The following is a 54,657-nucleotide window of genomic DNA, read 5'->3' on the forward strand; positions in this document are numbered from 1 at the left end:
GTGAGCGGTGTCGATGACCAGTGGTGGGGCAGCAGAACGAGCCATACCTCATTCTACAACCCACCCGCTTAACTATTTACGAGACACACCACTAGCGACGATGACGCCGTTCCGGTGCGTGGGCATCTGCGCGCCCTCTAACCCCACCCACCCTCTGTCGCCTACCCATCCAGTGGCGGCGTTGAACACCTTCCGGGGTGGGGTGTGCACCTGTCGGGTATGAAGCTCCCTGAGTTCTCCACCGTGTTCTCCCGGCCCAAACTGCTGGCCGCACTCACCGCCGGTGTGGCCCTGCTTCTACTAGTCGCAGTGGGTATTTACGGGCTGGCCACCGGACCACGCCAGCCAGAGCCGCCCGCGCCGACGACTGCACAGACCCCAAACCCCACACCGACTGCACCTGACGAACCCACTGAACAGCCGGAGGCTGATGGTGTTGTTCGCCAGCCAGTGGTCCCACCGGTAGAAGGCTCCGCTGATCCTGAGACGTTCGCCCGCAACGTCGCTACCGCCTTGTTTGAGTGGGATACCGCCTCGGGGTTTATGCCCCTGGACTACACCTCCGCGCTGCTGGATGTTGGTGACCCCACCGGGGCCGAACAGGCCGGCCTGGCCTCTGATGTGGCCGCCTACCTGCCTACTCGTGAGGCATGGACTCAACTGCGCCAACACTCCACCCGCCAACACCTCAGCATTGATGAGGTCTATGTCCCCGAGGCGTGGGAAGAGGCTCAGTCCCAGGCTCAGCCCGGGCAGATCACCGAAGGCACGGTGGCCTACACGATCACCGGCACCCGCCACCGGGACGGCACCTGGAACGACGAACCGGTCACCAGTGAGCACGAGGTCTCCTTCACGGTGTTCATCGTCTGCGCCCCGGCCTATGAGACCTGCCACCTGCTGCGGCTCTCCGAACTCGACAACCCCCTCACCTAACCGCCCCTGACCCGTCTGGCTTGAAGGGAGGTGCCTGGCCGGTGTTGAAGAAAGCAGCCATCATCCTGGTCCTACTGGCCATGCTCGGCCCCTCGGTCGCCCTGGTCTCCGTTGGGGCGTTGATGAGCCCCGGTGCTGGGGCCTCCTGCACTGTGCCCGGAGCCAGCCCGCACCTCACTGTCGAGGAGGTCCCCGACGAGCTGGAGGTCACCACCGCCAAAGGGGAGACCTTCACCCTGAACCAGGATCAGCTCACCCACGCGGCGACGATCATCGAAACCGGCAGCGGCATCGAGGGGGTCAGCCGGGATGGGCTGGTGATCGCCCTGATGGCCGCACTGACAGAATCCACCCTCCGTCAGCTCTCCAACGAAGCCGCCTACCCGGACTCTGCCGATTATCCCAATGACGGCGACGGTTCCGATCACGATTCCCTGGGGTTGTTTCAGATGCGCCCGTCCACCGGGTGGGGCTCCGTCGAAGACCTCATGGAGCCGGTCTACCAAGCCCAAGCGTTCTTCGGCGGACCAGACGGACCCAACAGTGGATCACCCCGGGGCCTGCTCGACATCCCCGGCTGGCAGGAGATGGACAAGGGCGAGGCCGCCCAAGCCGTGGAGGTCTCAGCCTACCCGGACCGGTATCAGAACTATGAACCCGTCGCAGAGACCATCCTGGACACACTCACCACCAGCAACGGATCAGCCAGCCCAGCCTCGGTGCCGGAGTCCGGCAGGGTGGTCTTCCCCTTACCGGAAGACTCCGCGGTCCAGACCAGCGACTACGGGCCACGGGTCCACCCGGTGACCGGGGAAGACAGCTTCCACGCCGGCACCGACTGGGCAGCACCGGATGGCACCCCGATCTATGCCATCGCCGACGGGCAAGTTGCTTCGGCTGACTACAACGAGGCTCGCGGCGGGGTGATCGTCATCGACCACACCATCAGCGGTGAAGCGGTCTCCTCGGTGTATATCCATATGTGGGAGACCGGCATCCACGTCCAACCAGGAGACACGGTTTCTGCCGGGGACCACATTGGGGATGTAGGCAACTCGGGGCAGTCCACCGGCCCGCACCTGCACCTAGAAATCTGGCCCGGCGGCCGAGACACCGGAGAACACACCGACCCCGAACCCTGGCTAGCCACCCACGACGCCCACCCCGCCCCCGTGGGTACAGGCAGCGGCACCCAATCAGCCGCTGCAGAGGGCGAAGACTGCCCCACCGAACCTGATCAGAGCACCGAGGCTGACGCACCTGATCCTGAGCCGGGTGATGGTGATGGGTCGCAGATGGTCGATGACCCCACCACCGGTGGGCAGATCACCGCCCGGATGCTGCACCTCTACCAGCAGACCAGCGACGCCTTCCCGGAGACTTCCTGGGCCTGTTGGGACGAACGTCCCGGCCAGGACTCCGAGCACCCGCTGGGGCGGGCCTGCGATGTCACCTTCGGCAATCCCATCGGAAGCTTCCCCACCGAGGCCCAGCGCCAGGCCGGGTGGGAGGTGACCAACTGGGTCAAAGACCACGCCGACACCCTCGGGGTCGAATACCCGATCTTCGACGGCAAAATCTGGGTCGCCTCACGGGCCGATGAAGGCTGGCGGGACTACGACGGCGGCGGCATGCACGACCCCACCGACCCCACAGGTGGCCACTACGACCACCTCCACATCACCGTCACTGACTGATTAGGGACGACACATCTGCGATCAGGCTTGTTCATTCTCTGATCTTTCGAGCTGGGCACGCACCCCTATTCGATGCAGTACTTCTCGTACGGTGAAGTATGCCAACAGAGCAACAGGAAGCACCCATAATGTTTTTCCGCCGACCTGTTGATCTGCTAGGGCCGAAATTTGGAGTTCTTGGGCTAGGACCCCAAACCATTCGGGCTCTAAAACCTGAGAGGAGGCCGAAAGTACCGTCGCAAGTACAGCGAATAGCGCTAACAGCAGCACCAGTGCAAACAACCGGCTGGGTGTTCCACGTGCGTGACGCGCGTAGGCCCCGGTGATGCCGTAGGAGAAAATCAGGCCCACAGTAAGAAAGTGAGCAATCATCAGCCCGTTACCTAGAAGATACTCGAGTGAAAATCTGAAGGCCGGAGTGAAGGAGAACAGCACGCTAGAAACGCCTAAGTATATACCGGATACTAGCGGGTGCGCCAAGAATGAGAACACGCGGGACGTAAAAATCTGGCTCAGCCACTCCTTCGGACCTCGGGTACCGTCCTCTCGCCCTCTAGCCGTCCGCCTAGCTAGGGTGATTGGATCGGCGAACACGAGCAGCACAGGGATGAGGAAAGTTATCACCATAAGCTGCAGTATGTGGGCCGAGAACAAAACCTTTCCATACACTGCCGGCGCGCCAGAAGTCGCCCATACCAGTAGCACGACTCCCAGTACCCACGAAGCGCTTCTACTGAGAGGCCACTTCTCACCAGCGCCCTCCAGTCTCCACATACTTCGGAGATACCAAATAGCCATCGTGATAGCGACAGCGGTCCACAGCCAGTCCGGCCTCCAAAGGATCGCCCAAAGGGTAAGCTCCGGGTCAGGCGGCATCTCATAACCGGTAAGAATAAGAGCAGGCGTGGCGTCTAAGTACTCTTGCTCATTACTAGGCGGCGCGGTTCGCGCAAGCACAGTACTAACGCCAATGATGGCACCCATCAGGAGAGCCTCGACCCATATGAGTCGCCACAGCCTGGTCACAGGTCCGTGCTTAGAGTCATCATCGGCTCCCCGTATCTGCGGAATCACCCACTGTCGAAGAACGAAGCCGATACCAGCAAGAAGTACGGTCGCACCAGTTTTCACAAGGAGCATGACGCCGTACTCAGACGTCAGCAGTTCGCTAACGTTTCTTATCCTCAACATGCCGTTTATTACCCCTGAAGCGACGGTGAGAGCGAGCCCGACGCTCGCGACTCTCGAATAGCGGCCTACCACTAGATCGAGTTCACGACAGGTCTCACTTCTTCTGCTTCTGGGTGGTTTCTGTACCCATTGCGCCAGCCCAAGGAGTAGTAGAACAAAGAGGCCACCCACCCACAGGGTTAGTCCCAAAATATGAAGAACTAAAGAGGTGACCGCTTCCGTGTGGTTCTCAGCAGAGGCGGAGTGCCCGACGAGTGCAATAGGGATGATCGCGCTAAGTCCGAGCAGTACAAGTAGGAGCACTCCCTTTCTTGAGCGAAAACCAAAGAGGCCCGTAGTAAAAGTTGCTGAAATTGCCACTACTGCAATCCAGGCCTGACCTGTCTCTACCGACTGGACATAATTGAAGAAGCCGCGGGAGAACTCACGTGAGGCTGAAAGTGGCTCGCCTGCGATAAGTGAGTAGCTGTAGACCAGGACCGCAAGTGCCGCTCCCGTCCAGACGAGGCCTGCAATCCCACTAATGAGCAATGCACTCTTCATAAGTGGGGAAAGCTCGTCTTCCTCACGTACTTGCTGTGAAAATGAGCCTGTCGCGAGTTTCCCCCTCATAGGGAGGATTGCTGCAGCGAATAGCGCAGCACTGACAGCGGTCGCCATCGCTGAGTAGTGCACAAATCGCGCGATAGAAAGTCCCCATCGAGTTGCTGCCCCAGGATCGGAGAGTTGTGTGGATTCACCAACTCCGGTGGATACTCCGGCAGTGACAAGAGCGAGCAAGCCCGCAAGTGGGACTGCGCTAACTATCCAAGGCCGCGCGAAGTTTCTTAGTTTCGAGTGTTTAGAGTGGTTGCTAGCGTCAGACATATCCCTCGACCGTCCTATCTGTCAGTGGATCACGGTCTGGGCTCTTCACGAATGGAATCATCCGCTTTTTTACTTCTTGCCCGGCGACGCTCCAGCACAGTCACAACACCGGCAGCGATCACCGCGGCGATCACTGCAAAGACCGGCCACACCGACGTCGAATCAGGCTCGTCGGATGTAGTTCGGTCCTCGTCGCTCGGGACCTCCTGCCTCGGAGCTTGATCAGTAGGTTCCGGTTCTTCATCAGTAGTGGCACCGCTATCTTGCTCGTCCTCCTGCGCGTCTTCTACAGGGTTCTCTGGATTCGCACGCATCTCGAAGTCGAACGATTCTTCTTCAACATGGCCATCCGAATAGGCGACCCGATAGACGACTTCGTAAGAGCCATCGGGCAACCCGTCACCTAGCTCAGCAGTAGCGGTCGGACCGTCGACCTCAACATTGCCGGCCCAGTTCTCCCCGTCGGAGTCCACTACCTGGATCACGTTGTTAATAGATTCACTGGCAATTAAGCCGGAGCCAGAGAATTCCAGCTCCACTGCGTCGAGAGGCTCACTCACAACCTGGTCCGGCTCTGGGGTCGAGGAGAGCAGCACATCATGGGCCACCGCTGGCGCAATAGAGGAAAGTTGCGCCACCACGGAGGCGGAGAGGAATGCTCCGATTCCTAGCAGCCCGCGTTTCAGCGGTCCGTATGTTGAGGAAGTGGGATTGTGGTCTGAGACTACGGTATCTGAGGTTGATTTCACGGGGTGGTTCCTTGCGCGATGTAGGACGGCGTTAGAGTTCAAGGGAGGCTAGAGCGCGTAGTTCAGCGCGTTAGCGATCGGGGTCGCACGATGCGGTGACGGGCATGTCCTACTAAGACATCGCCAGGTGTCACCGAGGTAACGAGCAGGGGGGCTTCGGCGGGCCTCGTAATGGATTAGGGTTATCGCCAGGTCGCGACTCAAATGGAACCCACGCAGAAGTTACCGCCGGGACATGACTCGGATAACATCGCGTCGTGTTGACTTCTGGAAACGGGCTGAGGAAAGCCAGCCTAAGTATCTGCTGGAGAACGCGGGCTACCTGGTCCCCCTTTCGCACCGCAACGTAAGTGACTGACAACGCAATGATGTGAGTGAACAGAGCGCTGGGTTCCGTATGCAGCAGAAACTGATGGTGATGGTCCCCGACTGTTGCCCTCGTGTCTCCAAAGAGCAGATGAAGCGTTGATTGACCGAGTAGCACCGCCCCAACCAAGCGAAGTCGACTGCAGGGAACACCAGAGAGGGCTACGCAAACCGGACTTGTAATCGCAAGAGCCAACAAAATGGTAGTGACAGGCGGCACGTGTCCCGTGACTGCGTAATGAGCTATAGCGGTGGAAGCTACAGCAACAAGGCCAAGAACTATGCCTCGGATCGCCCGCCATGGCCCGTGAAGTTCGGAATCATGCCGAGTCTCCCTTCGGCCCATGCGACTACCTCCACGGCATCAGTTCGGGCAGTAGCCCAATAAGTTCTACGGCTTGTAGAAGTCTACTACCTGTGCACACCGACCCATGAGGCCGCGATCGGCGTGAGGTCCAGTAGAGCACCTAGTAGCTATGGAAAAGGCAAAAACTTCCAGGCGGCGTAAACCGCCCGGCGGCGGAAGCCCGTCATGAGCGTCTTTCCCGATTTTGAGGGCCTTTCCGGGATCGCTGAGCTGCGCGAGGTGGTCGGGGCTCTGCTGACCTTCGTCCTAGTGATCGCAGTGTTGATGCTCATCGTCTCCGCGATCATCTGGGGTGTTGCCTCGTCGAACGGCAACCAGGCTTCCGCCGTCAAAGGCAGGACCGGGGTGCTGGTCTGCCTCGGGGCAGCGATCCTCGCTGGTGGGGCGATGACCTGGATGAACTGGCTGATCGACCTCGGCGAACAACTCTAACCAGCCCCACCTTTACGGCCGCGCCTTGCTTCCGATCGGGTTCTCTTCAATAGCGGGGATGGGGTGTGCACCTGTTTCACGACCCACTCGTTTCTCATCTGAAGGAGCAGTTGTCGTGGACACTCTCATCACCCTCTCCGAGGCCATCCACACCGCCACACTCACCACCCCCACCCTGGTGGCCGACCCTGCGGTAGTGGTGGCTCAGATCGACATCAACCCGAACGAATCCGGGCTGCCGGGGATCAGCCAGCTGCGCACCATCGTCGGGGCGGTCATGACCATCGGCCTGGTGCTCTCCGTGTTGGCGCTGATTATCTCGGCGATCGTGTGGGGCTTCGGAGCCAACAGCTCCAACCCGCATCTGGCAGGCCGAGGCAAGATCGGCGTGCTGGTCTCCTGCGGGGCCGCGATCATCTGCGGAGCCTCCGTGACGCTGATCAACTTCTTCTGGAACGTCGGCCAACAGGTCTAACCCCCACCGTCTCCAACCCCCTTTGTTTGTGAAGGAGTGATGTGCGGTGGGCCTGTGCGATGTTCCCGTCATCTCCAATGTCTGCGATACCGCAGGCGAAGCAGCCGCCAGCCTCATCTCAGCCCCGTTCGACTGGCTGGCCCAGGCCATGGGTGCTGCCGCCGGCTGGCTGTTCGAGGCCGTATGGGCGGTGTTCGATACCACCACCTTGGTCGATGTCACCAGTGACGAGTACCTCGGTGTCTACAACATCGTCTTCGGCATCGCAGTCTTCGTGATGCTGCTGTTCTTCTGCCTGCAACTGATCACCGGCCTGATCCGCCGCGACCCCGGCGCACTCACCCGAGCCGCCCTCGGGCTGGCGAAATCCGTACTGGGCTCCTTCATCGCGGTCATACTGACCGCCCTGCTGCTGGAAGTCGTAGATCAGCTGAGTTTGGGGATCATCCAAGCCGCCGGGGAAACCACCGAATCCATGGGCGACAAGATCGCCGCCCTGGCCGCAGGGCTGACCGCGATCAATATTGCCGCTCCGGGTGTGGGGGCGATCATCACCATCTTCATGGCCGGATTGGCGATTTCGGCTGCGGCGATCGTCTGGCTCTCTCTGCTGGTCCGCAAAGCCCTGATCCTCGTCGCTGTCGTCCTTGCGCCGTTGGCGTTTGCTGGGGCCTCCTGGGATGCCAGCAAAGGCTGGATCGGCAAATGGGCGATGTTCGTCATCGCCCTCGCGGTCTCCAAGCTGGTGCTCACCGTGATGTTTCTGGTGGCGATCACCCAAGTCTCGGCACCGATCGAGGCGGATTTGGCGTCGGTCAGTGATCCGCTGGCTGGGGTGGTGCTGATGTTGATGGCTGCCTTCGCCCCGTATATGACCTACCGGTTCCTCTCCTTCGTCGGAGCCGACATGTACCACTCCATCGGGGCTGAACAGGAAGCCAAACAGTCGCTGAACCGGCCGGTACCCACCCCGAACAAGCCCCAGGGTGAGGGGCCGAAGAAAGTCCTCGACGGCAACAGTGACCCCTCCAGCAGTGGTGGTCCGAGTGGGCAGAAACCCACCGGAGGAAAACCCAGCGGCGGTCCGCCGCCCAGCGGTCCAGGTGGTCCAGGTGGACCTGGTGCCACCGCCGGATCAGGCACCACCGCAGCCGGCGGCGGAACTGCTGGTGCAGGCGGTGGCACTGCTGGTGCGCGGACTGGGGCTGGGGGTCCAGCTGCTGCGGCGGTGATCGGAGCCAAAGTTGCCAAAGACTCCGCGACCGCTGGACCCAAAGCAGGCCAAGCCCTCGGCAACCAGGCAGAGACCGCCGCAGATGCCGCCGAGCAGAACACAGGCGGCCAGCAACCAGGACAGCCGGGCGGACCTTCCCCAGCAGGTCAACAGCCCTTATCACCTGGCGGCAACCCCTCTGCGCAGGGACCTCAGAGCGACCGACCTGGGGCACCGGGCCAGCCCGAGCCCCGGACGCCACGCCAACCCGCTGATCCTCCACCACCGCGTGCCCCAGCTCCACGAGCGTCGCAGGCTGATCCGCCGCAGCCGCAGGACCCCACCGCCGATGTGCACACCAAGGGAAGGAAGGAGTGAGACGCCATGCCCACAGAAACTTCCAACAGCAGTTCGTCGGTGGAGTTGGTGCCGGTGAAGTTCTCCCGGCTGACCCGCCGCGGCATCCTGCTCGGCCTCTCCCTGACCCAGCTGATCACCCTCGGCATCGGTGGACTGTCCCTGGTGGGTGCCCTCTACGCCGGCGGCGGCATCCTGCTGGCCTACACCGCACCCATCTGGGTCCTCGCCGCTGCACTGACCTGGATACCGGTTGCCGGACGCCCGGTGGTGGAGTGGCTGCCGGTCTGCTTCTGGTGGGTCTGGCGAACCACCGGCGGACAGTTGCTCTACCGACGCCGCATCACCACGCCCCGGCCCGAAGGCACCCTCGCTCTGCCGGGGGATATGGCCCGGCTGCGGGAATACACCGACCCCGAGACCGGGGCTGGAATGATCCACGACCCCACCGCCAACACCCTGACCGTAGTCACCGAGGTCTCCCACCCAGCCTTCGTGCTGCTGGACCCTGCTGAGCAGCAACGCCGGGTCACCGCCTGGGGCCGAGTGTTGGCCACGGTCTGCCGCTCCGGCCGGGTCGCCACCCTCCAAGTCTTAGAACGCACCCTGCCCGACTCCGGTACCGGGTTAGCCGAGTGGTGGGCCAAACACGGCACTGACGATGGGTCCTGGGCCGCTGAGACCTACGCCGAACTGATTGACCGTGCTGGTCCGGCCGGGGAACGCCACGCCACCACCATCAGCCTCTCCCTGGACATGAAGGCCGCCGCCCGGCAAATACGCACCGCCGGAGGCGGCATCCGAGGGGCAGCAGGTGTCCTCCGCCAAGAAATGAACACCCTGACCACCGCGCTGCGCACCGCCGACCTCACCCCATCCGGGTGGCTGACCCCCGGTGAGATCGCGGTGATCCTCCGCTCGGCCTACGACCCCGCCATCGCACCGGTCCTCCAACGCCACGGCGAACTGGGCCAGAGCCTAGCCACCGCCGGACCAGTGGCAGTCAACGAGACCTGGTCCCGGCTACGCACCGACTCAGCCCACCACGCAGTGCTCTGGGTATCGGAGTGGCCCCGGTCTATGGTCCACCCCGGATTCCTCTCACCGGTGCTGCTTTCCACCGGCATCCAGCGTTCTTTCTCGTTGTTGTGTACGCCGATGCGCTCCGACCAAGCAGCACGCGACATCCGCAAGAAGAAAGTCGAGCACATCAGCGACCAAGCCCAACGGGCCAAAATCGGCCAGATCGAAGACGCCGCCCACACCGCAGAGTTCGACGACGTCCTCCAACAAGAAGCCGACCTCACCGCAGGCCACGGCGTCCTCCGCTACACCGGACTGCTGTCCATCACTGCATCGACCGTGGAAGAACTCGACGCCAACATCGCAGCCATCGAACAAGCAGCCATCCAAGCCTCCTGCGAAACCCGCCAACTCGTGGGCCAACAAGCAGCCGCCTTCACCGCCGCCGCCCTGCCACTGTGCAGGAGGATCTAGTGAGGGCAGCATCCCCCTGGCACCAATGCGTGACAGGTCCGTTCCGAGTGGCAGGACGATAGGATTGATCATGCTTTCCACGGCATCTGAACAGTGCATCTGCTATCGAGGGCGGGACGGGAGCGGCCATGCGTATTGAGCCTGCTGAAGGCTCTGTAGCTGACTGGATTCTTCATGCCGATCTGCACTGGTGGAATCTTGTGACCCTGGGTCCGCCGGGGTATCCGGCTTATGGTCGCTTGAGATTCATCCCAGATCCCACTTACCCGTATCAGCCGGAGAGTTCAGTCTCTCTGCCTGCTGATCACCTCAATGAGGACCATCAGCTCGCCCTGGCCCTACGGACACTGGCTGGTCATACTGACACCCCGGTTCAGTGCTACCTGCTCGTCTGGGACGGCTGGGGCGACGACGCATGGACCAGGAAGCATGCTGAGTCCCTGACGAAAGTGTCGCTCCCTACCGGTGAGCGTGAGTACCACCTGGGCCGGGCACCCCTGACCGAGCTGATCACAGAACTCTCACCAGAACATGTAAAAGAGGCTACTCCTCTGCCCGGATTTGTATGGCCTGCTGACCGATCCTGGTGCCTGACCTCAGATGTCGATCCTCACTGGGCCGGCATTGCCGCCAGCGACCGGGCGCTACAGGCCCTGGTAGAGACGCCAGATCTTGACGTCGTTTGGACGCACCCGGAGGCCGAACACCTGTTCTACGTCTAATCGTCCTCCTTCACGGAGTGGAGGGCGCACCTGGTCAACGACCCAGCCGTTGATCAAGGAGACCCGAGATGGCCACGTTCTACGACCCCCATGCCGATGCGGAGGAAGCTTCCCAGGCTCTGCGCGGTTTGGCGCATGCCACCCGCAGTTTCGAAGACCCGTCGGTGACGTATACGGCGATTGGGGAACTGCTCAGCGGAGTCCGTTCCCTCCGTCAGGTCCTTGACCAGCTCTCCGAAGCCCACTTGCACCACCGGGGCCTGGCTCACGACGATGAGGGCAACCACCTCAACGGGGCACACGCCGCGCTGGCCGCTGCTGATGAGCTCCACCACGCCGGCACCCTGCTCGATCAAGTCCACGACCGGCTGGATACGGCGTCCCAGCATTCGGGGCGCATCGCCTGGCACCCCCAAACAGAACATGCCCCCGTCGCCCAGGAGATGGCCCGGCGGTGGGTCAATGTGGTCTTCCTTGACCGGGGTCAGGCCGATGGGGTGCTGGACCGCATTGATGAGGACGGAGCCCAAGCCGGGATCAGCCACCTTGCCCAGTGGGATACCGGCCAAGAAACCACGGATGCGGCGATGGAGAACGGCTATGTCTACGACCAGCCCCCGGCTGCTGATGGGGACAAGCTGATCACCGAGGGTGACTACACCATCTCCTATAACCAGCAGATGGGCCACGTCGCCCTCTACCGAACCATCCCCGCCCCTGAAGACCCCCTGCCCGCCGAACCCTCCCTACGCCGCAACGGGCTCTCCTACGCCCAGGCGGGCGGGCGCAGCCTCGCCGAACCGGGAGGCTCACCGGTGATGGGTGGGGCGGCAGAAGCCGCCTACGCCAGCAGCGCAGGAACACGTCGAGCCACCAGTCAGGACACTGGTGGGCGGCTTGGGGCTACAACGAAACAATGGGAGGCCCAGGCTCAGCGGGACTGGTACGCCAGCCAGAACCGCCCCACCAGCACCAGCACCCCTCGGGGGCTGTCTCGATGAGCCCGGACCCCGACCAGGAGAGACTGCATACCTCAGTGCTGGTCGCCCCAGCTGCTGAGCGTCGTCGCCTACGCAAACAGCGCCGGGAAGCTGCAGCCCGGCTCCGCGCCCAGCAGCGCCAGGCCGAGAAAAACGCCCTCCGGCAGAAAGCTGAGGCCGAGCGCGCTGAACGCAGGGCACGGCAGTACCTGCCCGCCGCCGGTGAACCCGGACCCGCGGCACTACGGAATCCGGACCGGTTTCGGTTGCCGCGTCATCAGGACACCAGCGCCAGCCTGGGCGGGGCATACCCCTTCCTCGCCGAAGGAGGCTTGGGGGCTGATGGGATGTTCATCGGCCAGGACCTCTACTCGGGGGCCAGCTTCGTCTATGACCCCTGGGTGCTCTACCAACGCGGGATCATCACCGCCCCCAACATCGTGCTCGCCGGGATCGTCGGCTCCGGCAAATCTAGCCTCGCCAAATCCCTCTACACCCGAAGCCTGCCCTTCGGGCGCAGGGTCTACGTCCCCGGCGACCCGAAAGGGGAACACACCCCTGTGGCTGAAGCAGTGGGCGGCAGGGCCATCGCCCTGGGGGCAGGATTGGCCAACCGGCTCAACCCCCTGGATGAAGGCCACCGTCCCAGCGGCCTGTCAGACGCAGAGTGGGCGACCACGGTGGCCTCGCGTCGTCGTAGCCTGCTCGGCGCGTTGGCAGAGACCGTGCTGGCTCGGGGGCTGACTCCGTTGGAGCACACCGCCATCGACCTGGCCCTGACCCAGACCGTGGCAGAGAACTCCGTGCCGATCCTGCCCATGGTCGTAGACCGCATCCTCGACCCCTCCGATGACCCCACCGGCCGCCTCGCCGAAGACGGCAGACTGGTCGGACACGCCATGCGACGCCTGGTCGCCGGTGACCTCGGAGGTCTCTTCGACGGACCCTCCACCGTCGAGTTCGACCCCTCCCTGCCGATGATCAGCCTCGACCTCTCCCGAGTCACCGAAAACAGCACGCTGATCTCGGTGTTGATGACCTGTGCCTCAGCGTGGATGGAATCAGCCCTACTAGACCCCAACGGAGGCCAACGCTGGGTGGTCTACGACGAGGCCTGGCGACTGATGTCCCACCCGGCACTGTTGCGGCGTATGGATGCCCACTGGCGACTGGCCCGCCACTACGGCATCGCCAACCTGCTGGTCTTCCATAAGCTCACTGACCTGGACAACGTCGGCGACGCCGGCTCCGCCATGCGCTCCCTAGCGAACAGTCTGCTGGCGAATGCGGAGACCCGAATCGTCTACCGGCAAGAATCCGACCAACTCGGCACCACCGCCCAGACCCTGGGGCTGACCGGCACCGAACAGAAACTGCTCCCCACCCTCGGGGTCGGACAGGGGCTCTGGCGGATCAAGGATCGCTCCTTCGTCGTCCAACACCAGCTCCACCCCGACGAACTCGCCGCCTTCGACACCACACGCCGCATGACCGGCGGTGCATAGCTGAAAGCGACCCGTCATGGTCGATGAACACCGTCAGCGGCTCACCCGGAACATGGACATCCTCACCCACGGGTTGGAACAGCTAGCCCAGGACTATGCCCGACACATCACCATGGCGGAGGAAGACCCCGAGACCTTCGGAGCCGGCCACTACGTCCTCTACCCCCACGGGCGCACGGACCGGCGGTTCGCGATCGAGGAACGCTACATCGACACCGACTGGTCAGACCCCGACCGACTACCAGCCTCCTGGACCTGGAAAGCCCAAACCCGGCAACGCCATTCAGACGGGTCTCACCCTTGGGTGACCACACACCAGGGTGTCGTACCGTCGAACTCCGTGCACCAGCTCCTGGGCTATGCACAGAAGTGGGCCGCCACAGTGCGGGCCACGAAGCTGCGTGAAGGGTTCTTCACCCACACCGCCCCGCCACAGCCTGGCCGGCACCTGCGCGTGGAAGGCCCCGAGCTGCCCTGAACTCGGGTGACATCTGACGCGGCGGCACTTGGATCGCACGGTGCACCTGGTGGGCATGAGCCACGACAACACCAGACACCCCTCCCGCCGAGCGAAGAAGACTAAGCCCTCAGAACAGGAGCTTGATGTTCCGGCGGTGCTGCCTCATGTGGTCATCACTGTCACTGACCCGACTGGGACTCTGGCGGTCACCGTGGATGGCGAGGACTTCCCCGCACCCGAAGACGGGGCATGGTCTCGTGCCCGGTTCGGTGAGGTGCTGGATGCGGTCACTGAGGACCGGACTCGGACGGTGCGGATCGAGGTCCACGAAACCGACGGGTCCACTTTTACTGACATTATCCGCGCCCGCCCCCGCACCCAGGCCGAGTCGGCCCCCGAGCAGGAACCGTCAGAGTCGGCACGGTCTAAGCCAAGCGGGAAGCAGGCTGCGGTCACGGTCTCGGGTGAAGGGTTCCTGCCCGGTGAGGACGTGGCGATCGCTGCGGTGATCACCGACACCACCGCCAATGAGGACGGGGAGGTCGAGGCCCGTCTGCCCCGGCGGCAGAAGGCCACTCTGCGTGCCGGTGCTGAGGTGCTGGTCTTTGGTCGGTCCTCGGGGACCACGCTGGTGAGGCGGCTGCCATGACCCGGGGTATCACTCCGGGGTCTCGGCAAGCCGGGGGGATGGGTGATGAGGTCACCAACGCCCTGATCATCCTGCTCATGGTCATCGCGGGCGTTGCGGTGATCCTGCGTGCCGCTGGCACTGTCGCCGCTTGGGTCACCGGCGCATCACTGCCGGAGGCTGGTCCGGCTGCCGGGCTCGGGGTTCTGTTCAGCCCTGGTGAGCCTGCCACCGCGCTAGCAGCGGAGGGGTTGCATCCGGTGGCCTACTGGATGACCAGTGGGGTGATGCTCGCCGGGCTGGCCGGGGCCTGTGCCTTGGTGTGGGTGCGGGTGCGCCGCTGGGGCCAACAGAAACAAGCCGATCCGCATCGACTGGCAGGCACCGCCACCAGTGCCGACATCGCCAAAGTCGCCACCTCCAAAGCCCTGTTACGCCGGGCTGAGACGCTGCGGCCTTCTCTGGTGAAGCCGCGGGCCGAGGATGTGGGCTACCTGCTGGGGACCTCTGCGGGCAAGCAGGTGTGGGCCTCGGTGGAGGACTCGATCCTGCTGATCGGCCCACCCCGATCCGGTAAGGGCCTGCATGTGGTCATCAACGCGATCCTGGATGCACCCGGGGCAGTAGTGACGACATCTACACGGCCGGATAACCTCACCGCTACGTTGCGGGCGAGGGAGAAGATCGGCCCGGTGGCCGTCTTCGACCCCCAACACTTAGCCGAAGGAATCCCCGCAGGGATGCGCTGGTCGCCCATCCGGGGGTGTGAGGACCCGCTGACGGCGATGATCCGAGCTACCGGCCTGGCTTCAGCGACTGGCATGTCTGCCGGCGGGGTCGAGTCCGGCGGGTTCTGGGAAGGCAAAACCCGCACCGCCCTCCAATCGCTGCTCCATGCGGCTGCGTTGGATCATCGGTCACCGGCTGAGTTGTTCCGCTGGACTCTGGACCCCTCAGCTGCCGCCGAGGCGGTGACCATTCTGGCCAGCACCCCGCGGGCGGCGACCGGATGGGATGACTCACTGGCCTCGATACTGGAAGCTGACCCGAAGACCCGGGATTCCATCTGGCAGGGCGTCTCCCTCGCTTTGTCGGCTCTGGCTGATCCTCGGGTGTTGGATGCGGTCTCACCCAGGGCTGGGGAGGACTTCGACCCAGAGCAGTTCATCCAGGACCGAGGCAGCCTGTTCCTGCTGGCCACCGGCGCAGGCGCCGGGGCCTCAGCCTCTCTGGTCGCCGCGTTCGTCGAAGACCTGGTTGAGACCGCCCGGCGTATGGCCGCCCGGTCACCCGGCGCGCGGCTCGACCCGCCGATGTTGTTGGCGCTGGATGAGATCGGCAACCTCGCACCCCTACCGTCGCTGCCGACGTTGATGGCCGAAGGTGGGGGCACCGGGATCACGACCCTGCCGGTGCTTCAGTCGTTGGCGCAGGCGCGGGAGAAATGGTCTGAGAACCAGGCCGGGGCGATCTGGGATGCCGCGATCGTCAAGATCATTCTCGGTGGGGCCTCGAACTCCCGGGACCTCCAAGACCTCTCCACCCTCATTGGGGAACGTGACGAGTACACCGATTCGACCACCGTCGGGGATCACGGCACACGCTCGAACCAGCGATCTGTTCGTCGGGTCTCGGTGCTGCCACCAGATCGGATTAGGACTCTGCCCTTCGGCACGGGGGTCACGCTGCTGCGGACTGCACCGCCGATCATCACTGACCTGCGCCGCTGGACCGAACGACCCGAGGCCGCTGAGTTGAAGGCCGACCGGGAGCAGATCGAAGCCATGCTTCAACGCCACTCGGGCACCTAATCCGTCGAGGGCTGTGTCTCGGGTGTGGGGGTGCACCTGTCTGGCAGAGGCCACCTACACAACAGCGGTGGCCGTGACAGATAAAGGAGCAGGCTCATGGCTATCCGCACGCAGGAATCTCTCTCCGGGTTCATCGCCACCGACCCGAAACTGACCTACACCGAGAAAGGCGAAGCCCGGTTCTACGCCCGCTTCGGCCAGGAGAAGTTTCTCCGCCAGGAGGATGGGGCGTTTATGAAGGTTGAACCCGATTTCGGCAACCTCGTCCTCTATCGGGCCACCGCCGAACGGGCCTATGAGCGCTTCTCTAAGGGTGACAACTTCGTGGCCGAGGGTTACAGCCACGACTACAGCTATGAGCGCAACGGGGAACAGATCAACGGCGAAGAGTTCGTGGCCAAGAAAATCGGCCATGACACCGCCCGGACCCGCTACGAGGTAGACCGCTCACCCCGCCGCAGTGTTGAACGCGACGCCGCAGGGTTCGAGCCACCCCAGCGGCAGCCCCAGCAGGCCGACTCGCCCAGCATCAGCCTCTAAGTCCAGCGGGAAGTGACCATCATGAGTGAACAGACACCACACGGACCGGCACCGGAACCCGAAGACTACGAGGACCCGGACCTGGACCCTGCCTATGAGCCGGATATGGCTGCCGATGTTCCGCAGCCACCGCACCCGATCAACTGGAATCTGCTCTCCGCCGATGACCTGGAGGCCGAATGGCTGGAACTGAACAAATGGGTCCACTGGCTACGGCGGACCTACGGATTACCGGCCAGTGTGATCCCGCCGTTCTGGCACCACCACCCGGAACTGGTGTGGGAGCTCTCCGCCCTGCACCTGCACTGGCTGGGAGCTTATGACCCCGAACAGAACGCCTCAGCGCCGATTGGGTGGCACCGGGACTTCGCAGACGCCAGAGCCCGGCTGCGCGAGTGGGTCGCAGCCTCGGGCACCCGGCTAGATAGGGACCGGCCCACCCGGCAGACCTCCTGGCCCGGAGAAGACCCCGCCCCACCGGTAGAAGACCTCACCATCGAAGACCGCGAAAACGAGTTCGTAGACTTCGTACGTGCCGAGGTCAGACAGCGCCAACGAGCCGAAGACGAGTTCTTCCGCCGCCTCGACGAGCAGGGCTGAGGCGTGATTCTCATGCCACGCTCCTACACGCGTAAGACCGCACGGGCCGAGGCTGACCGGGCCTTCGACCTGCGCTATGAACACCGCGACCAGCCCGACGCGGAGAAGATCGCCGAGGTACTGATCCGGCTGGCCCTGCGCACCAGCCATGAAGAACCAGCCGGCCAAGCCGGTCAGCGGCTACGTGAACTGCTCACCAGCTCCAGGTAGAATCAAGCGCACCAACACCCGTGCACACCCCGGCGTTGGTGGCACCAAACCCTAAGCCCCGCTCTGATGGGGTGTTCTGCTCTCTATCTTTCTGACGTGACCGCCATCCGGCGCCCTGACCCCTAGCCCCGTGCTAGGGAGCCCCCAAAGGCGGTCACCTCATGTCACCTCTGAACCTGCCCGATGGTATCGACCTGGTCCAGCTGCGCGCACTGGCCACCACCACACCCACGAAGAACCGGAACCGAACCGGTTCCGAGTTCCCCGACGGTACGGCACCAGCAATCGCCTACCTTCGGGTCTCCACCAAAGACCAGGCCACCCGCAATGGTCTGGAAGAAGGTCTCTCCATCCCCGCCCAGCGCGAGGCTGCTCAACGCAAAGCCGATCAACTCGGGGCATCCATCGTCGCTGAGTTCATCGAACCCGGTGAGTCAGCCAAGACTGCTCGCCGTAAGGCGCTGCAGAACATGCTCGACTACATCGCTACCCACCCGGTGCGGTACTGCATCATCAACAAAGTCGATCGGCTGGCCCGCAACAGGCTCGATGACGCGATCATTCACGCCACCCTACGAGGCTCCAACATCACTCTGGTCTCGGTTACCGAGAACATTGACGAGTCCCCCTCGGGGATGCTCATGCACGGCATCCTGGCCTCGATGGCCGAGTTCTACTCCCTGAACCTGGCCCAAGAGGTCACCAAAGGCATGATCCAGAAAGCCAGCATGGGAGGCACCCCCACCAAAGCCCCCATCGGCTACCTGAATGTGCGCACCGTCGATGCCAAAGGCCGAGAAGTCCGCGAAATCCAGACTGACCCTGACCGTGCTGAACTGATCCGGTTCGCCTTCACCGCCTACGCCAGCGGGGACTGGTCCCTTTCCTCCCTGGCCAAAGAACTCCAAGCTCGCGGGCTGAGCACTCGGCCCACCCCGCAATACCCAGCGAAGCCGCTGAACACCACGGGGCTACACAGTGTGCTCACCAACCCCTACTACAAGGGCATCGTCACCTTCCAAGGCATCACCTACCAGGGCAGTCACACTGCGCTGGTCGATGAGCAGACCTGGAACCGGGTCCAGGCCACTCTGAACGCGAAGAACCAAGTCGGTGACAGAGCACAGAAACACGACCACTACCTGAAAGGAACGGTCTACTGCTCCTGCGGGGCCAAGCTGATGCTTGAACGTCCCACCGGACGCAACGGCGACCAATACGAATACTTCACCTGCGCCGGACGACGCCGCAAAACCACCCGGTGCACCCGGTCTGCGATCCTCACCCAACGAGTCGAGCAGCAGATCGAGCGCGACTACACCCGCCACAGCCTCACCCCGGAACAGGCCCGACGGGTCAAAGACGTACTGCACGAGGTCTTCGACCAGCTCGAAGCCTCCAGCCAAGACGAACGCCACCTACTCACCAGCCAACGAGACAAGCTAGAAGCAGAGCGGCTGAAACTCATCCAGGCCCACTACGCCGATGCGATCCCCCTGGACCTGCTCAAAACAGAGCAAGAGCGGATACGCACCAACCTCGAAGCGATCAACAACCGACTCGATGCGCTATCTACGACCTACAGCGACGCCAGGAAAGGCCTAGACCAGATCACTGAACTACTCACCGACCTAGCCGACCTCTACAACAAAGCAGAACCAGCAGAACGCCGGATGCTCAACCGAGCACTGTTCACCAAGATCATCATCAACGAAGACGAAACCACCACCACAGTGCCAGCAGAACCAGCAGCCACAGTCCTCACACACGCCACCAGCAGTGGGACCACGACTGACCCGGGGCCAGACGCAAACATGCCCCGCACACAGGCGGGGCATGTTTCGAACTTCTCAAGTTACGTGGAGCATATCGGACTCGAACCGATGACCCCTTGCATGCCATGCAAGTGCGCTACCAGCTGCGCCAATGCCCCATATTGTGTTGCGCTGCCGAACCCGGAATCCCGCGTTGGCAACCCCTATACTTTACACCGTTGAGGGGCCCTCCGGCAAATCCATATCGATCTTGGGGACATCCGCGTAGAGACGGTCCAGACCGTAGACGGCGCGCTCCTGCTCATGCTGGACATGGATCACCATATGCCCGTAGTCCAGCAGCACCCAGGTGCCTGAGTCCTTGCCTTCGCGGCGGGCGGGAGCTGAGTTGTGCTGCTCCTTGAGCTGGTGCTCGATCTCCTCGCAGATCGCCCCGATCTGCCGTTCGGAGGGCGCGGAGCAGACCAGAAAGGCATCGGTGATGCCCAGCCGTTCCCCCACGTCGTAACTCACAATATTGGTGGCCAGCTTATCGGCGGCAGCAGCTGCTGCGGTCCGCAGCTCAGCAATCACAGGTTCAGGTACGGTCATCAAAATCAGAGCACCATAAAGTAGACAACAGCAGCAATGGCGGCCACCAGCAACAGCGCCAGGATCACCACGAGCCACACCAGCACATTCTGGCGGTCCGCCTGCCGGGCGGTGGCATCGATCATTTTGTTCAGGTCCAGGCCATGGGCCCCTTGGGCGTGCACCGGCTCGATCTGTCCGGTGGCATACTGCATCTCTTCAGGGTCCTGGTCCAGCGAGTCACGTACCATCCGCTCGGTGAGCACCTGGGACTCGGGGCGCTCACGCAGCTTGCGGCGGCGCTCTTTCTCCTTCTCCGCATGCTCCCGGCGCATCCGCTCCTGATTGGCCTGCATCGCCTTGGCAGCCAGTGCCTGCTGCTTCTTCAGCAGATCGGGGTCCACCCGGTTGGGGTCGTCGTTCTTGGCGACTTCGGCGTTGGTGGCGTCCAGCTCAGCCAGCAGCTCGGGGCTCAGCGGCGGGATGGACTGGGTCTCCCGCAGCAGCCTGCGCGCCCGGCGCGATCCCGGCAGATCATCCGGGTCCTCCGCCTCGGCATCAGCGATCTCCTCCTCAGGACGGGCAGGCTCCTCCGCCGGGCGGGGCGGCTCGGGCAGTCTCACTGCCGGAGCCTCGGCCGGGATCTCCGGGCGATCCTCCGCCACAGCCACATCCTGAGGCTCAGGCTCCTCGGCAGACTCGCTGGACTGGGACTCATCTGCGGGCTCCGAGTCCTCAACCTCGGCGTCGTCCTCTGCTGTGGCGTCGTCCTCGGCTGGTTCCCCGGGATCCGCCTCGGTCTCACCCGCAGGCTCTGCCTCCGGCTCGCCCAGCTCCTCCAGCTCGTCCGGCTCAGGCTGCTCAGGCTGCTCAGGCTGCTCAGGACGAACATCACCCTCAGCGGCCTCGGTGTCTGCCAGGGCGCGGCCGGCTATCTCAGCAGCGTGGTCAGCGGATGCTTCCTGCTCCGGGGTGGTATCAGCAGAGTCCTGCCCCGCCTGGACGGCCCCGGCCTCAGCCTCAGGCTCACGCTGGCCCACCAGTTCAGCCTCGCGGCGGCGGCGCAGCTCTTTGCGCGAGACAGGCAGATACCGGGCACGGAGATCATCTCCGCCACCCCTGTTCTGCTCAGTGGTGTCTGCGCTCATGAGGAAGCCTCCTGGTGGTTCTGCTCCATGGTATGCGAATCGGCCTGATAGAGCTGGTGTTTGGTGATGTACTGGACCACTCCGTCGGGCACCAGGTACCAGACCGGTTTGCCCGCCTTGCCCCGGGCACGCAGATCCGTGGAGCTGATGGCCATCGCGGGGATCTCCATCAGACTGATGTTCTCCGTCAGGCCGAAGTCCTCACTGCGGTATCCCGGCCGGGTGACTGACACGAAGTGAGCCAGCTCCCAGAGTTCCTCCACGTTCTTCCAGGACATGATCTGAGCCATGGCATCTGCCCCGGTGATGAAGAACAGATCCGCCTGCGGGTACATCGCGCGGAAGTCCCGCAGTGTGTCGATGGTGTAGGTGATCCCGCCACGGTCGATATCCACCCGGGAGACCGAGAACCGCGGGTTGGAGGCGGTGGCGATCACCGTGAGCAGGTACCGGTGCTCAGCGGGGCTGACCTCCCGCCCTTCCTTCTGCCAGGGCTGACCCGTGGGCACAAAGACCACTTCATCCAGGCTGAACTCCGCAGCCACCTCAGAGGCGGCCACCAAGTGTCCGTGGTGAATGGGGTCAAAGGTCCCGCCCATAATGCCGATGCGGCGCCTGCGGCCGTCCGCCCCGGCTGAGGCGAGGGTGCTGAAGGGAGGAGTCAAGTCAGTGGTGGCTCTGCGGGTCGGCAGGGAGTTCCTTGCCCTTGGAAGCGAACCCCAGGGTGATCAGCAGGCTCAGCATCAGCAATGCGAACATAACGGCGCCGTAGACCCAGGCTGGGAACGGCAGCTCCGTGGGGGTGGGACCCGCGGCGAGCAGTGCCAGAACAGGCAGGTTCATACCTCTCCCTCAGGACGAAGTGACAGTTTCTCCCGGCAAGTCTACTAGTAAACGTGACTTCAGGTGCGAAGGCGCCCTCAGCGGATCTGGCCCTCACCACGGACGATCCACTTGGTGGTGGTCAGCTCCGCCATGCCCATCGGTCCGCGGGCATGCATCTTCTGGGTGGAGATCCCCACCTCGGCCCCGAGACCAAACTGCCCGCCGTCGGTGAACCGGGTGGATGCGTTGACGATGACCGCTGCGGCATCAACCTCTGCGATGAACTTCTCCGCGCTGGCCACCGAATCAGTGACGATGGCCTCAGTGTGCCCGGTGCTGTGCCGGCTGATGTGGGCAATGGCCTCATCGATGGAGTCCACCACGCCCACTGCGATCTCCAGATCGTGGAACTCGGTGCCGTAGTGCACCTCGGTGACCTCATCAACGCGGCCGGTCTCTGCCGGCAGCCACTGCTGGGCGCGCGGATCAACATGAAGCACGACGCCGCCCTTGGACAGTTCTGCCAACACCTCCTTGGCGGCCCGCCCGGCCTCGGCGTGGAAGAGGACCGTCTCGGCTGCGTTGCACACGCTGGGCCGGGAGGTCTTGGCATTGTGCACTATTCGGCGGGCCAGCTGCGGGTCGGCTGTGGCGTCCACGTAGATGTGCACATTGCCCTCACCGGTCTCGATCACGGGGACCCGGGCGCTGTTGACCACATGCTGGATCAGCTCCCGCCCGCCGCGTGGGATGAGCACATCGACGCTGCCGCGAGTGGTCATCAGCTCGGTGGCGCCCTCACGGCCGTAGGGGTCGATGGTCTGCACGGCGTCCACCGGAAGCCCCGAGTCCCGCAGGGCGTTGCGGATCACGCTGATCAGCAGTTCATTGGTGGACTGCGCCGCAGATCCGCCGCGCAGCACTGCGGCGTTGCCGGACTTCAGAGCCAGGGCGGCGATATCCACGGTGACATTGGGCCGGGCCTCATAGATGACCCCGATCACGCCCAGGGGCACCGCCACCTGGGTCAGCCGCAGCCCGTTGGGCAGGGTGCGGCCCTGTACGACTCGGCCCACTGGGTCGGCCAAGCCGATGATCTCCTCAACCGCTGCCGCCAGTGCCTCGATCCGCCCGGCGTCCAGCCGCAGCCGGTCCTGCAGCGAGGTGGATACTCCGTTCTCCCGGGCCCGGACCAGGTCCTGCTCATTGGCGGTGATCAGGGAACCTGCGGATTCGCGCAGACGATCGGCCACGGCCTGCAGGGCGCGGTCCTTATGCCGGCGGTCGGCTCGGCCCAGCGGGCCTGCGGCCTGCCGGGCGCGGGTGCTGATCTCTGCAATAGTCATCGCGTTGCCTCCAGTCGTGCCATGTCATCAGTATGGACCACCGGGCGCTGGTAGTCCTCGCCGAGTTCCTCCCCCAGCTGTGCGGTCTTCTTTCCACGCATCCTGCGCACCTCCTCGGCGGAGAAGGAGCTCAGCCCCCGGGCGTGCACGGTGCCGGTGCCGCTGGTGATATCGACGACGTCGCCGGCTTCGAAGCTGCCAGTGACCTCAGTGATGCCCGCAGCCAGCAGGGATCGGCGGGCGCCGATCACCGCTTCCACCGCCCCGGTGTCGATGGTGATGCTGCCCTTGGTGTGCGCCAGGTGGGCCAACCAGGCCGAGCGAGCACCGCGGCGCTTGCCGCGGGGTAGGAAGAGGGTGCCGACTTCGGCGCCGTCAAACAATGCTGCGGCCTGCGCTGCTGAGGTCAGTCGGGCCGGGATGCCGTGGGCGGTGACGATATTGGCGGCCTCCACTTTGGTGACCATCCCGCCGGTGCCGATGCCCGCCCGGCCGCGCGGGCCCAGGGTGACTCCGCTGAGGTCCTCAGTGCGTTCGATCCTGGCGATCGGGCTGCCGCCTTCTGCCGGCGGGCCGTCGTAGAGGGCGTCCACATCGGAGAGCAGCACCAGCCCGTCCGCGTGGATGAGATTGGCGGTGAGCGCGGCGAGCCGGTCGTTATCGCCGAAGCGGATCTCAGCGGTGGCCACGGCGTCGTTCTCGTTGATGATGGGCACCACTCCCAGGGCCAGCAGCTTCTCCAGTGCGCGCAGGGCGTTGACATAGGTGGCCCTGCGGATGAGGTCTTCCACGGTCAGCAGCACCTGGCCCACCTGGGCGCCGTGGTGGGCGAAGGCCCGGGAGTAGTGGGCCAGCAGCTGGCCCTGGCCCACGGCGGCGGCAGCCTGCTGGGCGGCGAGGTCCGCAGGGCGGCGGTCAAGTCCCAGCGGGGCGAGCCCGGCGGCTATGGCCCCGGAGGAGACCAGAACGATCTCGGTGCCGCGGGCACGCAGCTGCTGGCAGGCATCCACCAGCCGGTTCAGCGCCTGCACACTGATCCCGCCGTCCAGGGTGGTCAGGCTGGAGGAGCCGACTTTGATGACCAGGCGTTTGGCAGCGGTGATGTCCCAGTTCACCGGCTCTGCCCCTCTTCGGGGCCCGGCTGGGTGTAGACGACTTCCACCTCGCTGCCGTCTGAATCATCGGCTGCGTAGAGCTCTTCCATCTCCTGGCGGACCTGCTGCTTGGCGGCTCGGCGTTCGGCCTGGTCCTGTTTCTTCTCCGCGCGGGTGGGCCGCTGGGTGTCCTCGAAGCGCAGGTCGGTGCCGCGTGCGCCGAGATGTTCGGCGCCGGCAGCCATAGTGGGCTCCCAGTCGAAGACCACCCCGTCCTCCTCGCGGCCGATCACCACCGCGTCCCCGGGGGTGGCGCCGAGTTTGAAGAGTTCATCCTCGATGCCCAGAGCCTGCAGCCGGTCGGCCAGGTAGCCCACGGCCTCGTCGTTGTTGAAATCAGTCTGCAGAATCCAGCGCTCGGGCTTGGTCCCGCGCACCCGCCACAGTGGTTCGCCAGATTTCTCCTCACGGGAGATGGTGAAGCCCTTGTCATTGATCGCCTTGGGCCGCAGTGTCACTGGGACCGGCGCCTCGGCCACCTCCTGGGCGGCCCGGGCCTCGGATACCAGCTCGGCCATGGCGAAGCTGAGTTCGCGCAGTCCTTTTCGGGAGATCGCGGAGATCTCGAAGACCTGGAAGCCGCGCTCCTCCAAGGTTCCGCGGACCATCTCGGCCATCTCGGCGCCATCGGGCAGGTCGGTCTTGTTCAGAGCGACCAACCGGGGGCGCTCGGTCAGCGGCAGCCCGTCTGCGGCGTAGGCTGCCAGCTCAGCCTCGATGGCGTCCAGATCGGCCACCGGGTCCCGGTCAGTCTCCAGGGTGCCGCAGTCCAGCACATGCACCAGGGCAGCGCAGCGCTCCACATGGCGCAGGAACTCATGGCCCAGGCCTTTGCCCTCGGCGGCGCCGGGGATGAGTCCGGGCACATCGGCCACCGTGAACCGGGTCTCTCCGGCGGCCACCACCCCGAGGTTGGGGATCAGGGTGGTGAAGGGGTAGTCGGCAATCTTGGGCCGGGCTGCTGAGAGTGCCGCGATCAGGCTGGACTTTCCGGCGGAGGGGAAGCCGACCAGCGCGATATCGGCTACCGACTTCACCTCCAGCACCACCTCGGCCTCCTGGCCGGGGGTGCCCAGTAGGGCGAAGCCGGGGGCTTTGCGCTTTCGGGAGGCCAGGGCGGCGTTGCCCAGCCCGCCCTGTCCGCCTTCTGCGATGCGTGCCCGTGCTCCGGCGCCCACCAGATCGGCCAGCACATTGCCGTCGCGGTCCTTGACCACGGTGCCGTCGGGCACCGGCAGCTCCAGGGTGGCTCCCTTGTGCCCGTGCCGCAGGCTGCCCTGCCCCACTCCCCCGTTTTCGGCGCGGCGGTGCGGGCGGTGGTGGTAGTCCAGCAGTGTGGTGGTGTTGGGGTCCACCACCAGATCCACGTGCCCGCCGTCGCCGCCGTTGCCGCCGTCTGGCCCGCCGAGGGGTTTGAACTTCTCCCGGTGCACGGAGATGCAGCCAGTGCCGCCGTTGCCACCGGCGGCGTGCAGCACCACCCGGTCCACAAAATGGGCCATTGATCTACCTCCGTGTCAGTGTGTGGGTACTAAAAAGCCCCGCCAGCGCGAACGCTGCGGGGCCATTTAGTGTGTTGCCGCAGTCTCAGACTGCCGCTGGAACGATGTTCACAACCTTGCGTCCGCGCTTGGAGCCGAACTCCACGGCACCGTCGGCCAGGGCGAACAGGGTGTCGTCGCCGCCGCGGCCCACATTGGTGCCGGGGTGGAACTTGGTGCCGCGCTGGCGGATGAGGATCTCGCCGGCGGAGACGGTCTGACCGCCGAAGCGCTTCACGCCGAGCCGCTGTGCATTCGAGTCGCGACCGTTGCGGGTCGAGCTCGCGCCTTTCTTATGTGCCATTAGTCTGCCTGCCTCTCAGGAATGTTATCTAGGGCTAAGTCTACCGCCGGATCAGGCGATGGAGGTGACCTTCACACGGGTCAGCTCAGAACGGTGGCCCTGGCGCTTGTGGTAGCCAGTCTTGTTCTTGAACTTATGAATGACGATCTTCTTTCCGCGGAGGTTCTCCTGAACCTCAGCGGTGACCTTCACGCCGGACAGCTCATCGGCGGAGGTGGTGACCTTCTCCCCGTCTACCAGCATCACCGCCGGCAGCTCGATGGTGCTGCCTGCCTCGGCGTCGACGCGGTCAAGGGTCACGAGGTCTCCTACCGAAACCTTCTCCTGGCGGCCGCCTGCGCGGACAATCGCGTACACCACTTGGGACTCACTTCTCTCGTTGAACATGTGCAAAAAAGATTCTGGGCGCAGATCAGCGCCAGCGATCTATACTACTCGGATTGGTTGTTACGGGCAAGTTCATCGGCGCTGACGCCGACTCCCAGCATCACCGGCTCCTCGGCCGGCTCGGCTTTGGGCTTGGCAGCAGATGACGACGACGCAAAGGTCTTCTCGGTGCCCTGAGCGGTGGTCTTGACTTCAGTCACCTCTCCAGAGGCGCCCTGGGCGGAGCCTGCTGCCCGGCGCCGCCTGCGGCTGCGGGTCTCCAGGGCACTCTCCAGAGCATCGAGGCTGGGGGCTTTCTCCCCGGTGCCTGGTCCGCTCTGGGGCTTCTGAGCATCTTTTCGCTGCCGGCGCGGGACCTCTACCGTCTCCCCGCCGATGGTCAATGTGGGGGAATCAGCCTTCTTCTCAGAGGGCGGAGCCTGCCGTTCCCGGCGCTGCCGCTGGCCGCCCTGGCCGCGCTCTGTGCGCTGCTGCTCGGGGGTTTCATCCTGCTTCTCCTCGGACTTTCCGTTGGTGGCAGCCAGCACCTTCGCCATGCCCTGGGAAGCCTTCTCGAGTTTCTTGAGCTCTTTGGGATCGGGCTGGTGGGCCTCGTCGTCGTTCTTCCTGCCCCGCTTCTTGCGTTTCTTGGCGTTCCTGCCGGTGTTCACCTCACCCTCAGAGGTGTAGGAGGGGCGGTTCTCCACCGGTTCGGGGTGGGTGATGATGCCGCGGCCGGAGCAGTGCTCGCATTCGGTGGAGAAGACCTCCAGCAGCCCGGTGCCCATGCGCTTGCGGGTCATCTGGACCAGGCCCAAGCTGGTGACCTCTGCCACCTGGTGTTTGGTGCGGTCCCTGCCCAGGCACTCCACCATGCGGCGCAGCACCAGGTCCCGGTTGGACTCCAGGACCATATCGATGAAGTCGATGACGATGATTCCGCCGATATCGCGCAGCCGCAGCTGGCGGACGATCTCCTCGGCGGCTTCGAGGTTGTTCTTGGTGACCGTCTCCTCGAGGTTCCCGCCGGATCCGGTGAACTTGCCGGTATTGACGTCCACCACGGTCATCGCCTCGGTGCGGTCGAAGACCAGTGAGCCGCCGGAGGGCAGCTTGACGTTGCGGTCCAGCGCTTTGTTCAGCTGCTCGTCAATCCGGTGGTGGGCAAAGATGTCCTCAGCCTGGCCCTCCTGCGGCTCCCACTGCTTGCAGCGGTCCAGCAGGTGGGGCGCTACGTAGGTGACGTAAGCCTCAATATTGTCCCAGGTCTCCTCGCCCTGGACCTCCATGGCGGAGAAGTCCTCGTTGAACACGTCGCGGACCACCTTGATGGTCAGGTCGGGTTCGGCGTAGAGCAGTTCGGGGGCCAGCACCTTCTTGTCCTGGGTCTGGGACTGGATGGTCTCCCAGAGGGAGCGCAGCCGGTTGATGTCATTGGTGAGCTCCTCCTCGGAGGCGCCCTCGGCCGCGGTGCGCACGATTACCCCGGCGTTCTCCGGCATCTGTTCCTTGAGGATCTTCTTCAGCCGGGCCCGCTCGGTATCGGGCAGCTTGCGGGAGATGCCGGTCATGGAGCCGCCGGGGACGAACACCAGGTATCGGCCGGGCAGGGAGACCTGGCTGGTCAGCCGAGCGCCCTTATGGCCCACTGGGTCCTTGGTGACCTGCACCAGTACGGAGTCCCCGGATTTCAGCGCGTTCTCGATCTTGCGGGGGGCATTGCCGATGTTCGCGCCCTCCCAGTCGACCTCGCCGGCGTAGAGCACCGCGTTGCGCCCGCGGCCGATGTCTACGAAGGCCGCCTCCATGGAGGGCAGCACGTTCTGCACCTTGCCCAGGTAGACGTTGCCGATCAGGGAGTCCTGGGTAGTGTGGGAGACGTAGTGCTCAGCCAGCACACCGTCCTCCAGCACGCCGATCTGGATCCGCTCACCGCGCTGACGGACGATCATCTTCCGATCAACGGATTCGCGGCGGGCCAGGAACTCGGCCTCAGTGATGATGCCGCGGCGGCGCCCGGAGTCCCGGGAGTTGCGGCGGCGCTGACGTTTGGCCTCCAGGCGGGTGGAGCCCTTCACCGAGGAAACTTTGTCTGAGCCGGTGCCGGAGTCCGACTCCCGGCCCGAGCGGATGCGAGTGACGGTGTGGCCGTCCTCGTCCTCAATCTCCATATCGGCGTTGCCGCGGCGGCGGCGGCGCTTCTTACGGATTACCTGCCCGTCATCGTCCTTCTCAGAGGAGGCACCTTCTCCTCCGCCGCCCTGGGCTCGGTTCTGATCCTGCTGGTTCTGATCCTGCTGCGATCCGCCGCGGCCCTGCTCGCCCTGGTCCTGGTCGGCAGACTTCTCAGAGTCATTGCCGTCCTGATTCTCCCCTGACTTATTGCGGCTGCGACCGCCGCGGCGGCGCTTGCGCCGGTTCTTCCGGCCCGAGCCCTGGTCCTCGTCTGAGTCGTCATCGGTGCCCGAGGAGGAGTCAGGGCTCTGCCGCTCGGCGTCGTCGTCATCCTGCTGCGGGGCGGGTTTGGACTGTTTAGGCGGAAGTTTAGAGAGGTCGGGGGCCTGGAACATCACGTCCAGGGGGTCGGCTTCTACCGGTGCCGGATCCGCGGCGGTCTGCGCAGTGGCCTCTGCCCCTGGGTGTCCGGGCTCCGGGGCCGAGAAGGGGTTGAAGATCTCTTCAGGTTCATTGGTGGTGGATGTCAAAGCTTCTCCAGCCGCAGCCTGCACCGCCACACTCGGCGAGTCCGCGACATTGTCGGTATCGGTTCACCGGTCTGATCCTCACTGCCGGGCGCTGCCGTCCCGAGGGGCGGCGCGCTCTGCTCAGCATGAGCCTCCTACCGGTCACGCGCGATGGGTTTCTCTCACCGGCGGCATCTTGATGTGTCAGTTGTGCCGTGCGGACTGTTCTCTGTGTCCACGACGGGTGCCTGCCGGTTGGTTCTCGCGTGTGAAAGCCTTCTCAGAGACTCAGGTGTGGTCTGCGCCTCCGATCCATTCATTGTTGCATACGAATACGAACAGCTTTGCCTGCGGGCGTAGAATGGGGCTATGTCCACCATGGTTGAGGCCCAGGATTCCAGGGCCGATGACAGCGCCGATCTGCTCACCGACTCCTCGCCCGCCGGGCGTGTCCCGTCTTTTGCGCGCCCAGTCGGTTTTGTGCTGTGGCTGCTGGTCACCGCAGCGGTGGGGGCTGCCGCCAGCTTCCTGCTGCTCTATGAGCGGGTCCAGCTGTGGAACGACACCGAATATGTCACTGCCTGTGATGTGAACCCATGGGTATCCTGTGGTGCGGTCATGGAGTCCTGGCAGGCTGCCACGTTCGGGTTCCCTAATATTTTCATCGGTGTGGTGGCCTTTCCGCTGCTGATTGCAGTCGCGGTGAGCCTGCTGGCAGCCGGGGGCCGGATGCCGGCCTGGTACTACCTGGGATTGCAGGCCGGAGTTGTATTCGCCATGGGGTTCATCACCTGGCTGTGGTACTCCGCGGTGTACAGCATCGGGGTGCTGTGCCCCTACTGCATGATCGTGTGGGCGGCGGTGATCCCGTTGTTCGTGGTGACCACGGCACGGAATATCGTCCACGGGGTGATTCCTGCCCCGCCGGGACTGAAGCGGGTGGCCCGTGACTGGTGGTGGGTGGCCATTGTGGTGATCTACCTGCTGGTCTTCGCCTCGATCCTGCTGAACTTCACCGAGGCCTTCACCTACGGGCTCTGAGCAGCTCGGTGATAGTACCCACCACCTGAGCGGCGAACAGTAGGTCCAGGGTCTCCAGGGTGTCGGTGGCCTGGTGGTAGTGCGGATTCCGGAAGTTCGCGGTGTCGGTGATCATGATTCCCGGGATGCCCTGGCGCCAGTAGGCGGCGTGGTCTGAACGGCTGGCATTGCCGATGGCTTCGGCCGAGGCCACCAGAGGCACAGCGGGCAGCCCCTGAGCCTCCGCAGCCTCCAGCAGCGCCTGAACCCAGTCTGCAGCGGTCTCATCGGCCACAATGCCCAGGAAGTCGCCGGTCTGCGGCACCTGAAAGCCGCCAGCCTTTAGTGCCTGCTCTGCCTGGGGCGGCAGCTGCTGGGTTTCTCCGGTGTAGGCGATCATCTCCAGGGATATCCCAGAGAGGATCTGCTCGCCGCGGTCCAGTGAGGCGGCGAGGTGGGCGGTGCTGCCGGGCAGCCCTGCCGCCTCCTCCTCGGCGAAGAAGCAGAGCCGGACTGGGTGATGCGGCGGGTGCTGAGCCAGGTGCCGGGCGATCTCCAGCAGACCTGCGACCCCGGAGGCGTTGTCATCGGCTCCCGGGCTGTCCGGCACGCTGTCCCAGTGGGCGCCGATATCCAACACCGGCTGATCTGTGCCTGCCAGATGCCCTGTGTAGTTGGTCTGCACTGTGTAGTTGGTCTGGTGGGCGGCACTGCCGTACTGGTGGCGGGCGACGTCGTACCCGAAACCCTCCAAGGTGGTGGTGATGTACTCCTGGGCGGCGCTGACCGAGGCCGGGTTCACCGGGTGCCGCGGGCCGTGAGCGGTCAGCGCGGCGGTGTGCTGGGCCAGGCGGGAGGTGAGCTGGGTCATACCTCTATAGTGGCACCGCTGAGATCCCAGTATTGGGCATAGGTCTCCAGGACCGCGTTCTCCACCTCGCAGGGGGTCACCCCCGGGGCCACATCGGTGGCGGCGCCGGCAGTCAGTGGGTCCCATTCGATCCCCAGGGCGGAGTACACCTCGGTGAGCACCTGCCTGATCAGCGGGCCTTCGCTGACCAGCACCGAGGATGAGAACAGCCAGCCGGTGGCGATCTGGCGTTGGGCGGTGCCGATGAGCTTGACTCTGCGGTCCGGCTGCTGTGGATCCAGCCCGTGCACTGAGTGCTCTCCGTAGCAGTACTCCCCCGGCAGTGGGCCCACCTGAGCGGGTACTCCGGCGGTGAGGAGTGCATCGGTGAGCAGCTCGGCGAAGGCGGAGAATCTGGCCTGGGACTCCCGGATGGGGTCCGGGTCAGGTTCAATATGGTCGATGACCAATGAGCCGGAGTTGTAGGCGGCGGCGCGGCCCCCGGCGCGGCGGACAACCGGTTCGAACCCGTGCTCCCGTGCGGCCTGCTGGGCGGCCTCGAAGCCGGGGAGTCTCCGGTCCCGCTGTCCGAAGGCCACCGTGGGCTGCGGGCGGTAGATCCGCAGCGTGGGCGGGGTGGCCTCAGGGTGCTCAGGGTCTGCGGCGTATTGCCGGGTGCCCTCCAGCAGTTTCAGCCCGAGCTCCAGATCCTCCACCGCGCCAAGCGACTCCCGCTGCCTGAAGACTCTGAGCTCACCCGCTGACTGCATGATCCTTGAGTCTATTTCACCTGCTGTGCCCGGGGCACTCCGGGTCAGTTTGCTATGGCGATGTAGAGGTTGAGCGAGGCCGCATAGGCCACCCATCCCAGATAGGGGAGCAGAAGAACGGCTGCGAGGCGGCTGATCGGCCAGAAGGCGCGGATAGTCAGTGCGAGCACCAGGATCAGCCCTAGGATGACTGCCATGGCACCCCAGAGTGCGGCGGTGCCCCAGGCCGGGTAGCCGGCGAAGAACAGCGGGGTCCAGAGGCCGTTGAGGACCAGTTGGGCGAGGTAGAGGCCCAGGGCCGTCCTGACCGCAGCTGCATGGCGGTGCCGCCAGACCAGCCAGGCTGCCACGCCCATCATGATGTACAACGTTGTCCATACCGGGCTGAAGACCCAGCTGGGCGGGTTCCAGGGCGCCACCTCGGCCTCGGAGTACCACCCGTCGGTATGCTCCGAGGTGGCTTGGCTGCCCAGGAAGCCCACCAGCAGCGGGACGGCGATCATCACGGCGAGCCCAAGAACCTGGATAGTGCGGGTCTGGCTGGCCATATCAGTCCAGTTCAGAGACGGGCAGGTACCGGTCCTGCTCGATCTCCAGGTAGCGGCGCATCAGGGCTGCCGGGCCTTCACCGGCGCTCTCCGCTGCGAGGGCCTCCTGCATCCCGGGGGCCTTGGACAGTGCATACGGCAGGGGCGGCAGGACGGGAGCGTCGGCGTCGGTGCGCACGTCGATGACCACCGGCCGGTCTGCGGAGAATGCTCTGCGGTAGGTCTCTTCCAGTTCCTCCGGCCTGCTCACGGTCAGGCCGATCAGCCCGTTGAGTTCGGCGTACTGCGCGTAGTCGAACCCTGGGAGGGTCTGGCTCGCAGGGAACCGGGGCTCGTTCTCCTTCTCGCGCTGTTCCCAGCTGACCTCGGCGAGATCACCGTTGTTGAGGATGACCACCACAAAGCGTGGGTCCTGCCAGTCGTGCCAGATGCGACCGAGCGTGATGAGTTCGTTGACCCCGAGCATCTGGGCTGCCCCGTCCCCGCTGAGCGCCACGACCGGGCGCTTCGGTGAGGCGGTCTTGGCCGCGATGCCGTATGGGATGGAGCAGCCCATACTGGCCAAGGTGCTGGAGAGGTGGGCGGTGCCCCGCGGGGGTGCGATCATCTGCCGCACGTACCAATAGACGCAGCTGCCGACATCAATGGCCAGCATCGCGTCCTCGGGGATGTGGCGATTCAGCACGTCTGCGGCCGCCTCGGGGTTCACCTTGGGCATCTCCACCCCGGCCCGACGAGCAGCAGTGTTGGCCTCCTCCTCCACCAGGCGCCGGACCGTGTCCCGCCACGGGCTCTCTCCCCGCGGCTCCACGCGTTCGGTGAGCTTCTCCGCGGTGAGTGCGGCATCGCCTACGATCCCGACATCGACCGGGTAGTGGTTGCCGAGCTTCGCCGGGTCGTTGTCGATCTGGACCGTCCTGCAGGAGCCAGGAACCGGGTAGTACTCGGTCCAGGGGTTATTGGATCCGATGATGACCAGGGTGTCGCAGCTCAGGAGAAGCTGCGCGCTGGCCGTGGTGCCCAGGTGCCCCATAGTTCCGACCACCAGGGGGTGGGTTTCGTCCAGGTGGGGTTTGCCCAACAGGCTGGTGGTCACCCCAGCGCCCACCTTCTCGGCAAGAGCCAGTATCTCGGCTCCGCAGCCGCGGGCCCCTTGGCCCACGAGGAAGGCGACCTTCTCCCCTGCGGCGATGAGCTCTGCGGCATCATTCAGATCGGAGGCAGCCGGGTCCATGCGAGGGGTCTTCCACAGTGGAGTGCTCTGCACATATCCGTGCTCATGGGGAATCTCCGGTGCGGCACCTGTCTGAATGTCCTGCGGGATGATCACCACTGAGGGGCCTGAGGAGGCCAGGGCCCGGCGGAAAGCTGTGTCGAGGGCCAGCGGGAGCTGTTCGGTGGAGGAGACCTGGAGGGTGAAGCTCGTCACGTCCTGGAAGATGGTGTGCAGGTCCACCTCCTGTTGGTCTCCTGAGCCCAGCGTAGTTGTGGGTTGCTGGCCGATGAGCGCCACCACGGGCACGCTGTCGAGTTTAGCGTCGTAGAGACCGTTAAGCAGGTGGAGTGCCCCGGGGCCCTGGGTCGAGGTGACCACACCCACCTGTCCTGAGTACTTGGCGTGTCCCGCTGCCATGAACGCAGCCGACTCCTCGTGCCGCGCCTGGACGAAGGTGAGCGGACGATCGCTGCTCTGTGAACGTCGTATCCCTCAGATCAGTCCGTTGTTGCCGTCGCCGGAGTAGCCGTAAACGCAGCTGACGTCCCAGTCCAGCAGACGAGAGACGACGAAGTCGGCACCGTTGAGATGGTGTTCCTGAGTCACAGGTTTCTCCTCTCGATGCTGTGTAATTGAGGCCTGTCTCGAGACTACGGCCGAAACGGGAGGCTGGCTAGGGGGTCCGCATGCTCCCTGAGTCTGATGGCCCCCGCAGAACTGCGACTCTGGAATGAGGCGGGGTTCATCCCCTGCTCCGATGCGCTGCCGGGTGCTGGCCGGGCAAGCTGGAGGCCATGACAACAACAGTGACCGCCACACAGCTGACCAAGATCTATGGCACCACCACCGCGCTCGATGCCGTGAGCCTGAGAATCCGCCCCGGGGAGTCGGTGGCCATCATGGGCCCCTCGGGTTCGGGCAAGACCCGGCAGAGAACCCCTACTGGACAGAACGTGCGGCACTGGTCTTCAAGGACCCTGACCGCTGGTCGGTGGTCCTGGCACCGTGGGTCTTCGGAGCCGCTCCGGACTGATCCGCAGTGCTCAGGTCCGGAATGGCCGGTTCGCCCGTGCCCAACTGAGCAGCTCGGTCCACCAGTGCAGCTCGGCGAGGCAGTTCTCCAAGGCACCGCGGGCGCCCTCACCGGGACTGTAGACGCCTTGGGCGTTGAGGTGTTCCCAGGGGGCCTGGAGCCCGATGGACCGTGCAACTGTGACCATATCGAGTTCGTTCAGAACACCTTTCAGATGTTCCACGCAGGCGTACCCGCCGCGTGCCCCATAGGCGATGATGGCAGCCGGCTTGAAGCTCCACTCGGAGAGGTGCCAGTCGATGAACCGCTTGAGGGAAGCGGGGAAGGAGTGGTTGTACTCGGGAGTGACGAAGACGAACGCCTCTGCGTCTGCGAGCCGGTCGGTGGTATCGGTGCGCGGGCTGCCGCCGGGATAGAGCAGGCGGTCATCGGGCAGTGTGATCGAGGTGAGGTCGATCAGGTCAGGTTCGACGCCGCCCCGGGCTTCTAAGGCCGCGAGGGCCCAGTCTGCCACGGGCGGGCTCATGCGGTCATCACGGAGGCTGGAGGAGATGACGGCGATCCGGCGGGCAGCGGAATCTACCTGGGTACGCGTGGACTGGGGTGAGGGGCTGGGGGTCCGTGTCTGGGTTGTCATACCCCCAGGCTGAAGGTTGAACAAATGGTGAAGTCAAGCTGTGCTGGATGCGGGCGCAGTCATCTCTGATCCGGGACCTGCCAGTCCAGGAACCCTCCGCCGGAACGTTGAGCCAGGCCCGCTGGAATACAGCCGAATGCTGCATTGCGTACCCGCTGCTTCCGGCCCGAGCCAAGGTGTGCACCGATACGGGCTATCGCCGCGGACTGCTTGACCAGCCGCTGGGTGCGGCGGCGTCGTTGGTTGTCGAGCTCACACAGAGCGGCCGGGATATCTGCGGTGTGCGGCGGGATCAGGCGGCCCACAGTTACCCCATCCTCCAGCGCGGAGTTCGCGCCCTGCCTCAAGGTGGGCAGCATTGGGTGTCCGGCGTCGCCGATCAGCACCATCCGACCGCGCACATAGCTCTTCAGCGGCTTGTCTAGCACCCACACGTCATGCCGCATCAGATGATCCGGCTCCGTGCCGGCAATCAGGGCTTGGGCGGCGTCGTGCCAGTCTGCAAACCGCTGACGCACCGCAGCCAACTCATCGGGGAACTCAGTGCCGGGCGGATACTTGGCGTAGCCGTACCAGTACACCTCACCGTGACCCACTGGCAGAGCACCGAACTCGGCATGCCGACCCCAACTCATCGCGAATTCCTCGGTGACCAGTTCGGCAGCGGGGACAATGGCCCGCGCCGACCACCAGATCAGCTGGCACCCGCTGTTGCCCGTTCGCGGTGTCCACGAGGACCACGGCTTGCTGGTCAGTGCCACCGGGGTCGATCCTCACCACGCGCATACCGGTGCTCAGCTCGGCCTCCGCGGCGGCATCCAGCAGTGCGGTGTGCAGCCGCTGCCGGTGCATGCCGTACATCCGGGTAGTTCCGGCAGCGTGGTACGGCAGCTTCATCAGCCAGGAGCCGTCCATGAACTGCGTGCCTGCTGGTCGTATCCGTTGGCCCTCGCGTTCCAGCGCTCCGTCAGCTCCGATCGCGTCCAGTGCGCGCTGGTCGTTCGCTGTGACTCCGAGTCCAGCGCCCACTTCGGAGAACGACGACGCCTGTTCGATCACCCTGGTATGCCATCCCGCGCGCAGCAGACTCGCTGCCGCAGCCAGCCCGGCAATCCCGCCGCCAACGACCACAGCCCGAGGTTCTGCGCTCACTGGCATACCTCGAATCTAGCAGTCACGGCTGGATCGCCGTGCCTGAGGGAGGACTACTCCTGGTTGGTCACCGCAGATCCTTCTGCGTTGCATACCGTTTCAGCTTCACCTCAGATGGCGGGTACCTGCGGACGTGCTTCGGCAGCTGCAGAACGGCGCTCATCAGCAGTGCCGAGACGGCCAGGGACAGCGGTAGATGCAACCACAGCGGACCACCCAGACGAGAGCCCCCGGCCACAGACTCGCTGAAGTCCCAGTTCACCTGTATGCCCCCGCATATCCCCGCCCAGAAGAGGAGGACACCCAAGAGGAACAGAACAGCAATAACCGCCAGCTCCACCCACCAATGAGCGCGGATCTGTGACCGCCTGGCCTTATCGATGCTGTCCAGGTGCAGCAGTTGCGCAGATCGTTCCTGGGCACGCTGTCGCGTCCGCGCTCGGCGCCGCAACTCAGCACGGCTACCCATCACGCCGGCTCAGCCTGCTTTCGATGGGAACGCCGCAGCGCGATGCGTTTGATGATCATCCGCAGCCCCAGGTAGATGACCAGCAGAGAAGCCACCGGGAAAATGACAAACGCCATACGCGCCTGTTCCACATAGCTTTCCCAGCTTCCGCCGCCCAGAATATAAACCGCCCAGGGCATGAGCATGATCACTGCACCAACATAGGTCACGAATAGACCCAGCAGGATACGGCCGACTCCAGGTCTCTTGGTACGAGTCAATTTCTCAGACACAGCACTATTGTCATCGACACCTCTGTGGCTATTCATTCATCGTTCTTTCAGTGATCCAGGGCCTGCGGAGTGTTCCAGGAGATCTCAGACGCACCGAAGGGCTCGCCGGCACGTGGGCTCTGCGTCAGGAGCAACTGCCGACGTCGAAGCTCGCGAAGGCTTTCAGCCACATCCAGTTCCATGGGCGCTCCCAAGTCCGCCTCCCCAGCGATGTTCTGCCGGCCCTGGTTCGGTTCGCCCGGCCTGCCGGTGCCCGAGACCGCGTCGCTTTGACGATCTCAAGCGACTACCCCGAAGCGGTCACGCTGGTCAGCCGCCTATATGACGAACTGGGCTTCGATGCAGTCGACAACAGCCCGCTGAGCGAGTCCTGGCGCAGCGCCCCAGGCACCCCGCATGGGATCGATCCTTTGACGGACAAACCCGGGAAGAACTCATCTGCAACCTCCAACGGGCAACACCTCCCGAGCCCTATGGCAGGTTGTGGCACGAGATTGACGGGGTCACTGAGCCAAAATAGGGCTGGCAGTCCGCTCTGCTTGCACCCGGAAGGTGCGCGCATGCCAGTTTGGGAAAGAAGGCGTAGCGAAACTGTGGGAACTCACGCCATATAGGCCAGAGTTCCCACAGTTTCGCTACAGGATCCGGAGAGTCTTAGAAGTCCCAGTTCTTGCCTTGGGGCATGAACTGGGCTGGATCTTGGGGCTTCGGCAGCTCCGCAGAACGGGCGTGTCCCCTGCGTGCCCCTCGTGCAGGAGCCTCTTTTTCGGTCGAGCTACGAGGTGTTGGCACATCAATCAGCCTACTCCCCCGGCAGCCACTCTTGCGGGGAACGCCACACCACCTGCCCGAACAAGCAGAGGAAGACATGAACCTCTTAGCGACAGTGGATGGGACCGGATGCGAGGCCGGGAGGCCTCAGCGCGCCCAGCAGCCCCTCGCCCTCTTCCCTACTCAACTACTCAACTACTCAAGCAGCAGGAACATCCACAGAGCCGATCGGTGGATCAGGGTTTAGTGTCGCGCTCATCACGGCACCTTCCCCACCGGATACAACCCTGGCGTGTCAGGCCGGAGGCACCGTTAAATGCACAGTCCCCGTAGAAGCGTGGCGTCACCAGGGGATGGCACCGTCGTCGAAGAATCCTCCGCGCGGGCCGTCGTCGGGCAGGGTGACGAGGTGAAGGGCGATCGCAGCGCCCTGTTCGGGTGCCCGGTCGGAAGCGTGGCCGGTGAAGTCGGTGGAGACGTAACCGGGACAGCAGGCGTTGATGATCACTTTCGTGTCGGCGAGTCGGCGGGCGTATTGTGCGGTCATGCTGTTGAGCATCGTCTTCGACGGCGCGTAGGCGGCCATCTGTGGCCCGGTCTGCAGGCTCAACGAGCCCATGTTGCTGGAGACGTTGACAATCCGCGGTGCTGGCGACTGCAGCAACAAGGGCAATACCGCGTTGGTCACCCGCACCACGCCGAAGACGTTCGTGTCCAGCACCTGACGGACCACGTCCAGGTCGAGCGTCATCGGGTCTTACGCCCCGCCGTCGCTCCTGCCACCGATGTCCGCGTTGTTGACCAGGACGTCGAGCCTGCCGGCCTCGCATCCGATAGTCGCGGCCGCGGCCGCGACACTCGCCTCGGAGGTGACGTCGAGGGCAACCCCGAACACGTCGATTCCCTGGCCGCGCAAGAGCTCGACGGCTGCCTCGCGCCTGCCGTCATCGCGCGCACCCAGGGCGACACGGAAACCGCGTTTCCCGAGTCCTTGCGCGATGGCCAGACCGATCCCCTTGTTCGCGCCCGTGACCAGCGCTACTTTCACTTCGTTCATACGCCCATGCTAGGAACGGGGGTAAACGTCACCTACTCGTGCAGCAGTTCAATCCGACCAACATTGCCGAGTGCCTGACGGGAGACGGAAGCGCATGACGTTCCCCTTCCTCGTCATGAGCGCACGAAGCTGACGATCGCGGCGAGAGTCTCGCCGGTCTTTACATCTGCGTGGATTCCTCCGGCCTGGATGCCATCGGTGACGCAATGGTTGATGTGATCATCGGCTAGCCCGAGCGCGACCTCGTTCAGAACGGAGGTGATCCCGCCGATCTGGGTGAGGATTTCGATTCAGTTGGTGTTGGCCTCGATCATTCGGTGAATGCCGCGGACTTGGCCTTCGATGCGTCGCAGGTGGGTCATGTAGCGGTTTTTGTCGCTGATGTATCCGTGACTGGTAGCAGCCACAGGTCAGAGGGCGACGGTGGTAATGGTCTTATCTTCCGTGGCTATGCGCGTTCAAGGATGCGATCAGTGCTCACTTTGGGCCTGAGGTCCAGTCGGCGCAGCAGCTGGGCGTTGAGCGCGACGACTACGGTTGAAGTCGACATGAGGATGGCACCGACGCTCATGGGAAGTACGAATCCGATCGGTGCCAGCACGCCTGCGGCCAGGGGTACGGCGATGAGGTTGTAGCCGGCTGCCCATGCCAGGTTCTGTTTCATCTTCCTGTAGCTGGCCCTGGAGAGGTCGATGACCGAGAGCACCGAACGGGGGTCCGAGCTGGCTAAGATGACTCCTGCAGAGCCGATGGCTACGTCGGTGCCGGCACCGATGGCGATACCCACATCGGCCTGGGCCAGGGCGGGGGCGTCGTTGACCCCGTCGCCGACCATGGCAACCTTGCGGCCCTCATCCTGGAGCTCGGCGACTTTTGCGGCCTTGTCCTCGGGCCGGACACCGGCGAAAACCCGGTCGATACCCAGATCTGCAGCCACAGTGTCTGCGACTGCTTGGGCGTCTCCGGTGATCATCACCACCTGTGCGCCGACAGCGTGCAGCGCGTTGACGGCGTCGCGGGACTCGGCTCGGATCTCATCAGCTAGCCGCAGGGCGCCGATGACCTTGCCGTCGGCGAGCACGTGCAGGATGATGGCTCCCTCATTGCGCCAACCATCGGCGATGGGGAGTTCCTTGGCGTGGTGCTGGTCGAGCAGATAGGGGCCGCCGACCTCGACCACGGTGCTGGATCCGTTGGTATTAACGGTGGCTTTGACCCCGACTGCTGGTGAGGAGGAGAAGTCCGTTGCCCGGGGCACATTGAGGTCCCGTGCGGCCGCGGCCCCGACGATAGCGCGAGCCAGCGGGTGTTCACTGTCAGCCTCTGCCGCTGCCGCCAGCGCCAGCACCTGGTCACCAGTGCGGTCGCTGACTGGTTCGATGCCGGTGACGGTGGGTTCACCTTTGGTGAGAGTCCCGGTCTTGTCGAATAGGACGGCATCGATGGTGCGCATGGACTCCAGTGCCAGACGGTCCTTGACCAGGACCCCACCGCGGGCGGCACGTTCGGTAGCGATGGAGACCACCAGCGGAATTGCCAGCCCCAGAGCGTGGGGGCAGGCGATGACCAGCACTGTTACCGTGCGCACTACCGCTGAATCCGGGAGCCCCAAGAGCATCCAGACCATCGCGGTGATAGCCGCTGCCCCCAGAGCGAACCAGAACAGCCATCCAGCGGCAGTATCGGCAATCCGCTGCGCCCGTGAGGAAGAGGCCTGGGCATCAGCGACCAGCTTTTGGATACCAGCAAGAGCGGTATCTTCACCCACAGCACTCACCTCAACCCGCAGCCCCGAGTCAGTGGCAACCGTCCCGGCAACCACCTGTTCGCCGGTCTCGCGGCGGACGGTCTTGGATTCACCGGTGACCATGGACTCATCCATCGAGGCACTGCCCTCGACGATCCTGCCATCGGCTGGAGCAGCGGCACCGGGACGGACGATGACCACATCCCCGACGACCAGATCGGCCGGGGCGACTGTCACGACGTTGTCCCCGTCGAGCTTCTCGGCCTCATCGGGCAGCAGGGCTGCCAACGAATCCAGCGCGGAGGTGGTGTGCGCTAAGGAGCGCATCTCAATCCAGTGGCCCAGCAGGAAGACAACCAGCAACAGCGCCATCTCCCACCAGAAGTTCAGCTCGTGATCCAAGATGCGCAGACTCGCACCCCAGGAGGCGACGAACGCCACCGTGATCGCCAGACCGATCAGCAGCATCATGCCCGGTTTTCGGTCCCGGATCTCCGAGACCGCACCGGTCAGAAACGGCCATCCGCCCCAGAGGTAGATCACCGTGCCCAATAGCGGAGAGATCCACCACACCCAGTCTGTCTCGGGCAGGGCGTAGCCGATGACATCAGCAAACATCTCATTGAAGCCCACTACCGGGACAGCCAGGACCAGCATGACCCAGAACAGGCGCCGGAACTGAGCGACGTGAGCATCGTAGCCACCATGGTCACCGTGACCGGCGTGGCCGCCATGACCTGTGCTGGCTCCATGACCCGGGTGATCATGGTTGTCAGAGCGACCGCCATGGCTCTCATGCCCTCCGTGAGTGTCGTGACCATCCACCACGACACTCTCTGTCCCGGCGTGGTGGTGATGGTCACCGTGTGCCTCGGCGGAGGTGTCACGCGTCGCAGGGTGGCGATTCATCTCAGAACCTGGCATTTTACTTCCTTATCCCCTTGTTACTGGAATGTGATTCGGCCTATAGCATTGTTCATAGTTCTTCGAGCATTTGTTCCATTTCTTCGATCTCTTCACTCTGATCGGCGATCACATTCTCTGAGAGGTCCAAGGCTTCAGGATTCTGTCCATCCTCCAGGTGCTGCTCGGCCATCGTTACTGCGCCCTCGTGGTGCATGATCATTTGCTCTAAGAACAGTCTCGAGGCGTCTGTGCCTTCGGCGTCTTCCAAGTCTGCGAGGTCTTCCTCGCTCATCATCCCGTGGCCCATATCATCATCGCCCATATCGCCGTGGTCCATCCCCTCATGGCCACCGTTACCGGCGTCCTCCTGGTCCCATGCCTCAAGCCATGCAGTCATCTGCTCGATTTCAGGGCCCTGGGCCTCCTTGATATCTTCGGCGAGCTCAGTCACCTCGGGGTCGATATCGGTCTTAGCCAGTAGGAGGTCAGACATCTCGATTGCCTGCTCGTGGTGGACGATCATGCCGGCCGCGTAATCAACATCGGCATCATTGAAGTCGTCCGAGACCTGGTCGTCTGTCTGTTCTGCGGAGTTCGTGTCATCCTGCTGCTGCTCTTCGGGGTCGCTGCCACACCCGGTCAGGGCAATGGCCATCAAGGTCGTTGCTGCCAAAGTGGACAGGGAAGCCTTCTTCATAGAAGGGGCTCCTTTCACGTGCGGGATTTTCTGGTGTCTACATTAGTCAACCTGACGTTTTTCTGCGAACATGACTGCACCAGGAGCTCTTCAGAGAACCTTCATCAAAACTCCATGACCCCCTCATGGCTTACCGCGCAGGGGTCATCGTTCTCCACGATTTCCGCTCATAGCCGCGGTACCTGCAACACCATCTCCATGGGTCCTCGCCCGAGGCTGGCATACCACAGGGATGTGAAGGCGACCAGGGCGAGTACTGTGCCAGCTGTGGCCACGGCGCCCTCCAACAGGTCCTGTGGACCAGGTCTGATCACCGCTGCAAGTATGAATAGATGGCCGACGTAGGCGGTGAACGCCATAACGCCCAGAGCGAGGAAAGGACGCAGCCACCACCGGTTCCACTCCTGGATTTTCAGCAGCAGTCCGAGCAGAAGAACAGCGCTTCCTATCCCGCTGATCAGCCATAAGGGCATTTGCGAGTGGCCCACTGATGTGGAGAGGCGGTCCCAGCCCACGTTATCCTGCGGCTCGCCGAAGAAGGCTACCAAGATCTGTGATGCGGCTCGACCGGCGACTGTGGCTGCTGCTCCCCAGATGATCATGCGTGTGCTTGCCACCGATGAGCGCAGGTTCTGTCGGCCTAGCCACATGCCCAGCAGGAACGGGGCACTCCACACCACCAGCGGATAGGGGCCGGTGAGCAGCATGTTGTCCAGCACCGCGGCAAAACTGTCCATCTCGGTGACAGGTGCGCGACTCAATTCTGCACCCAGGAGCATCTGGCGCAGAATCCATATCAGGGGACCTATACCGGCGGTGATTCCTGCGAACACGATCAGCAGTTTCGAGGGCGCCCGGATCAGAGGTGCTGCTAGCAGAATCAAGGAGGCATAAGTGGGCAGAATCACCGCGACACCGTGGTCCGGCACTTCAAGAGCCAGGCCTACGATAAGTAGGATAACCACTCTCCAAAGGATCGCGGCCCAGGGGATAGTCGTGTTTTCCTCTCGAGTGCGCCGTGTCAGCAAGGACATTCCAATCCCGCCGAGAAGCACGAACAGCAGCGAAGCACGCCCATAGGGCAGGCGGTATAACACCTCGCTGAGGCTCTCACCGCCACGAGGGCCGATATTGACGGCGATCATCCCGACTACGGCCAGTCCACGTGCGGCATCAAGGGCCAGTACACGTTGCCTCTGATAAGACTGTCCGGTGCGGGCCGATCCCTGGAGGCAACCGGTCAACAAACTCTCACCTCCGACCCTGTCCTGGTATTGAAATACGCACAGCAGATCCACAGCACGGTGACTTAGGCTAGCTCTCCTGAACTCCCAGAACAGCGTCAGAATTGAAGCTTCATCGAATCTTTTTAGGAACTTCGCAACCCCGGGATAGAGTCACCGGCTCGAACTAGCGATGGGGAGCTCAATGGAAAACGTCGTCCCTTGACCTGGACCTTCGCTCTGAACATCCACGGTTCCCCCGTGAGCCTTGATGATTGAGCGCACGATGGCCAGACCGATACCTGAGCCGCCGTGTGCACGGTCCCGTGCTGTGTCAACGCGATAGAAGCGTTCGAAGACATGGGGAAGATGTTCAGCGGCAATTCCGTCGCCGGTATCTTTGACTTCTATCCGCACAAATGCTCCAGCCCGAGTTACGCGCAAAGTCACTTGCCCGGCCTCTGGAGTGTGCTGGAACGCATTGTCTAGAAGATTAGTCATGACCTGGCCAATCCGGTCTTTGTCGCAGCTGAGCACTAACCCTTTCGTAGTCTCATCCGCTTCGCTCTGGAGGCTGACGCTGCCGGAGGGGTTCTTATTGCGCGCCTGAGTGATGGCGCTCTCCAGGATCTCTCCCACCGTCAGGTGTGTGTGGTGCATGCTCAACGTGCCCTCTTCGGCAGTGCTCACCAGTGAAATGTCTCGAGCCAGGCGACTGAGGCGGTGTACTTGGTCACGGAGCATCGCCAGAGTGCTCGCATCGGGCTGCGCCACCCCGTCTGTAATTGCTTCAAGATACCCATCGACGGTGGCCAGGGGGGTCCGCATTTCATGTGCCAGATCGGAGAGAAGACGTTTCCGTGTCTGCTCAACGTGGTCCAACTTCCCTGCCATCTGGTTGAAAGCAGCGGCCAGCTCTGCAAATTCTGCGCCCATGCTGCCTTCGGGAACGCGAGCGGCATAGTCGCCCTCGGCGACGTGGACTGCGGCTTGTCGGATCCTGTTCAAGGTTCTCCCCATGCGGCGGGCAAGAAAAAAGCTGATCACTACTGAGGCGATAAACGCCGCGGCCAATGCCAACGACAGCGACAGCGTCCAGGCGGATTCAAACGCCTCTTGCGCGTGGGCCACCACAGGCGGATCTGTCGCTTCTGCCATGAGCATATGGTCATGGAAAATGGCTTGTCCGGTCAGGAAGGCGACCAACCAAGCTGCGCCTGCCCCCACCATAAGAACCAGGGCACTGGCAGCAAGCAGACGTGTACCTAGCTTCCAACCCCATTTCGGTTGAGATGCCATCAGCCTGTCCCCATTTTGTACCCCACAGCGCGCACTGTCCGGATAAACCGTGGATCAGCCGGGTCATCCTGCAGTTTTCGCCGGAGGTGCCCAATGTGGACATCGACCAGATGTTCATCGCCAATCCAATCTTGCCCCCATACTTCATTGATGAGCTCCCGCCGGGAGAAAGCCCTGTTCGGATCAGAGGCGAGCACCGCCAAGACATCGAATTCAGTGGGGGTCAGTTGCACAGGTGCCTCAGAGAGCTGCACTTCCCGACCGGTGAAGTCAACTCTTAGCTCTCCCACATCGATGACAGACGGATAGCTGATCGACAGCCGTCGAGGTCTGCGCAGCATCGCACGAACCCGAGCAACCAGCTCCCTGGGACTGAATGGCTTTACGACATAATCGTCTGCTCCCACTGCCAGCCCGATAAGTCGGTCGACCTCGTCCACCCGGGCAGTCAGCATCACCACATAGCAGTCGGAGAACGTACGAATCTGTCTACAGACTTCAACACCATCAATCCCGGGCAGGCCCAAATCAAGGATCACCACCGCAGGGTTTTGCTCCCTAGCCTGGTAGACCGCGTCCTGGCCATTGTCACTGACGAGCACAGAAAACCCGTCTTGTTCAAGATAAGTGCCCACCAGGTCCGCCAGAGGTTTCTCATCATCCACCACAAGGACTGTGGACTCTTCGACCGCAGTTGCAGAGCTCATCCCTCGATCGTAGAACACGAGTCGGGGGTGTTGGCTGATGCTTCTGGTCCGGTATACCAGCCCTACCGCTGGTCTGGAGTGGCATGGGCTAAGCTCCGGATGGATGGCTCATCTCTATGGCTTCCACCACCAGCCCCGAAGCGACGACGTCCGGAGAGAGTTATGAAAGCCTTGGTCATCGGCGCAACCGGCGCGGTGGGCTCAACTACTGTGTCGATACTGCGCGGCTGGGGACACCAGGTCACACCAGCCGGGCGCCAAAGTACCCACAATGGCGTTGTCCTCGATGTGGGGGCTCCAGACCTGCAACAGCTTGAGCTCCTGGCAGAGCACCACGATGTGATCATCAATGCTTCCGGAGTCGAGAACGAGTCTTTGGGACGTTCTGTCGGTCAGGCGGTGTTGATCGATATCAGCGCGACTGGCGCGTACCTTGCCGCTTTGGCTGAGAACGCACCCACCGCCGCCATGGTGCTAGGTGTGGGACTGGTGCCAGGCCTGAGCACAGTGCTGGCATCGGAACTTCGAACCTCTGCTGGTGATGCCCTCGACGTAGCAGTCATGCTCGGCTCAGGAGAAAAGCATGGTTCAGCCGCGAAAGCCTGGACCATCGGACTCGTCGGCAGCGAAATCACCGACACGGCCGATGCGGGTACCGTGTACAACTTCCGGGAGCGCCGCTGGTTCGCATCCTCCTCTGGAAAGCGGCACCTCTATCTGCGGGCGGGGTTCCCCGACCACGATCTCCTCGGCGCTGAGCGCGGAGTGAAGATCCGTAGTTGGCTGGCACTGAGCGATCAGACAAGCACCCGTGCTCTCTGGCTCATCAGCCGTTTCCCACGACTGCGAGGTCTGATCGATAAAGTACCTGAGTTCGGAAGCCAGGACTGGGCGGTGACCGTCGTCAACAGACGCACCGGCGAGACTCGCCGGGCGACCGGCACCGGCCAATCCCGGGCGACCGGTCACATCACCGCATTGGCCGCGGTGGCTGCCCTGAAGAACCGCCCCGGACGCCCGGTCACCCTCGATGCGATCCTCAGCTCTTCTGAACTTGCCATGCTTCTCGATATCGCAATTGAGACCGCGTGAGTTTTCCGGTTCTTGCCGGCAGAAAGCTTTCTGCCCGTCTTTGTATTGGCGTCCTGGTCGTGTCGCCACGTGTGTAGCCCATACCGAAACTAAACCGTCCTCGAGGCTTGGCGTATCCGATGTATGACCGCTGCGTTCTCGCATGTCCGTGTGTTATAGAGCTTTGATGAAGATTCTCTAAAGACCAACTAGTGGCGTCCTACCCATGGCGTGGCTTCCGGTTGACTGAGAATCAGGACGGCGAAACAGACAGCTCGACAACAGATAGCTGAGGGAGAAGGTACGGCAATGAGCAGGATACGAGTCGCGGTCAACGGGTACGGAGTCATCGGCAAACGCGTTGCGGACGCCGTGCTCCTGCAACCCGACATGGAACTGGCAGGAACTGCCGATATCACCAGCGACTGGCGAATAGCCCCCGCTGCATGCCGCATACCAATCTACGCAGCCACCGATGAGGCCCAACACACCATGCTCGCCTCAGGAATTCCCGTACAGGGTTCTCTCGATGAACTTCTGGACAGCTCCGATATTGTCGTGGACTCCACGCCGAAACATGTCGCTGCGAAAAACATTGAACGCTATCGCTCAGCAGGGCTAAAATTCGTCCTCCAAGGCGGGGAATCCCACCAGACCACAGGTCACTCTTTCGTCGCCGAGGCAAACTACCAAAGCGCCCTTGGGAGAGAAAGCACGCGGGTCGTCTCCTGCAACACCACCAGCATCGTCCGAGTCCTCGGAGCCCTGGACAACGCCAACCTGTTGCAGAAGGCGCGAGGGGTGCTCTTCCGCCGCGCCACAGACCCTTGGGAGTCCCATCTGGGCGGGATCATGAACACCGTAGTACCCGAAGATAAGATTCCTTCGCACCAAGGACCCGACGCTCAGACCGTAATGCCGGACTTGGACATCATCACCATCGCCGCGAAGAGCTCACACACCCAGACGCACAATCACTATTGGACCCTGCACCTGACCCGAGAGGCAAGCACCACAGAGGTGCTTCAGGCTCTGCAGAAGGACTCACGCATCGCGTTCATCCGTATGTCGGACGGCCTCAGCGCTCTGAACTCGACCGTTGAGCTCATGCGCGATATCGGCCGACCCCGAGGCGATATGTGGGAGGTTGCGATCTGGGAGGACCTGGTCACGGTTAACGGCAATGAAGCGTATCTGACCTATCAGGTTTGTAATGAGGCCATCGTGGTTCCGGACACGATCGATGCTATCCGCGCCCTTGACGGTAGGGTCGAAGATGCCGAGTCATCGATACGAATCACCGACCAGTCACTGGGAATGCGTCAAGACTTTCTCCGGAACCGGGACGCGGCCCTATGACAGCGCCCGACTCCGAGCACCAGGAGCCTCATCACCGGCATGCAGGACCGGTGTCCACCCCTCGCCCAGGTGGCACACCGATATATGCCTGGGGCGTGGTGGCACTGGCGCTCATCGGCATCATCATTTACCTTCTGGTCGACCATTGGCCCCACGTCGTGGCTGCCCTGCCCTATCTCGGGATTATCGCCATGATGCTGATGCACATCTTCGGACACGGAGGACACGGGAAAGCCGGCTCTAAGAACGGAGGCGGCCCCCACTCAGATCACTAGACGAGAGGCATCATGATTGAGGCTTCTCTGGCCGGCCTGACCGCAACTTTTGGCCCCATAAAAAATATTCTCCCTATGAACAAACGTCAGGACGTTGCAATGCATACCTCACAGACTGTCAAAAAAGATCGTCTCAGTGGTGTTGTCACGATTGTTCTCAGTGTCTTCACCCTCGGGACTGGCCTGTACTTTATGGTGCTGCGTCCTCCGCTTCTGCCCGAGGACATTCGGTTCTCCGGCATCGACACCTCCACGCTGCCACCTGCATTCTTGGATTGGCTGGGTGTGGTCTTCCCCACCTGGGGCGGGTTCATCACTGGCTTCGGCATCGTCCTACTGGGGATCGGCCTCTATCTGCTGTCAGGCAGGATACTGTGGCTCTACCTCGGTACAGCCGCCGGGATCTTGGTGGCCTTCGGACGGTTCGTGTACAGCAATATCGTCATCAGTTCAGACTTCCTATGGTTTATCACCGGCCTTTTCGCACTAGCCCTTGGTCTTGCCCTGATTCTGGTGCTGAGGCGAGGACGATGAACCACGCCACAGTCGGTCCAATAGCTTTGAAGAACGGGCGTTGCGACACCGCCGAGGTGCACGGCCTACGAGGTTACCGACTTAGTCCAAGTCACCTGCCAAGACCATCAGCAAGAGTTTCGAGCTGCGGTTGCCATCACCGCTGAAAGGAGATCATGACTAACTGGTATGTCATCACTGGCGGTCCCAGTTCGGGTAAGACCACGACGGTGAATATGCTCAGTGAGCTGGGCTACGCGACCACGATCGAGCACGCGCGTCACTATATCGACCTTCAGCGAGTCACGGGACGAACAGTCTCCGAGATGCGGGCTAACCAAGTGGAGTTCCAGCGCGGAGTCCTCGAGATGCAATTGGAAGAGGAAGCCGAACTAGATCCGCAGGACATGGTGTTCCTGGATCGAGCGTTGCCTGATTCCCTTGCCTACTACCGGTTTCTCGGACTGGAACCGGACCCACGACTCCTTCAGGCTCTTCACGAGGTGTCGTATAGAAAGATCTTCATTCTTGATCTCCTTCCGCTTGCACCCGACTACGCACGCACTGAGGACATTCCAGCCCAGAAACGGATCCACGAGCTACTGACCGAGGTCTATTCATCGCTGCCGGTACCAGTCGAGGCTGTCCCCGTCCTTCCTCTACAAGAGAGAACAGAATTCATCCTCAACCATCTTAAGTAGGCCGCAGAATGGTAGGCACTACGAGCAGACGCAGCCATTGCGATGAGCACTTGGCGTCGAACACGAAGAATCACGAGAGGTGACACCTATGGCAGGACTGAGGCTCACATCGCTGGGCGGAGCAGGCACCGTTACCGGTTCCAAGCACCTCCTGGAACGAGACGGTGACCGGATTCTCATAGACTGCGGACTCTTCCAAGGTCAGAAGAACCTGCGTGAACTCAACTGGAAGCCCCTGCCGGTGGAAGCCTCCAGCATCGACGCGGTGATCCTCACCCACGCCCACCTCGATTATTGCGGCTACCTCCCCCGGCTGGTCCGCGAAGGATTCACCGGCCCGATCATCTCCACGAAGGCGACTCGAGACGTCGCCGAGTTGATCCTCAAAGACAGTGCCTGGCTGCAAGAGCAGGACGCCGCATTCTTGAACCGCATCAAGAAGTCGAAGCACTCTCCTGCGCTACCGCTCTACGACTCCCGTGATGCACAGCGAGCTCTCGATGCGTTCATCACCTACCCGTTCGATCAGCCGTTTGAGACCCCGAACGGTGCCACGGTGCGGTTCCGGCGGGCAGGACACATCCTGGGTGCCGCCACCGTGGACATCCGATGGGATACCCGGCGGATCGTGTTCTCCGGTGATCTGGGCAGATATGACGACCCCGTCATGATCGATCCCGAACCCGTCCCAGAAGCGGATTATGTCGTGATCGAGTCGACCTACGGCGATCGTCTTCACCAGACCACCCGGGCCGTGGACGCCTTGGCCGATGTCGTGGAGCGAACGAGCCGGCGAGGCGGAACCGTGCTCATCCCCTCCTTCGCCGTCGGGCGGGCGCAGACCCTTCTGTACTACCTGTGGAGTCTGCGCCAATCCGGAAGACTGCCCCAGGTGCCGATGTACCTCGACAGTCCCATGGCGATCAACGCCAGCGACCTGCTGCATGCCCATCCCGACGATCATCGCCTGGACCCCCAGACCTGCGACGCGGTCGGCCGGATCGCCACCTACACCCGCGATCCCGAGGACTCCAAGCGCATCTCACGCAGCAGCGCACCGAAGATCGTCATATCCGCCAGCGGCATGGCCACCGGCGGCAGAATACTGCATCACCTGAAAGCCTTCGGCCCCGATCGACGGCACACCATCCTGCTCGCAGGGTACCAAGCCGCGGGCACACGCGGACGCGCGCTCCTCGAGGGGGCACAGGAGATCAAGATCCACGGGGACTGGATCCCCATCACAGCAGAAGTAGCCAATCTGCCCGGACTCTCCGCACACGCCGACGCCGATGAACTGCTCAGATGGCTCTCAGGATTCCGCAGAGCACCCGAGAAGGTGTTCATAGTCCACGGCGAACCCCAAGCCGCAGAAACACTGCGCACTCGAGTCGACCGGGAACTTGCATGGGAAGCGGTCGTTCCCCGACAGAATCAGGTCTTCCAGCTATGAACTGTGAAGCTTCGCCTACTTCGCAACACCACAGCCCTCCCCGAGAGGCCCACAGTACAGAGCGAGGTGCAAAGAGCACATTCCGCAGGGACCTGCCAGTGAGCTGGCTACTGAGCAACAGCCACCCGAAACGACCACCGACTCACAACCGATCTGAGCCAGAGAACAGTAAAGGAAACGATGCATCACCACCGGCCCATCAGACAGTTCATTGCCCCCATCGTGCTGCTGCTTGTAGGCCTGTTCATCGCCAGCTGCTCCACAAGCTCCGGCCCTTCGGCGACCGCCAAGGAGGATAGTTGGCTCGCTGAGTACAACCTCGACGGTCTCGATGGGCGAGAGATCACCGAGCAGCTGGATACTATGCCGGTCGAGGACCGCCCCGGTGACCTGATCGCCTCGGTTGAACCCAAGGAGCTCGTGCTCTTTGACGATCAGGAGAACGAAGCCTCGATCCCGCTACCGGCCGAGGAGTTCTATCTCTCCTTCGCCCCGTACCTGGAACAGACCCATGACTGCCACTTCCACAGTCTCACCACCTGCCTGGGCGAGATGCGCCATCAACAGATCGACGTCACCGTTACCGACAGCGACACCGACGTCGTGCTCTTCGATGAGTCCGTTCGCACCTACGACAACGGCTTCGCCGGGCTCTGGCTACCCCGCGACATCACCGCCACCCTCACCGTCACCCACGGCGACCGATCCGCTTCCATCCCGATCTCCACCGATGCCGAGGCCCCGACCTGCATCACCACACTGCAGCTGACCTGACCGACGAAAGGAACGACAGTCGCATCATGGAAAACACACTCTAAGCTCAGATCTATCAACTCACAATTGCGAAGGCGGAGACGATATGCGAGTTGCGGTGTACAGCGTGAAGTCCTATGACGAGCAATTCTTGGCTGCGGCGAACAGTTCTGGGGCTCATGAGTTCGTTTTTCTGGAACCGCGCCTGACAGAAGAGACCGCGCTACTTGCCCAAGGGTCGGATGCGGTGTGTACGTTTGTCAACGATGATCTCAGTGAAGTGGTCCTCGAAAAGCTCGTCCGTCTTGGAATCCGAGGGGTCGCCTTGCGCTCAGCAGGATTCAACCATGTGGATCTGGCGGCGGCTTCACGTCTGGGTATGCAGGTGGTTCGGGTTCCAGACTATTCGCCTCATGCGGTAGCGGAGCACTGCGCTACTCTTGTTCTCGCGCTAAATCGTAAGATCCACCGGGCCTATCAAAGGGTCCGTGAGGGCAATTTCGCGCTGGGAGGGTTGATGGGCTTCGATCTGTACGGCAAGTCCGTCGGAATAGTCGGAACAGGACAGATCGGGGCATGCTTCGCCGATATCATGCTTGGTTTCGGGTGCCGCGTTGTGGCCACTGACCCCTTTCCTGATCCGCACTGCGAAGCCAGGGGCGTTGAGTACCTTCCTTTGGACCGGCTGCTCAGAGACAGTGATATCGTCTCGCTGCACGTGCCTCTGACACCGGAAACTGACCGGCTTATCAATGCTGAACGTGTGGCGGTGATGCGTGATGGAGTCACTTTGATCAATACCAGCCGCGGCAGACTCATCGACACCCCTGCGGTGATCCAGGCGCTGAAAATCGGCAAGATCGGATACTTGGGGCTGGACGTGTATGAAGAGGAGGAAGGGGTCTTCTTTGAGGATTATTCAGAACGTGTCCTCCATGACGATGTGCTGGCACGCTTGCTGACCTTCCCCAATGTGCTGGTAACTGGACATCAGGGTTTCTTCACCGAGGAAGCGTTGCAGAACATTGCCGAGACCACTGTGAACAACCTAAGCGCGATGGAGAATGCCTCGACACTGGTCAATGAGGTCACCCTCGAACGACCTGACGGGCAGTGAATCGATGACCGCGCTTCTGGCAGCTCTGCCCGTTCTGGCAGTTCTGCTGCTAATGACTGTCTTCTCATGGTCTGCAGCGCGAGCGGGAATTGTCGCGGCAGTCTTGAGTGTGGTGTTAGCTGTTGCGGTCTTCGACCTCGGTGGTGAGGCCGATGGTTTCGGGGCTGTGGACGGGATACTCGGAGTGGTCGGTGAAGCTGGATTCATCTCTGCTCTGATCATTGGCATCATAGGACCGGCCCTGGGAATCCATCACCTCCAACAGCACACTGGAGCAGCGCAGAGTCTGCGAGCGTTTCTGGCCCGGGTCGATCCGGATCCCCGCATCGGAGCATTGTTGGTCGCCTGGTTCTTCACATTGTTTCTCGAGGGAGCCGCGGGGTTCGGCACGCCGGTGGCTCTGGCTGCTCCCTTCCTGGTCGCTCTTGGGCTCTCCCCGTTGCGGGCGGTAACAGCTGCATTGGCAGGGCACATCGCCGGGGTCTCGTTCGGGGCGATCGGCACCCCAGTGCTGGCCCAGTCAGCACTGATAGACGCCGACCCTGCCACCGTGGCACAGGCGACTGCGCCCTATCACATGCTACTCGGGGCGGGACTGGTCGCCGTAGTGGTGGTCCTGATCGGACAGAGTCTAGGACCGCAGAACCCCGACCGACAGGGAACAGGCCCCGCAGGAGGCTCCGGTTCCTCCCGGGGCTTATGGCGCTGGGGCGCACTCGCTGCAGCATCGTTCCTACTGCCCTACGGGGTTATCGCCACCTATCTCGGACCAGAGCTGCCCACCTTGGGAGGCTCAGTGGTCGGAGCCGGGATCTTCATGACAGTGCTCGTCATGACCCGTCGTGCTCAGCACCGTTTGCAAGAACCCTCGACAGGGCCTACGACTCCCACGGTGGCACCCTCGAACACCTACCAGATGCCGCTGATACGTGCGGGGGCCCCGTACCTGATTCTCATCCTGCTGGTGGTGGCCACCCGTCTAATCCCGCCGGTGCGCCAGACCCTTGAGACGATCACAGTTGAGTGGCAGACCTCAGGAGGCTTTACCGGCGCGGTCCAACCGCTCTACCACCCCGCAATGCTGTTGACGTTATCGTTCCTGGCCGGGGTTGTGGCACAGAAGGCCTCCTTCGGTGAGGCAGTGAAGGTCGTCGTCACAGCCACCCGGCAACTGGCCCCCGTGGTTGTTGCTCTGATTGCGGTGGTCACTGTCGCAAGGACCATGTCCCACGCCGGAATGACCGACGAACTGGCCTCCACTGCCGCTAGTATCGGACCGGGATGGCCGCTGTTAGCTCCTCTGGTGGGAGCTTTCGGATCGTTCGTCACAGGATCCGCAACCTCAGCGAACGTACTCTTCAGCGAGCTCCAAGCCTCAACCGCCCGCACACTAGAACTGCCCCTCATGCCCCTGCAGGGGGCGCAGGGATTCGGCGCAGCCGCAGGTAATATGATCGCACCACATAACATCGTCACCGCAGCAGCAACCGTCGGAGCAGTGGGACAAGAGGGACGCGTTCTACGACTGACCCTCCCACTGACACTGATATATGTGACCCTGGGCGGTGGGCTCACCCTGCTGTTTTCCCAAATGGCTGCATAGGGCATCCAGGGAAGCTCACCTTGCGAGGTGTTGGAACTTCCCCCGTCCCCAGTAGTCATGGGTTCCGCGCCTGCCGGGACGTGTGCTCGGGCAGGCGCGGAACCCTAGGTGTGGGTTTTCTA

The 54,657-nt window shown here is 63.0% G+C and carries 53 protein-coding genes, 1 tRNA gene and 3 pseudogenes; 27 read left to right on the plus strand and 30 right to left on the minus strand.

Features of this window, described 5'->3' with window-relative positions:
• Positions 1–219: 219 nt before the first annotated feature.
• A complete protein-coding gene (locus GNZ21_RS11680; RefSeq protein WP_157324555.1) occupies positions 220–936 on the plus strand; it encodes a hypothetical protein in 717 nt (238 codons plus the stop codon).
• Positions 937–977: 41 nt separating this feature from the next.
• Positions 978–2,633 (plus strand): M23 family metallopeptidase, encoded by a 1,656-nt coding sequence (locus GNZ21_RS11685; RefSeq protein WP_229659569.1) that lies wholly within the window; start codon positions 978–980, stop codon positions 2,631–2,633.
• A gap of 21 nt (positions 2,634–2,654) precedes the next feature.
• Here GNZ21_RS11685 and GNZ21_RS11690 read toward each other — a convergent pair whose 3' ends face one another.
• Together GNZ21_RS11690 and GNZ21_RS11695 are read right to left on the minus strand one after the other, a co-directional pair.
• Complete coding sequence (locus GNZ21_RS11690; RefSeq protein WP_188503756.1) at positions 2,655–4,484, minus strand: cytochrome c oxidase assembly protein; 1,830 nt, start codon at positions 4,482–4,484, stop codon at positions 2,655–2,657.
• A 236-nt stretch (positions 4,485–4,720) separates the two neighbouring features.
• The gene (locus GNZ21_RS11695; protein ID WP_157324559.1) at positions 4,721–5,440 is read right to left on the minus strand and encodes a copper resistance CopC family protein; all 720 of its coding nucleotides are present in this window, start codon (positions 5,438–5,440) and stop codon (positions 4,721–4,723) included.
• A gap of 898 nt (positions 5,441–6,338) precedes the next feature.
• Between GNZ21_RS11695 and GNZ21_RS11700 the strand changes: the two genes are divergently transcribed.
• From GNZ21_RS11700 to GNZ21_RS16345, 14 genes and pseudogenes are all read left to right on the plus strand, one after another.
• Positions 6,339–6,605: a DUF6112 family protein gene (locus GNZ21_RS11700; protein ID WP_157324561.1), complete on the plus strand. Its 267-nt coding sequence runs from the start codon at positions 6,339–6,341 to the stop codon at positions 6,603–6,605.
• Between the two features lie 115 nt (positions 6,606–6,720).
• Complete coding sequence (locus GNZ21_RS11705) at positions 6,721–7,080, plus strand: DUF6112 family protein (RefSeq protein ID WP_229659568.1); 360 nt, start codon at positions 6,721–6,723, stop codon at positions 7,078–7,080.
• A gap of 46 nt (positions 7,081–7,126) precedes the next feature.
• Positions 7,127–8,671: a type IV secretion system protein gene (locus GNZ21_RS11710; RefSeq protein ID WP_229659567.1), complete on the plus strand. Its 1,545-nt coding sequence runs from the start codon at positions 7,127–7,129 to the stop codon at positions 8,669–8,671.
• Positions 8,672–8,677: 6 nt separating this feature from the next.
• Positions 8,678–10,147, plus strand: a complete 1,470-nt coding sequence (locus GNZ21_RS11715; RefSeq protein WP_157324563.1) for an SCO6880 family protein — start codon at positions 8,678–8,680, stop codon at positions 10,145–10,147.
• A gap of 128 nt (positions 10,148–10,275) precedes the next feature.
• On the plus strand, positions 10,276–10,869 hold the full coding sequence (locus tag GNZ21_RS11720; protein ID WP_157324565.1) for a hypothetical protein: 594 nt from the start codon (positions 10,276–10,278) through the stop codon (positions 10,867–10,869).
• Between the two features lie 68 nt (positions 10,870–10,937).
• Positions 10,938–11,870, plus strand: coding sequence for a hypothetical protein (locus GNZ21_RS11725; protein ID WP_157324567.1), 933 nt, complete (start codon positions 10,938–10,940; stop codon positions 11,868–11,870).
• Positions 11,867–13,354, plus strand: a complete 1,488-nt coding sequence (locus GNZ21_RS11730; protein WP_157324569.1) for an ATP-binding protein — start codon at positions 11,867–11,869, stop codon at positions 13,352–13,354. The genes GNZ21_RS11725 and GNZ21_RS11730 overlap by 4 nt, the downstream gene beginning before the upstream one ends.
• Positions 13,355–13,370: 16 nt before the next feature.
• Positions 13,371–13,832, plus strand: a complete 462-nt coding sequence (locus GNZ21_RS11735; RefSeq protein WP_157324570.1) for a hypothetical protein — start codon at positions 13,371–13,373, stop codon at positions 13,830–13,832.
• Positions 13,833–13,887: 55 nt separating this feature from the next.
• Positions 13,888–14,463, plus strand: coding sequence for a hypothetical protein (locus tag GNZ21_RS11740; RefSeq protein ID WP_229659566.1), 576 nt, complete (start codon positions 13,888–13,890; stop codon positions 14,461–14,463).
• Positions 14,460–16,253, plus strand: coding sequence for a TraM recognition domain-containing protein (locus tag GNZ21_RS11745; RefSeq protein WP_229659565.1), 1,794 nt, complete (start codon positions 14,460–14,462; stop codon positions 16,251–16,253). Before GNZ21_RS11740 ends, GNZ21_RS11745 begins: the two co-directional genes overlap by 4 nt.
• A 96-nt stretch (positions 16,254–16,349) precedes the next feature.
• Complete coding sequence (locus GNZ21_RS11750; protein ID WP_157324572.1) at positions 16,350–16,793, plus strand: single-stranded DNA-binding protein; 444 nt, start codon at positions 16,350–16,352, stop codon at positions 16,791–16,793.
• A gap of 21 nt (positions 16,794–16,814) precedes the next feature.
• Entirely contained in the window at positions 16,815–17,393 is a 579-nt protein-coding gene (locus tag GNZ21_RS11755; RefSeq protein WP_157324574.1) for a hypothetical protein, read from the plus strand.
• A gap of 12 nt (positions 17,394–17,405) precedes the next feature.
• On the plus strand, positions 17,406–17,603 hold the full coding sequence (locus GNZ21_RS11760; RefSeq protein ID WP_157324577.1) for a hypothetical protein: 198 nt from the start codon (positions 17,406–17,408) through the stop codon (positions 17,601–17,603).
• Between the two features lie 161 nt (positions 17,604–17,764).
• Positions 17,765–18,640, plus strand: a pseudogene (locus GNZ21_RS16345) (recombinase family protein); the annotation flags it as partial.
• Here the strand turns inward: GNZ21_RS16345 and GNZ21_RS11770 are convergent.
• The 12 genes from GNZ21_RS11770 to GNZ21_RS11825 all read right to left on the minus strand — a co-directional run bounded on the left by GNZ21_RS11770 (position 18,575) and on the right by GNZ21_RS11825 (position 29,337).
• The gene (locus GNZ21_RS11770; RefSeq protein ID WP_157324579.1) at positions 18,575–19,021 is read right to left on the minus strand and encodes a hypothetical protein; all 447 of its coding nucleotides are present in this window, start codon (positions 19,019–19,021) and stop codon (positions 18,575–18,577) included. The pseudogene GNZ21_RS16345 and the gene GNZ21_RS11770 overlap by 66 nt on opposite strands.
• Before the next feature lie 442 nt (positions 19,022–19,463).
• Positions 19,464–19,536 (minus strand) — tRNA-Ala (locus tag GNZ21_RS11775).
• A gap of 52 nt (positions 19,537–19,588) precedes the next feature.
• On the minus strand, positions 19,589–19,969 hold the full coding sequence (gene rsfS, locus GNZ21_RS11780; protein WP_157324581.1) for a ribosome silencing factor: 381 nt from the start codon (positions 19,967–19,969) through the stop codon (positions 19,589–19,591).
• Positions 19,970–19,974: 5 nt separating this feature from the next.
• Positions 19,975–21,096: a hypothetical protein gene (locus GNZ21_RS11785; protein WP_157324583.1), complete on the minus strand. Its 1,122-nt coding sequence runs from the start codon at positions 21,094–21,096 to the stop codon at positions 19,975–19,977.
• On the minus strand, positions 21,093–21,761 hold the full coding sequence (gene nadD / locus GNZ21_RS11790) for a nicotinate-nucleotide adenylyltransferase (RefSeq protein ID WP_268234863.1): 669 nt from the start codon (positions 21,759–21,761) through the stop codon (positions 21,093–21,095). Before nadD ends, GNZ21_RS11785 begins: the two co-directional genes overlap by 4 nt.
• A gap of 1 nt (position 21,762) precedes the next feature.
• A complete protein-coding gene (locus GNZ21_RS11795; protein ID WP_157324585.1) occupies positions 21,763–21,939 on the minus strand; it encodes a hypothetical protein in 177 nt (58 codons plus the stop codon).
• A gap of 77 nt (positions 21,940–22,016) precedes the next feature.
• Positions 22,017–23,267 (minus strand): glutamate-5-semialdehyde dehydrogenase, encoded by a 1,251-nt coding sequence (locus tag GNZ21_RS11800; RefSeq protein ID WP_157324587.1) that lies wholly within the window; start codon positions 23,265–23,267, stop codon positions 22,017–22,019.
• Complete coding sequence (proB, locus tag GNZ21_RS11805; RefSeq protein WP_188503755.1) at positions 23,264–24,382, minus strand: glutamate 5-kinase; 1,119 nt, start codon at positions 24,380–24,382, stop codon at positions 23,264–23,266. Before proB ends, GNZ21_RS11800 begins: the two co-directional genes overlap by 4 nt.
• A complete protein-coding gene (gene obgE, locus GNZ21_RS11810; protein ID WP_157324589.1) occupies positions 24,379–25,923 on the minus strand; it encodes a GTPase ObgE in 1,545 nt (514 codons plus the stop codon). The genes proB and obgE overlap by 4 nt, the downstream gene beginning before the upstream one ends.
• Positions 25,924–26,008: 85 nt before the next feature.
• A complete protein-coding gene (rpmA, locus tag GNZ21_RS11815; protein WP_157324591.1) occupies positions 26,009–26,266 on the minus strand; it encodes a 50S ribosomal protein L27 in 258 nt (85 codons plus the stop codon).
• Positions 26,267–26,317: 51 nt separating this feature from the next.
• Positions 26,318–26,626 (minus strand): 50S ribosomal protein L21, encoded by a 309-nt coding sequence (gene rplU, locus GNZ21_RS11820; RefSeq protein ID WP_188503757.1) that lies wholly within the window; start codon positions 26,624–26,626, stop codon positions 26,318–26,320.
• A gap of 71 nt (positions 26,627–26,697) precedes the next feature.
• A complete protein-coding gene (locus tag GNZ21_RS11825; protein ID WP_232532830.1) occupies positions 26,698–29,337 on the minus strand; it encodes an Rne/Rng family ribonuclease in 2,640 nt (879 codons plus the stop codon).
• 348 nt (positions 29,338–29,685) lie between these two features.
• Here GNZ21_RS11825 and GNZ21_RS11830 point away from each other — a divergent pair, with 348 nt between their 5' ends.
• A complete protein-coding gene (locus GNZ21_RS11830) occupies positions 29,686–30,357 on the plus strand; it encodes a vitamin K epoxide reductase family protein (protein WP_229659564.1) in 672 nt (223 codons plus the stop codon).
• Here the strand turns inward: GNZ21_RS11830 and GNZ21_RS11835 are convergent.
• From GNZ21_RS11835 to GNZ21_RS11850, 4 genes are read right to left on the minus strand one after another with little or no spacing between them, the layout of a single operon-like run.
• Positions 30,341–31,207, minus strand: a complete 867-nt coding sequence (locus GNZ21_RS11835; protein WP_157324595.1) for a M20/M25/M40 family metallo-hydrolase — start codon at positions 31,205–31,207, stop codon at positions 30,341–30,343. The genes GNZ21_RS11830 and GNZ21_RS11835 overlap by 17 nt on opposite strands.
• Positions 31,204–31,956 carry a lipoate--protein ligase family protein gene (locus tag GNZ21_RS11840; protein ID WP_157324597.1) on the minus strand — a complete coding sequence of 251 codons (753 nt, stop codon included), beginning with the start codon at positions 31,954–31,956 and terminating at the stop codon, positions 31,204–31,206. Before GNZ21_RS11840 ends, GNZ21_RS11835 begins: the two co-directional genes overlap by 4 nt.
• A 44-nt stretch (positions 31,957–32,000) precedes the next feature.
• A complete protein-coding gene (locus GNZ21_RS11845; protein ID WP_157324599.1) occupies positions 32,001–32,504 on the minus strand; it encodes a TspO/MBR family protein in 504 nt (167 codons plus the stop codon).
• Position 32,505: 1 nt separating this feature from the next.
• Complete coding sequence (locus tag GNZ21_RS11850) at positions 32,506–34,209, minus strand: thiamine pyrophosphate-dependent enzyme (RefSeq protein WP_268234866.1); 1,704 nt, start codon at positions 34,207–34,209, stop codon at positions 32,506–32,508.
• A 268-nt stretch (positions 34,210–34,477) separates the two neighbouring features.
• Between GNZ21_RS11850 and GNZ21_RS16350 the strand changes: the two genes are divergently transcribed.
• A complete protein-coding gene (locus tag GNZ21_RS16350; RefSeq protein WP_414477747.1) occupies positions 34,478–34,753 on the plus strand; it encodes a hypothetical protein in 276 nt (91 codons plus the stop codon).
• A 10-nt stretch (positions 34,754–34,763) separates the two neighbouring features.
• Here GNZ21_RS16350 and GNZ21_RS11855 read toward each other — a convergent pair whose 3' ends face one another.
• From GNZ21_RS11855 to GNZ21_RS11910, 12 genes and pseudogenes are all read right to left on the minus strand, one after another.
• Entirely contained in the window at positions 34,764–35,390 is a 627-nt protein-coding gene (locus GNZ21_RS11855; RefSeq protein WP_157324601.1) for an NADPH-dependent FMN reductase, read from the minus strand.
• A gap of 59 nt (positions 35,391–35,449) precedes the next feature.
• Positions 35,450–36,025 carry an FAD-dependent monooxygenase gene (locus tag GNZ21_RS11860; protein ID WP_157324603.1) on the minus strand — a complete coding sequence of 192 codons (576 nt, stop codon included), beginning with the start codon at positions 36,023–36,025 and terminating at the stop codon, positions 35,450–35,452.
• Complete coding sequence (locus GNZ21_RS11865) at positions 35,973–36,542, minus strand: FAD-dependent monooxygenase (RefSeq protein ID WP_157324605.1); 570 nt, start codon at positions 36,540–36,542, stop codon at positions 35,973–35,975. Before GNZ21_RS11865 ends, GNZ21_RS11860 begins: the two co-directional genes overlap by 53 nt.
• Before the next feature lie 67 nt (positions 36,543–36,609).
• A complete protein-coding gene (locus tag GNZ21_RS11870; protein WP_157324607.1) occupies positions 36,610–37,011 on the minus strand; it encodes a hypothetical protein in 402 nt (133 codons plus the stop codon).
• Positions 37,011–37,283: a hypothetical protein gene (locus GNZ21_RS11875; RefSeq protein WP_157324609.1), complete on the minus strand. Its 273-nt coding sequence runs from the start codon at positions 37,281–37,283 to the stop codon at positions 37,011–37,013. Before GNZ21_RS11875 ends, GNZ21_RS11870 begins: the two co-directional genes overlap by 1 nt.
• A gap of 1,114 nt (positions 37,284–38,397) precedes the next feature.
• Positions 38,398–39,111: pseudogene (locus GNZ21_RS15990) on the minus strand (SDR family oxidoreductase).
• A gap of 113 nt (positions 39,112–39,224) precedes the next feature.
• Positions 39,225–39,518, minus strand: a pseudogene (locus GNZ21_RS11885) (metal-sensitive transcriptional regulator).
• 41 nt (positions 39,519–39,559) lie between these two features.
• Entirely contained in the window at positions 39,560–41,767 is a 2,208-nt protein-coding gene (locus tag GNZ21_RS11890) for a heavy metal translocating P-type ATPase (RefSeq protein WP_198346018.1), read from the minus strand.
• Positions 41,768–41,834: 67 nt separating this feature from the next.
• Entirely contained in the window at positions 41,835–42,419 is a 585-nt protein-coding gene (locus GNZ21_RS11895; protein ID WP_229659562.1) for a DUF305 domain-containing protein, read from the minus strand.
• A 209-nt stretch (positions 42,420–42,628) separates the two neighbouring features.
• Positions 42,629–43,426, minus strand: coding sequence for a DUF418 domain-containing protein (locus tag GNZ21_RS16205; RefSeq protein WP_198346019.1), 798 nt, complete (start codon positions 43,424–43,426; stop codon positions 42,629–42,631).
• Positions 43,427–43,858: 432 nt separating this feature from the next.
• On the minus strand, positions 43,859–44,983 hold the full coding sequence (locus tag GNZ21_RS11905) for a sensor histidine kinase (RefSeq protein WP_157324616.1): 1,125 nt from the start codon (positions 44,981–44,983) through the stop codon (positions 43,859–43,861).
• On the minus strand, positions 44,983–45,690 hold the full coding sequence (locus GNZ21_RS11910) for a response regulator transcription factor (RefSeq protein ID WP_157324618.1): 708 nt from the start codon (positions 45,688–45,690) through the stop codon (positions 44,983–44,985). The genes GNZ21_RS11905 and GNZ21_RS11910 overlap by 1 nt, the downstream gene beginning before the upstream one ends.
• Before the next feature lie 162 nt (positions 45,691–45,852).
• Here GNZ21_RS11910 and GNZ21_RS11915 point away from each other — a divergent pair, with 162 nt between their 5' ends.
• The 9 genes from GNZ21_RS11915 (at position 45,853) to GNZ21_RS11955 (ending at position 54,535) form a co-directional block, all read left to right on the plus strand.
• Positions 45,853–46,782, plus strand: a complete 930-nt coding sequence (locus GNZ21_RS11915; protein ID WP_157324620.1) for a Rossmann-fold NAD(P)-binding domain-containing protein — start codon at positions 45,853–45,855, stop codon at positions 46,780–46,782.
• Positions 46,783–47,070: 288 nt separating this feature from the next.
• A complete protein-coding gene (locus tag GNZ21_RS11920; protein ID WP_157324622.1) occupies positions 47,071–48,120 on the plus strand; it encodes a type II glyceraldehyde-3-phosphate dehydrogenase in 1,050 nt (349 codons plus the stop codon).
• The gene (locus GNZ21_RS11925; RefSeq protein ID WP_157324624.1) at positions 48,117–48,395 is read left to right on the plus strand and encodes a DUF2933 domain-containing protein; all 279 of its coding nucleotides are present in this window, start codon (positions 48,117–48,119) and stop codon (positions 48,393–48,395) included. The genes GNZ21_RS11920 and GNZ21_RS11925 overlap by 4 nt, the downstream gene beginning before the upstream one ends.
• 12 nt (positions 48,396–48,407) lie before the next feature.
• A complete protein-coding gene (locus GNZ21_RS11930; protein ID WP_198346020.1) occupies positions 48,408–48,929 on the plus strand; it encodes a hypothetical protein in 522 nt (173 codons plus the stop codon).
• 155 nt (positions 48,930–49,084) lie between these two features.
• Positions 49,085–49,609: an AAA family ATPase gene (locus GNZ21_RS11935; protein ID WP_157324626.1), complete on the plus strand. Its 525-nt coding sequence runs from the start codon at positions 49,085–49,087 to the stop codon at positions 49,607–49,609.
• Positions 49,610–49,697: 88 nt separating this feature from the next.
• A complete protein-coding gene (locus tag GNZ21_RS11940; RefSeq protein WP_157324628.1) occupies positions 49,698–51,062 on the plus strand; it encodes an MBL fold metallo-hydrolase RNA specificity domain-containing protein in 1,365 nt (454 codons plus the stop codon).
• A 180-nt stretch (positions 51,063–51,242) separates the two neighbouring features.
• Positions 51,243–51,836, plus strand: a complete 594-nt coding sequence (locus tag GNZ21_RS11945) for a CueP family metal-binding protein (protein WP_188503753.1) — start codon at positions 51,243–51,245, stop codon at positions 51,834–51,836.
• Positions 51,837–51,921: 85 nt separating this feature from the next.
• A complete protein-coding gene (locus tag GNZ21_RS11950; protein WP_157324630.1) occupies positions 51,922–52,932 on the plus strand; it encodes a 2-hydroxyacid dehydrogenase in 1,011 nt (336 codons plus the stop codon).
• Positions 52,933–52,936: 4 nt separating this feature from the next.
• Positions 52,937–54,535: an L-lactate permease gene (locus GNZ21_RS11955; RefSeq protein ID WP_157324632.1), complete on the plus strand. Its 1,599-nt coding sequence runs from the start codon at positions 52,937–52,939 to the stop codon at positions 54,533–54,535.
• The last annotated feature ends 122 nt before the right edge of the window (positions 54,536–54,657 follow it).

The organism is Nesterenkonia alkaliphila, assembly GCF_009758175.1.
Lineage (GTDB): Bacteria > Actinomycetota > Actinomycetes > Actinomycetales > Micrococcaceae > Nesterenkonia > Nesterenkonia alkaliphila.

Coding starts and splice junctions, on each gene's coding strand:
- rpmA (WP_157324591.1), bottom strand. CDS start 26,266: ATGGCACATAAGAAAGGCGCGAGCTCGACCCGCAACGGTCGCGACTCG.
- GNZ21_RS11745 (WP_229659565.1), top strand. CDS start 14,460: ATGACCCGGGGTATCACTCCGGGGTCTCGGCAAGCCGGGGGGATGGGT.
- GNZ21_RS11870 (WP_157324607.1), bottom strand. CDS start 37,011: ATGGGTAGCCGTGCTGAGTTGCGGCGCCGAGCGCGGACGCGACAGCGT.
- GNZ21_RS11740 (WP_229659566.1), top strand. CDS start 13,888: ATGAGCCACGACAACACCAGACACCCCTCCCGCCGAGCGAAGAAGACT.
- GNZ21_RS11895 (WP_229659562.1), bottom strand. CDS start 42,419: ATGGCCATTGCCCTGACCGGGTGTGGCAGCGACCCCGAAGAGCAGCAG.
- GNZ21_RS11725 (WP_157324567.1), top strand. CDS start 10,938: ATGGCCACGTTCTACGACCCCCATGCCGATGCGGAGGAAGCTTCCCAG.
- GNZ21_RS11795 (WP_157324585.1), bottom strand. CDS start 21,939: ATGAACCTGCCTGTTCTGGCACTGCTCGCCGCGGGTCCCACCCCCACG.
- GNZ21_RS11830 (WP_229659564.1), top strand. CDS start 29,686: ATGTCCACCATGGTTGAGGCCCAGGATTCCAGGGCCGATGACAGCGCC.
- GNZ21_RS11890 (WP_198346018.1), bottom strand. CDS start 41,767: ATGAATCGCCACCCTGCGACGCGTGACACCTCCGCCGAGGCACACGGT.
- GNZ21_RS11800 (WP_157324587.1), bottom strand. CDS start 23,267: ATGACTATTGCAGAGATCAGCACCCGCGCCCGGCAGGCCGCAGGCCCG.
- GNZ21_RS11905 (WP_157324616.1), bottom strand. CDS start 44,983: ATGGCATCTCAACCGAAATGGGGTTGGAAGCTAGGTACACGTCTGCTT.
- GNZ21_RS11700 (WP_157324561.1), top strand. CDS start 6,339: ATGAGCGTCTTTCCCGATTTTGAGGGCCTTTCCGGGATCGCTGAGCTG.
- GNZ21_RS11925 (WP_157324624.1), top strand. CDS start 48,117: ATGACAGCGCCCGACTCCGAGCACCAGGAGCCTCATCACCGGCATGCA.
- GNZ21_RS11750 (WP_157324572.1), top strand. CDS start 16,350: ATGGCTATCCGCACGCAGGAATCTCTCTCCGGGTTCATCGCCACCGAC.
- GNZ21_RS11855 (WP_157324601.1), bottom strand. CDS start 35,390: ATGACAACCCAGACACGGACCCCCAGCCCCTCACCCCAGTCCACGCGT.
- GNZ21_RS11945 (WP_188503753.1), top strand. CDS start 51,243: ATGCATCACCACCGGCCCATCAGACAGTTCATTGCCCCCATCGTGCTG.
- obgE (WP_157324589.1), bottom strand. CDS start 25,923: ATGGCCCATTTTGTGGACCGGGTGGTGCTGCACGCCGCCGGTGGCAAC.
- GNZ21_RS11690 (WP_188503756.1), bottom strand. CDS start 4,484: ATGGCGACCGCTGTCAGTGCTGCGCTATTCGCTGCAGCAATCCTCCCT.
- GNZ21_RS11835 (WP_157324595.1), bottom strand. CDS start 31,207: ATGACCCAGCTCACCTCCCGCCTGGCCCAGCACACCGCCGCGCTGACC.
- GNZ21_RS11760 (WP_157324577.1), top strand. CDS start 17,406: ATGCCACGCTCCTACACGCGTAAGACCGCACGGGCCGAGGCTGACCGG.
- GNZ21_RS11720 (WP_157324565.1), top strand. CDS start 10,276: ATGCGTATTGAGCCTGCTGAAGGCTCTGTAGCTGACTGGATTCTTCAT.
- GNZ21_RS11840 (WP_157324597.1), bottom strand. CDS start 31,956: ATGCAGTCAGCGGGTGAGCTCAGAGTCTTCAGGCAGCGGGAGTCGCTT.
- GNZ21_RS11735 (WP_157324570.1), top strand. CDS start 13,371: ATGGTCGATGAACACCGTCAGCGGCTCACCCGGAACATGGACATCCTC.
- GNZ21_RS11950 (WP_157324630.1), top strand. CDS start 51,922: ATGCGAGTTGCGGTGTACAGCGTGAAGTCCTATGACGAGCAATTCTTG.
- GNZ21_RS11940 (WP_157324628.1), top strand. CDS start 49,698: ATGGCAGGACTGAGGCTCACATCGCTGGGCGGAGCAGGCACCGTTACC.
- GNZ21_RS11730 (WP_157324569.1), top strand. CDS start 11,867: ATGAGCCCGGACCCCGACCAGGAGAGACTGCATACCTCAGTGCTGGTC.
- GNZ21_RS11920 (WP_157324622.1), top strand. CDS start 47,071: ATGAGCAGGATACGAGTCGCGGTCAACGGGTACGGAGTCATCGGCAAA.
- GNZ21_RS11915 (WP_157324620.1), top strand. CDS start 45,853: ATGAAAGCCTTGGTCATCGGCGCAACCGGCGCGGTGGGCTCAACTACT.
- GNZ21_RS11910 (WP_157324618.1), bottom strand. CDS start 45,690: ATGAGCTCTGCAACTGCGGTCGAAGAGTCCACAGTCCTTGTGGTGGAT.
- GNZ21_RS11785 (WP_157324583.1), bottom strand. CDS start 21,096: ATGAGCGCAGACACCACTGAGCAGAACAGGGGTGGCGGAGATGATCTC.
- GNZ21_RS11935 (WP_157324626.1), top strand. CDS start 49,085: ATGACTAACTGGTATGTCATCACTGGCGGTCCCAGTTCGGGTAAGACC.
- GNZ21_RS11755 (WP_157324574.1), top strand. CDS start 16,815: ATGAGTGAACAGACACCACACGGACCGGCACCGGAACCCGAAGACTAC.
- GNZ21_RS11845 (WP_157324599.1), bottom strand. CDS start 32,504: ATGGCCAGCCAGACCCGCACTATCCAGGTTCTTGGGCTCGCCGTGATG.
- GNZ21_RS11860 (WP_157324603.1), bottom strand. CDS start 36,025: ATGAGTTGGGGTCGGCATGCCGAGTTCGGTGCTCTGCCAGTGGGTCAC.
- rsfS (WP_157324581.1), bottom strand. CDS start 19,969: ATGACCGTACCTGAACCTGTGATTGCTGAGCTGCGGACCGCAGCAGCT.
- GNZ21_RS11955 (WP_157324632.1), top strand. CDS start 52,937: ATGACCGCGCTTCTGGCAGCTCTGCCCGTTCTGGCAGTTCTGCTGCTA.
- GNZ21_RS11715 (WP_157324563.1), top strand. CDS start 8,678: ATGCCCACAGAAACTTCCAACAGCAGTTCGTCGGTGGAGTTGGTGCCG.
- GNZ21_RS11680 (WP_157324555.1), top strand. CDS start 220: ATGAAGCTCCCTGAGTTCTCCACCGTGTTCTCCCGGCCCAAACTGCTG.
- GNZ21_RS16350 (WP_414477747.1), top strand. CDS start 34,478: ATGCGCTGCCGGGTGCTGGCCGGGCAAGCTGGAGGCCATGACAACAAC.
- GNZ21_RS11930 (WP_198346020.1), top strand. CDS start 48,408: ATGATTGAGGCTTCTCTGGCCGGCCTGACCGCAACTTTTGGCCCCATA.